The sequence below is a fragment of the Amycolatopsis pigmentata genome, from assembly GCF_042684065.1.
Classification (GTDB): domain Bacteria; phylum Actinomycetota; class Actinomycetes; order Mycobacteriales; family Pseudonocardiaceae; genus Amycolatopsis_E; species Amycolatopsis_E pigmentata.
Window position 1 is genome coordinate 1 of the sequence record NZ_JBHUKR010000003.1, and the last position, 56,721, is coordinate 56,721.

A 56,721-nucleotide genomic window follows, 5' to 3' on the forward strand; every position below is an offset into this window, starting at 1 on the left:
CGCCCGAGCCGCTGCGCTGGAAGCGACCCGCGCCGCCGCGCTCGCCGCGTTAGCAGCGCCGACCGCCTCCTGCGCGGCGGCGGCCGCGTTGTTCGCCGCCTCCGCCGCCTGCGCGGCGGCCGAGGCGGCGAGAGCGGCGTTCCCGCCCGCGCTCGCGCTTGCCTGCTTCGCCCGCTCCGCGGCCTGCCTGGCCTGCTCGGCTTCCTGTACCGCCTTCGCCGAGGCGTCCTTGGCCGCCTGCGTCTCCTGCGCGGCCTGCTCTCCAGCATCCTTCGCAGTCGTGGCCAACTGCTCGACCGTGGCAGTCTCCTGATCGCGGGCCTCGGCGATCGCCAGATCATGATCGAGGAACTGGCTGTAGGCATCAGCGGAACCTGCATCCAACGCCCGCTGCGCGGCCGTACGCACCTCCGGGCCACCACCCGTCAGGATCTGATCAATCCGGATGCGCTGGTCGTTGTCGTAGGGAATCTGCCACCCGGTTGCCAGGAAAGCCTGTAACGCCTTTGGCGTGCCATCATCCAGCGCCGCCTGTGCGGCCTTCTTCAACTCTGTGCCACCGCCGGCCAGGATCTGGTTGACCCGCACCCGCTGATCGATGCCCCACGGCGTCTGCCACCCGGACTCCAAAAACGTCAGCAACGCGCCATCGTCGGTGGAATCCAACGCCTGCTGCGCGGCCGCCTTCGTCGACGGCCCACCCGCAGTGAGCATCCGGTCCACGCTGATGCGCTGGTCGACTGCCTTCGCCCGCGCCAGATCCGTGGTCAGAAACGCATCGATATCAGCATCCGTACCGGCCAAAGCCTTCTCCGCCGCCGCCCTCACCGTCGGCCCACCGGAAAGCCACAACGTGACGACCTGCCCACGGTCGATCTCCGGGTCGACCGGCGCAACAGAGTCAGCAGACGCCGAGGGGACAACCAGCAGGCTCGTGCACAGCAGCATCGTCAAGAACGCAGCGAGTCCATGGAAAAAGCGACGCAAAGACGATTTCATTGTTGCCCCCGAGCCTTTCGTGCCGGAAAATGAAATCCGCACAGAACACCGAAAAAGAACAGTACACAGAAAACAATGCAGAGAGTACGTGTCGTACATCACATCTCTTTTCGGTAATGGCGCAAGATCGTGCGCGATCTCCCTGATTGGCACGTCAGGACCTACTAGGATTATTGGGCGAGGGAAATGCGCATTCGGAGTAGTTTATTGGCCCTTATGGCCGTAGTCGGCGTGGCGGTCGCGTTCGGTTTTTGGACCGCGTCGGCGCATGCCACGCCGGCCGCGCAGTCCGATCAGCAGCCCTCGCTGGTCGAGGATTTCACGTATCCAGGCGCCAAGGCGATCGCCGCGCAGTACGGCGTAACCCTGATCTCCGGCGACGGCCACATCGTGTTCGCCGACTGCACAACCCCGGTGGAAAACAACATCGGGGTCCTGCAGGTCCGGACCACCGATACCATCGGCTCTAACGGTACGGGGTTGCTGTGCTTCAAGGTCCTCGGCGTCCCCGGACACCTCGACCTCATGGTCCCGGCCGTGTTTGAGATCCGCGGGGACGGGCGCGCCGCGGGAGCGGGACACAAGGTCACCGCCGAGCTGACCACGGACAGCGGGGAACACACCACGGTGGCAGTCAACCCCAGTGGCAGCACCGCGGTCGGCGTCGGTGCCGGCCCGGACAACAAACCCACCACCCTGCTCACACTTGACGCCACACCCTGACCGTCCTCGGCAACCGAACCGTCCAGCACGTAACGCATCCAGGGCACCGCTGCGGCTGTAGCCGTGAAGCTCTGCCCAGCCGGCCTGCGCCTGACTCCGACCAGAACGATCTGCCTTTCAAGGAGAATTCCATGTCCGGCTTTTCACGAAGACGCCTTGGCGCCACCGCCACGGCCGTGGCTGTCGCACTGTCCAGCGCTGCTGTGTTCGCCTCTCCGGCCGGGGCGGTGACCGGTGACGCCTCCCCAGATGGGGGGTCCGGGGCTGTGGTGAAACTCAGCAACACCAGCGGGGCATGCAGCGGGGTGCTGGTCGCGGCGCAGTGGGTGCTGACCTCAACTACCTGTTTCCCGAACGCAACCCCGTACGCAGCGCCTCCGGTCGCGACCACCGCGACCCTCGGGCGAGGCAACCTGGCCACCGGCACCGATGGGCATGTCGTGGCGGTAACCGAACTGGTCCCACAACCCAGCCGGCCGATCATGCTCGCTCGGCTCGCCACCCCGGTCACCGACGTCTTTATCGCCCCACTGGCGACGACCCCACCCCAAGTCGGGGACAGCATCTTCATCGGAGGATACGGCCGCACCGCCACCGAATGGGTGCCCGACCAACTCCACTTCGCCACCGTCACCGTCGACACACTCGGCACCACAACCTTGGCCATCAGCAGCAGCACCGGCCCCACCACCTGCAAAGGCGACGCCGGCGGACCCGCCTGGCGCACCACCGCCACCGGCGCCACCGAACTCCTCGCCCTGCACCACACCTCCTGGCAAGGCGGATGCTTCGGCGAAACCGAAACCCGCACCGGTGCCACCGAAACCCGCATCGACGACCTGCACGACACCCTGACCCAACAAACCACCAGCCCGATCCTGGCCCGCTACCTCGACCTCGGCGGCGCACCCTCCTTCCTCGGTGCCCCAGTAGGCGGCGAGTTCACCGTCGCCGAGGGCCGCGGGCAGGGCTACGAACACGGTGCCATCTACTACTCGCCTGCCACCGGCCCACACGATGTCCAGGGTCCGATCCTGGCGAAATACCAGGAGTTCAACGGCCCAGTCGGACTCGGCTTCCCCATCAACGACCAATCCATCACCCCCGACGGGATCGGCCGCTACAACCACTTCAATCGCCCCGACGAGGCCTCCATCTACTGGTCACCCTCGACGGGGGCGCATGAGATCCAGGGCGCCATCCGGGGCAAGTGGGCATCCATGGGATGGGAAACCGGGCCCGGCTACCCCACCACCGACGAAACCAGCACCGCCGATGGTGTCGGCCGGTTCAACGACTTCACCAACAACACCTCCATCTACTGGACACCAACAACCTCAGTCCACGCCGTCGCCGGCACCATCCGCGACACCTGGACCTCCCTCGGCCGAGAAACCAGCGCACTCGGCTACCCCACCTCCGACGAATACGACATCCCCGGAGGACGACGCAGCGACTTCCAAAACGGCTACATCACCTGGAACGCCTCCAACAACACCACCCAAGTCTTCCTCACATAAACCCGACGAGGACCCGGCTCCCCCATGCCCGCCTATCCGACTACGTCTTGAGGCATGCGCTTCCTCCGTTGACGGTGTTGTCCGTAACCCGGTCACACGGCCTACTGTGATCACCTCACCCACCCGATGCTCAACCGGGTCCTGTACACGGAGTGACCCGACGACGTTGCCTTCGCATTCCAATGCGGAGGCGACGTCGGTCCAGATTCTTGATTGACATTGACGTCGGGGTTCGACCACAGACGCCCCGTGGGGGTGTCTGTGGTGGCGATCGATACCGTCAGGTGCGGCCACCGTGTCTCCTTCGATCTCGTACGCTATCTCGAAGGATCACACGGTGGCCGTCCTTTATAGATATGCCATACGGCTAACCAGGGGAAGCGCCATAAACCACCTGAGCCGACGCAACCCGAAAGCGGGAAAAAGCCCCTCTCGCTGACAAGCGACGGATCATCAGTCCCACCCCCGGACCTGGCCAACTTGGTCACCAGCCAACTAGCGTCCCAACACTTTCTAACATCCACAAAGGACATTCAGAACGCACGACCTCGCGGCCGGGACTGCCCAGACAGCCGACAGTAGTCAGTTGCGCCAGAGGATCTCAACCTCCAGCGCACATCGACCCGCGCATCGCAACGCCACGAGCGTCCCAACCAGCCCCAGAACCTTATCGGCATCGACCGCCGCAAACCCCACAACTTCGGCCGAAGACGAGTTAAAGAGTCGCAGACCAGCCTCCGACGCAGAGACCAAGCACATTCTCCCAGCTCAGACCGCACACGACCACGCTCACCAACACCGAAAACGCCGAGTCAAGGCGTCGATGAGCGGCGTGCTCGACCTCGAAGAACTCACCAAGATCACAAAAAGAGGGCTTCCACAGGCTCTGACCTGCGAAAACCCTCTCGGCCGTCGGGACGACAGGATTTGAACCTGCGACCCCTTGACCCCCAGCGGACAAGGGGTCGTCCTCGGTGATCTCCGCGCGTCGTTGACCTGCGGTCCAGTCCAGAGAATGTCCGGGCCAGGGCCTCCAATCCCGCCCCGTTCAACCCGTCCGTGAGACAGGTGTGAGACGGGCGAGCCGAGTGGAGAGCCCGATGCCCAAACACATCCGGAGTCCCTACGACGTCCCCGACCAGCCGATCACCGCCCTGGCACAGGCGTGGTCACAGGCCCGGACACGCACCACCCTGTCCGCCCGGGCCCAGATGGGCGCCATCAACCCTGAGGATCTGTTCGTCGAACTCGCCTACGGTGCCCGCATCACCCAGGAAGCGACCTGCGGCCGGTGGTGCGCCGTCGCCGACCTCCTGCGCTCCGGCGCGGTAGATAGCTGGGCGCAGATCGCCACCGCGATGGGCCTGACCGAAACCGCCACCACCGACGGATTTCGCGCCTGGCTCACGGCGCAGCGTGACCTGTACCGCGAAACCGGCACCATCGGCATCAACGACGTCGACGCGGCCGAGTTGCTGACGCTCGCCGAGGCGGTGACCTGGTGAGCATCGAAGCCATCTCCTGGGCACTCAACATGGCCCCGATCCCCCGTGACCGCCGGGACGCTTCAAGCCTGGCCATCGTCTTGGTCGGCTTGGCCAACCACGCAGACCCCGACGGCCGCAATGCCTTCCCCTCCCTGGCCCGACTCGGCCGATACACCCGACTGTCCGAACGCTCCATCCGCTATGCCTTACGCACCTTGGAAGAACTCGGTCTGATCCGACCGTCCAATCCGGACATCGTCGCCGCCAACGTCAAGCGTGGCGACCGGCGCCCCAACAACTACAACCTCGCCCTCGAACGCATCGACGTTCCTGTGGACAACTCGGGCCACGAGGGGCAGAGCGTGCCGCCCGCCGACCAGCACGGGGGGCAAAGACCGCAGAAACGGGGGGCAAGCAACGACACCACGAGGGGCAAAGCCTGCCCCCGAAACGTCCTTAACCATCCAGAGAACCGTCCCCCGCGCGAGCGCGCGCCCGAGGCGCGCTCGCCGCTCCCGCCACCCTGCGGCCGCTGCGATGCCCGCCCCGGCGACCCGGTCTCCGCCCGCATCCTCTGGCTGGACACCGACCGCACCCGTTCCAAACCGGGATCGCCGCACCGCGCAGTCGTCTGCTGTCCACCGACGGCATTGATCAAGCGTGCCGCTTCCTTGCCGCCGTCGCGCCTGCGGCCCGCTAGGCTGCGCGATCATCCTGGGTCCGATGACGAAGGGACGCCCGTTGCCCGAAACCCGCACCACAGCGCCACGTTCGGCACCTCGTGTCGCCGTGTTCGGCCTTGGCGGCACGATCGCCATGACGTCCACCCCAGGCGGGGGTGTGGCGCCCGCGTTGTCGGCCGACCAAGTCGTCGCCGCCGTGCCGGGTCTCGCGGAGTCTGGCATTACCGTCGAGGTGGAGGACTTCCGCCGTGTCCCCGGTGCCTCCCTCAGCTTCGACGACCTGGCCGAACTCACCAACGCGATTCACACGCGATTGGCGGCCGGGGCGAACGGCATCGTGATCACCCAGGGCACCGACACCATCGAGGAGACCGCTTACCTGCTCGATCTCGCCCATACCCGGCCGGAACCGGTAGTGGTCACCGGCGCGATGCGCAACCCCACCCTCGCCGGCGCCGACGGCCCCGCAAACCTGCTGGCCGCCATCCACACCGCGGCCAGCCAGGACACCCACGGCCTTGGCGCGCTGGTGGTCTTCGCCGACGAGATCCACGCCGCTGCCCGCGTCCGCAAGACCCATTCCACCAGCACATCCACCCTCGTCTCCCCCAACGGCGGACCACTGGGCTACATCGTGGAAGGCCGACCCCGCATCCTCAACCGCCCCACCGGCCGCACCACCATCCCGATCACGACCGAGCCCCGCCTGGTCGAGGTCGGTCTGGTCACGATGGTTCTCGGAGACACCGGAATGTTCCTGCGTGCCGCCACCTCCTGCGACGGGTTGGTCGTAGCCGGGTTCGGCGTCGGACACGTCCCCGACCGTGTCGTGGACATCCTCACCGACCTGGCCGCCGCGATGCCCGTGGTGCTCGCCTCCCGCACCGGAGCCGGCTCGGTGCTGGCCCACACCTACGCCTTCCCCGGCTCCGAATCCGACCTCCTGGACCGGGGCCTGATCTCCGCAGGCTTCCTCGACCCGCTCAAGGCCCGCATCCTGCTGCACCGGCTACTGGCCAACGGACACGACCAGGCCAGCATCCGCGCCACCTTCGCCCGCGCTGGCGGCTACACCCACACCACCCCGGAGACCGGCCGCGCAGACCTCCTCACGCAGGGAAGCGCCCGTGCGTAGCCACGAGCTGACCCTCGGACGCAGCTTCGCCGTCGTCTTCGACCACGGCGACGACTTCTTCACGGCCCTGGCTGACTTCTGCCACGACAACGACGTCCGCCAGGGCTACATCCCCGGTTTCATCGCCGGCTTCAGCCAGGTCCAGATCGTCGGCACCTGCGACAAACTCGACGACCTTAACGCACCGGTGTGGAGCAAGGTCCACCTCACCAATGTCGAAGCTTTCGGTGGCGGCACCCTCGCCTGGGACGAGACCAACCAACGGGTCGCACCCCACATTCACGTCGCCGTCGGCCTCAAGGAACACAGCGCAACCGGCCACACCAGCCACCTGCTCGGCGCGCAGGTCCAGTTCCTCACCGAAATGCTGGTTATCGAAGTCAACGACCCGCCGATGCACCGCGTCCGCCAACCCGACCTCTACGACGTTCCGCTTATGCAGTTCGGACCCCACATCCGGTAGCAGCCATGGTCCACCCAAAGGCACCTTGCGGAAATGCCCCAACACAATATCCGCCTGCTGCCCCCTACCGCGTCACGACGTCGGATTCAAGCAGATATTGAAGATCGTAGGTCGAAAACATTGAATAGTTCCCGGCCTTCTTCAAGTCCGCGTACGCCCTTTCCAGATGAGCACGCGCGGAGTCGACGTCTCGCGTCAGTGTCCTGAAGCGAAGCATGTAAGGGTGGCTCGAAAAGGGCATGTCATCGTCGTCTTCGTATCCGTGGTCCACAAAGACCTGAACCTCGACGTCGTCGCGGATGCCCGTGTAAGCCTCGTCTTCGTAGGCGGGATTCGCATCCAGGGGTGCTTGCGTGACCGCGCTGATCTCGTCAAGGACAGATTGGGTGGAACGCTCCCGAAGGGGCTTCAGGAAGATTTCTACATAGGTGGCCATTCGATGCGCCTCCCTTCGTGACTCTTACGGACCGGTGGCGGTCCAGCCGTTTCCCCAGATGACATCTTATCGTAGGCGTTCTTGCCGAGACCTTTGAACCGCTCGATTCCTTGCAGTGCTTCCTCTCTGGTCAAGGGTGTGCTCTCGGCGTCGATGATGATTTCGCGGGCTTGCCCGCCCTTGCGGGCCGAGTCGTCGAGAACGCGCATGACCTTGGTGCTGCTGGGTGCCGGCGCATTGATCGTTTTGAACTCGGTCGGTGTGCCATCGACCAGCGCGTCCGGTGTTCGAACGTTGGGTGCGGGCTTCAACGACGTAACGTCGTGTCCCTGGCCTGCCAGGCGTTCCGCAATCTTGCGCTCAGCTGGGTTGAACGTGTTGGCGGCATCGTCGATCTTTCCGGTGGCGAGTTCGTCGCTGATCTTGGTGGCGTCGGCACCTTCGATGTTGGGGTTGGGGGTGCTGCTCATCGCGGCCTGGATAGCGGGTCCGACACCGCCCGCGATCGCGAGCGCGCCACCAGCGGCGGCGAGCGCGGTCGCGGCGGTGGTGGCGACCTCGGCGATAGGCGCGGCAAGCGCGCCTTCAGCGTCGACGCCGACCGCGTCCAGGGCCTCGATGACACCGACGATGACCGCGTCCAAGGTCCCGTCGGTAATGATGCTGGCGACCACCAGGACACCGCCGAGCACACCGAGCCCGTCGATCACGGCCTTGATCTTGTCCTTGATCGCCTCCTGGGTGTGGTCGTTCCAGACCCGGTAGTCGACAAGACTGTTCGCGACGTCGTCGAGCGCTTGCGGCAACCGGGCCAGGATCGACTGCGCCCCGGCGGCCTGCTGCCAGAACGCGTCGAGTTCGTCGAGGTCGGCCGAGGTGTTGTTGCCCAGTAGGCCTTGCAGCTCGGTGTGCAGGTTCGCGGCCAGTTCCCGGATCGCTTCGGCAGCGGCGCGGCAGGCTTGGGCCGCGTCGTCGAGGCGCCCACTGTCGCCGGTGGGGATGTATTTCTCCAGGAAGCCGGGCATCCACCACGGCGAGGGACCGGTCAGGACAGCGAAATCACTGTTGGCCGGCCACGGATGGGGCACGATCGGTGACCACGGCGGTGGGGGCGCGGCCTGGCCGGGGATGCTGTCGTGGTCGGCGTTGACGTGGTTCAGCGCCGAGACATCGATACCACGACCGATCGCGCCAAGCAGGTCGAACGCGGTGTGGAAGCCGTCGTTGACGACGCTGTCCATCGCCGATGCCCACCCGTTCTGATACTGCCGGGCACCGTCGCACGCTCCAGCCGCACCCTGGGCCGCGTCCACGCCGTGGAGCAGGTTCTGCCGGATGGTCTCCAGAGAGTCCTGCGCGTCGACGAACGCTTGCGCGACGATGTGGAAGTCCGCCGGAACGATCTTGACCGGAACAACCGGCCTGCCGTCAGGTCCGCGACCCACGCCTCACACCCGCCAGATCCCGATGTTGGTGTCCACCGCGGTCGCGTGATTGCCGTGCACGGTGAGCACGAACTCCCGGATGCGATGCAACTCCTCCCGCAGGTCACGGGCGGCCTCGGCCCACTCAGTGGCCCTGGCGTGAAACGCGGCCCGCGCGTCGCCCTCCCAGGACTTCTCCAAGTCCATGACCATCTGGTCGACATCGCCCAGCACGGTCTCGGTGGCATCGATGTGCGCCGCCAGCGAATCCGCCAAGCCACCCACCAACGGCCAGCGACAACCCCGCCGCCTCGGCAACCGCAAACAAACGCGGGCGCGCCGACGCCGACGCCCGGGCCGCCGCCGAGATCTACCTCGAAGCGTTGGCCACCGGGAGCAAGGCCCCCGGCGTGGCCGTGGCCAACAGAATGAACCGTTCCCGCGCCCAAGTCGCCCGCTACATCCGGCGGGCCCGCGAACTGGGCCTACTACCTCCCCTCAAACCCGAGGGAAGTTGATCACCGAGAAGGAAGGAGCTGGGACCTGTGGGGGACCCGATCAAGAAGATCACGCTCAAGGACGGATCAGTGAGATATCGCTTCGTCATCGACATCGGCCGCGATCCCAAGACCAACAAGCGGCGGCAGTTGACCAGGACTCACAACACCAAGAAGGAGGCGCGCGCCGAGTACGCCAAGATCAAGCACCAGACCGACGAAGGCACCTTCGTCGCCCCGGACGAGCTCACCGTCTCTGACTGGCTGGACACCTGGCTCGCCTCGGCGACCATCGACGTGGAGAAGGCCACCGCCGCCAACTACACCAACGCCCTGCTGCCCGTCCGGGAACGCCTCGGTGACAAGAAGTTGCAGGAAATCGACGAAGAGGACATCGACAAACTGGTGGCCTGGATGCTGACCTCCGCCCGTAAACGCGGCGGGAAAGTGGGAACCGGGCTCGGCGTACGCTCGGTCGGCCTGATGCTCGGTCGGCTCCGTTGCGCGCTCACCGTCGCGGCACGCCGCAATCTGGTACTGCGCAACGTCGCGGAGTACACCCAGATCCCCCGGGAAGCACGGAAAAAGGCAGCCGAGGAAAAGGCCAAGCGGATCCCGTGGAGCGCCGACGAGGTCAAGACGTTCGTCGCCGCGATACGCGAAGACCGCTTATACGCGCCGATGCTGCTGTCCCTACTGGGCATGCGGCCAGCCGAAGTCTGCGGCCTGCGGTGGTCCGAGGACGTGAACCTGGATGCCAAAACCATCCGGGTCAACAACACCCGAACCATCGTGGAAGGCGAGGTCGAAGAAAAGGGTCCCAAGTCGGAAATGGGCAAACGCACCCTGCCCCTACCCGGCCCGGTCGTCACGGCACTGAAGTCGTTCAAGGCCCGCCAGGCGCAAGAGAAGCTTGCGGCGGGCACCGCCTACCTCGACTCGGGGTACGTGGTGGTCGACGAACAGGGCGCGCCGTGGAAAACCGACAAGCTCCGCCGCGAGACCTACAAGCTCATGGCAGCGGCGAAGGTCCGCAAAGTCCGCCCCTACGACGCGAGGCACGCCTGCCTGACCTACCTGGCCGCCTCCGGGGTACCCGACGTGATCGTGAGCGCCTGGGCCGGCCACGCCGACCTCAGCTTCACCAAACGCGTCTACATCCACCCCAACGCCGAACATCTCCAGAAGGCCGCCGACCAGCTCGACATCCTCCTGGGCTGACAAAGCTGAACAAGCAGTACAAGCGTTCGTGAGAAAATGTGAGACGACGACCCTTGAACAGCAATCAGGGCCCTGTCTCACAGAAGTGAAAACAAGGCCCTGACCTGGACTTTCTCAGTCCCTCGGCCGTCGGGACGACAGGATTTGAACCTGCGACCCCTTGACCCCCAGTCGTGGAACGGCTGAGCGACGTGCTACGGCGTGTTCTTCGAGGTCACCTTCCAGTGTAATCGGCCGAGTAAAGGAGTCTACGAAAAAACGGGCGACTTACCCCAAGCCGAAGCTGCGTCGAATCGCGGCCAGCCGGTCGCCGAAGGTCCTCATCCCGAGATTGAGCACCCACACCTCGTCCTTGAAGAACTCGAAGCCCAGCTGTGACCACAAGGCGCCGAGTTTGCCGGCAGCTGTAGCACGGTCCGCTTCGGAGATCTTGTCGACCACTTCTCCCGCGTCGTTGCGCCGCTCGGTTGGCGCGGCCTGTAAGGCAGCCAACTGTCGTCCCTCCCCCAAGCGCTCGATGACCATGCCAACCACCAACGGTCCCAGCCCATGGCCCCGCCACTCAGGCTCCAGCCGAACCGAATCAATGATCAAGAGGCCGTCGCCGAAGGGCTCGACCCGCTCACCCAGTTCCTGATCCAGTTCACCGGTTTCCAGGTCGAACACGATCCCGCCGATATGAGCGAGGTCCGCGGTCTCGGCGTCCAGTATCATGAACGGGTCCGTCATATGGTCGAATCCGACCGTGTAAGCCAAGACATACCCGACCTGATATGCAGGATCGCCAACGTCGTCGAGGCATTCGACCTTGGCATACCACTGATGAAGACGCTGTTCCTCATCGGTCTTGAACGCATGCTGGCGGCTGCTGTAGTCGATCACAATCGAATCGACCTCCCCAGGGAGCGCAGCCGCCGTGTTGCTCGGCTGAGTCGCGGGCGCAGCGGGCGCGGACTCGACAGCCGTAAGCACCTTGCGCTGCTCCTCACGCACCAATTGGCGGAACGGAACCGGTGGTTGACCCTTGAGTAGGTTGCTCACCGCACGGTTCGTCGCTCGCTGCTCAGCATCAGTAACAACGTGATCCACGTGGTCGACCCACACGACACCGTTATCGCTGACGCCCGTGCGAATGCGGAGTCCCGCGGCACGGCACGCTCGTCTCACCTGACGACGCCAGGCATCGACATCACCAAGATCACCGGCTGGCACGGCAACAGAACCGTCACGACGCAACACCGCAACTACTGCATCGATCGATGTCTCGCTCACCCGATCCATCCTGGCACAGGGTCGCCGATCAGAGCCTCCAACCGGGCCGCGCGTCGAGCCAAAGAACTGGTGCTGGCCACTCCCCCACAAATTCAGTCCCCATCGTTGTTGTAACGACGGGGCTTGCGCCGCCGTGCAGCTGCGGATCGCTGGGCAAGCTGCAGCATGTAAGCAGTCCTGGCGTGAATCGCCATCTCTCGACGCACCTCCGGTGGCAGCTTGCGTTCGGGGTCGACCTGACGCTCGAACCGTTCAAGGAACGCTTGCGTGCCGCGCGATGTCCGGGCAACCCGGTCCGGGGTCTTCGCCCACGATGCATGCGCGGCAAGCCGAGCACGAAGACGACGCTGCTTGGGAGTCAGTCCGCTCGACGACGCAATCGACGTGTCGGGGTCGTTAGACATTCTCGCCGATCCCCATGCGTAGCTGGGTCTCTTGGGCACGTTCCGCTGCGGCGCTCGCCCCGTAGTGATGAGCCATGTCTTCCGATGTCCAACCGAGCAACAGCATCAGGTCACCAGTGTCGCCCCCCGCTCTTTTCCATTCGTGGGCGAAGTTGTGGCGCCATCGATGAGCATGGATACCCTGGAGACCGGCCGCCCTGCCTCGGCGCTTGAGCATCATCTTGATGCCGTTTGGTGCCAGCCGCCGACCACCGCGCTCGGCCAGCCACAGATCCGGCAGGCCAGCGGCGCTGTGTTTGTCGCGCGCCCGTAGGTAACGGCTGATCGCGCGCGCCGTCTTTGGCCCAAAACGGACCCGGCGCTCTTTACGCCCCTTGCCCCGATAGTGCACGGTGTCGATGGTCAGGTCGATGTCGTCGACCTGAAGGTTGCCGACTTCCGACAGGCGCGCACCGGTGTTGTAGTAGAGCCTGATGATGGCCTCGTCGCGGAGTTGAATGAACTCCTTTCCCTTGCACGTGGCGAGGACCTTCTTGGTGTCATCGTCTCGAATAACAGGGATGAGTTTCTTCTCGACCTTCGGCGGCTTTACGCGCTCCATGGGGGAGCGGTCGATCTCCTCGACGTCAAGCATCAACCACTTGAAGAACTGCTGAAGACCCTTGTGCTTGTTCAGGGCTGTCGCTGCAGTGCGGGTCTCCACCATCCAAGCTTGGAACGACTCCACATGCTCTCGACGGACCTCGACCGGATCGTCCACAGTCGCGTCGTCCTCGAGTGCCTGGGAGCGATCGTTAAGGTAGCGGGCAAGTTGTGCAACGGCGAGAAGATAGTTGTAGCGCGTTGTCTGAGGATAATTACCCGCCCGGAGCGTTCGGTCCCAGTCTCGCAGAAAGCCAGCCCACGCTTTCGGAAGCCCCACGGCCATCCGCTCCAACTCAGCAAACACAACGCACCTCCCGACGCTGGGGTTGGTTCTCGCGAGACGAGGTCGACCGGATCGAGTTCGCTGAGGACATGCAGGGGTCGTGCCGCGATCGAGCAGACCAATACGGATAATGCGCCCAGTGTATTCGTTTGATGTCCGGCAGGAACGCCGTCACGCTGAGCTCCGTAGCGTTTAGCGTCGTTAGCCGAAGTAGTTGCGCGACAGGCCGACTCGGGAGCGCTTGAGTGTCGCTCATGGCAGCCCTCCCCCTGCGCGGTCGTATCCAGCGATTCGCCGTATCGCGATCTCGTGGTAGGCGGGGTTGGTGTCGATTCCGGTGAAGCGGCGGCCCAGTTCGCGGGCTGCTACCCCCGTGGTGGCGCTGCCGCTGAACGGATCGAGGACATGACCGTCCGGCGGGCTTCCAACTGCGATGCAGCGACGTGGGATCTCCAAGGGGGACGGCGCGGAGTGGCCGGCGCGAGACCGGTCCGTCGGGATGGTCCACACATTGCCGAGGTTGCGTCCGCGCTGCCCGTGCGCAGGGGTGCGGCGCCATGTTCCCGGCGCGGTGTTCGGTTCGTCGCCGCCGTGGCGGGTTCGGCGGGACAATGCGCGGTCGCCGGTGTAGGGCTGACAGATCGGGTCGAGGTTGAAGTAGTAGTCGGGTTGTGTGACGAACAGGAAGATCATTTCGTGGCGGGTGGCGAGCCGGTCCCGGATCGGTGTCGGTGTGGCGTGGGGCTTGTGCCAGACGATTGCCGATCGCAGTATCCACCCGTCGCGTTGGAGCGCGAAGGCGAGGCGCCAGGGCATGCCGAGCAGGTTCTTGTGCGGCACGTCGGCGAGGGGGCGGTAACGGGGTTGTCCAGTTTGGCCGGGTGTGGTGCACCAGTAGCCGTCGGAGTTGGTGGAGTAGCTGTCGCCGAGGTTGATCCACACGGTCGCCCACGGGGTGAGCACTCGGCGCGCCGCAGCGAACACGGCACACACAGCTCCGATGTGCTCGTCTGCGGTCGGTTCCAGGCCGATCTGTGGGTGCTCGCGCAGTGCCCCGCAGTCTCGGCACCGGCGCCGATCGCGGCGGCCGCCCGGGGGTGCGGTGCCGAGGCTGGCCGGGCGGTGGCGGCACCCCGGTCGCCCGCCGGTCCAGGTGTCGGGGACGTAGTCGCGCAGGCGCCAGTAGGGCGGGCTGGTGACGAGGCAGTCCACCGAGTTGTCGGGCAGTTCCGCGATCCCGGTTTCCGCATCCGCGGTGTAGAGGGTGACACCGCCGTGCCGGCGATAGGTTGCAATGGAGGCGTTCACGCAGCCCTCCCCTCCTCGTTCGGGGTGAGGCCGAGTCGTCGGAGACCGATGTCGTGGAATTCCGGGTTGAGGTCGATGCCGACGTAGGACCGGTCCATCTGTTGTGCGGCCATGCCGGTGGTGGCGGCGCCGCTGAACGGGTCGAGCACGACGCCGCCCTCCGGGCATCCGGCGGCAATGCAGCGCAACGGGATGTCAATCGGGAAGGCAGCGAAGTGCGCTTCGCGGAGAGGGCGCGTGGTGATGGACCACACGTCGCCAGGGTTTTTCCCGCGCTTATGCCCTGCGTTGTGGCGTGTCCCCGACCGCATCGCGACGCCGTGTCGCTTCCCGACGAACGGGCCGGCATCGTGGTATTTGCCGTAGACGCTGTGTCCGCGGCGGCGCGCGGTCGCGTCGATCCCGGCGCGGCGGCCCTTGTTGGAGCCGCCGATGACGATGCCCTCATGGATGGCTTCGGGGCGCGCGAGCGGTTCACGGATGGGGTCGAGGTCGAAGAAGTACTGCTGCTGTTTGGTCAGCAGGAACAGCATCTCGTACCGGTTGGACAGGCGGTCTCGCACGGATTCGGGCATGGCGTTGGGCTTATGCCACACGATCGCGTTGCGCAGAATCCAGCCATCCTGCTGGAGCGCGAACGCGACCCGCCAGGGCATGCCGACGAGGTTCTTCCGGGGAAGGCTTCGCGTGCGTGACACTCCGGCGCGGCGCACGGATTCCCGCAGCGGCGCCGCCGCCGTACGTCCCGACAGGGTGCTGGCCCGCATCGGGTCGCCGGTGCGGCCGGGCGGTTCCGTGGAGTAGGAGTCGCCCAGGTTCAGCCACACCGTGCCGGTGTCGGCCAGGACACGGTGCAGTTGCGCGAAAACGCCCCGGAGTCGATCCACGTAATCCTGCGGGGTCGGCTCCAGGCCGTGCTGACCGTCCTCACGCCGCGCGCCGCAGCGGCGGCAGCGCCGGGGCACGCCACCGCGATCCGCGGCCGACGCCGGATAGACGGGCCGGGAACCGCGGGACTGCGGCGCGCCACCGCCGCGTCCGGCCGCGGCCAGGTGCGCGCAGTCGGGATCGCCGCCGATCCACGTTGCGGTCCCGTAGTCGCGCAGTCCCCAGTAGGGCGGGCTGGTGACTACGCAGTCCACCGAGCGATCGCCCACCGTGGCGAGGGTGGCGGTGGCGTCGCCGGTGTAGAGGGTGACCGTGTCATCGCGGTAGTGGACCGTGCTGGCCGGTTGCTGGTTCATGCCGCCTCCCGGCCCTCGTCGGCGAGTCCGGTGGTGTCGGTGTCCGGTGGTGCCGGAATCCAATGGAACCTGGTGTTGTAGACCGCCCAGAACACGGCCGGTTCGATCAACGCCCGGTGGGACCGCTGCTGTGACCACGTCCAGCATTCCGGCGGCCGATCCACTCCACGCAGCGTGCGATCCCGGACGACGTACCCGAGGTAGGCGGGGTTGTTCAGGATGGTGCGCACGACCCGCGGACTCCACGCCCGCGCCCGGCCGGTGACGGGGTCGACGGGCTGGGGATGCTCCTGCTCGTTCAGGAGCCGGAGGATGCCGCGCTCGCCGAGCGTGTCGTCGAGATACCACGCGAAGATCAGCGGCACGACCGGCGCACGCCGTTCGTCGACCGTCAGCCGGTGGCGCCAGCCCGCACGACCGGACTCGGGTTCGGCCCAGTGGTGTTCCAGGGCGTACCCGTAGGGCGCGGGGCCTAGCCACCACCCGTCGCGGGTGCGCTGCCGAAGCGTTGACCGCGACCGTCGAGCCAGCTCGCGCTGATAGGCGCGGACGGCCAGGTGGCCCGACAGTCGCCAGTCGTCGTCCTCGTAGGGAGCGGTCAGACACTCGGCCAGGTACTCACGTAGCCGCTGCCACCGGCCCGGTGTTTCCGGCTCACGATCGAGGTTCCTCAAGACGGGGTACAGCGCCGGGTCATTCCGGTGTGAGACTCGGCGTGTTGAGTAGCGCGGGCGGCGACTCGGCTCCGGGGTTTTGTCCATCGGATTTTCTCCTTCGTGTGGGCCGGGTGGATGTCGGAAACAGCGGGCGGGGCCTGCTCGGGAGCCGCGGTGTGTCGGCACACGGCGCTGCACCCAGGGCTGCGCGTGGTCGGTGGGTGAGTGAACGGGTGTGCGCTCAGGCGACGGCCGATGTCGGCCGTGGTCCGCGTGTGCTCCGGTGCGGTGTGGGTGGCGCGGGCCGTGGCGGGATGAGCTCGGTCAGTGCTGGATCGCTGGCCTCGGGATCGGCCCGGAACACCACAACGGTGTGGTGCGCCGGCAGCGCGATCGGGTGGCCGAGAGCGCGTTGCGCCCGGGTGGCCGCTTGCCGCTGGGCGAGGGTGGCGCGGGTGTACACCCGGCGTCGCCGCACGGCGGCGGTGAGGGCCAAGCAGCGCGCGACCGGTGCCAGCCCTACCGTGCTGCCGACCGCGGAGATCCGGCTCGGGAGGTCGAGCACATCGTGCCGGACGGGATGGCGCTGTGGGGCACAGGTGATGACCACGTGCCCACCAGGACGCACCAGCGGCCGGTACTGCCACAGCAGTGTCTGCAACCGGTCCAGCGCACCCGCCAGGTCACCGTTCAGGCCGACGGGGCGAAGCGTGGTCAGCAGGAGGTCGACCCGCCCGGTCAGTCCTGCCGTTGCGGCGGCAACCGCCGTGCCGGGACGCCGGTCGAGGACAAGGACCATGCCGTCGGCGAACGCACCACGCGCCTTCGCTGCGGTCACATTCCTCCGCGCCAGGCGCCACCACCGGCGCTGCCCGGTCAGCCCGATCGCATGCCGCCCGCAGCGCAACGCTTCCACGACAACAGTCCCCGCCCCGCAGTTCGGGTCCAGCACCACATCGCCAGGCCGGGTGAACGCGGCGATGGCGTGACGGGCGATCGCCGGAGCCATCAACGCCGGGTCCGCGCCGGTCGCCTGCTGGTAGCCGCCCTTGCCCAGCTGGGTCACCACGCTGTCCGTACCGGTCGGCCACACCGAGGCCAGAACCGGACCCTCCGGCGGCTCCCCCACCGACCGGGCACGCTGCTTGTCCACGCGCCTAGACATCCGGGGTCTCCTTCCGATCGGTGAGGTCGGCCGCCGAGGCGGCACGGGACAACCGCCCGAACAGAACGAGGTCGTGGTGCACCGGCCGCAACGCGGGCGGCCCGGAGTCGTCGGCACGCGGTGACCGGCTGAGCGGGGGCGTCGCGGCGTCGGTCCGCTTGGCGACCGGGCTGCCTGGCGGATCGGGTGTCGGCGCCGTGAGTATGGCGATGTGGTCCAGACACCGCAGCCCGCGATTACCCAAGGTGTCCATAAGGAAGGGGTTCGGGTCGAGTAACCGCCCACCGCGCGAGTCACTGTGAGTGACTATTGCGATAAGGCCACCTGGGGCGAGGAGGGCGTCCCAGTCGGTGTGACCGAGCCAGTCGGTGGTGTGCGGGTTGAGCGCGGTGATGATCAGATCGAACCTGCCCCGGGGTCGGTGTCGGGCTCGGTGTCGACGGTGTGTGGAGTCGGTGTTGGGGGCGGGTACTGGGTGCATACCGAGACGGTTGGGTCGGGGTCGCGACCCCGACTCGGTTCCGGTGTGGCGGGGTGGGTCGGTGGGGTCGCTCGGGTAGTCCGGCGGGGGTGCCGCGGTCGCGGTCTCGGCGCCGCGTCCGAGCGGCGAGAGGGTCCAGACCGCTTCGGCGAGTCCGGTGTAGGGGTCGGTGTCGTGCGTTCGGCCGGGCGTGCGCGGCGCCGTGTGCGGGGGTGCCGGTGGGGTGAGGAGAAGGACGCGGTCGCCGGGACGGGTGCAGGTCGTGACGAGGGTGAGGATCGTGCGTCCGAGCCACCCGGCGAGCACCGCGGTGCCCGGCAACGAGGCAGCATCGGCGAAGGGCCAGACAGTGGCCAGCCGTGCTGCGCGGCCACGTCCGGTGGCGGCTGTCCGGGAGGCCGCGCGGTGCCGGCCCTGACCGGTGCGCGCCGGGGACGGCGTACGGCGATGCGGCGGGCGGTGGGGACAGCGTCCGGGCTCACGGTGAGGGGTTGAGGTCATCGGTGGCCTTCCTCGTGGTGTGGTCGGCGTGGTCTGCCAAGTCACCCCAAGAGGCGGGTTTCGGGCCTGATTTTGGACACCGAGACCCCAAATTTTTTGGGCAAATTCTGAGCGCGTTGCACACCGCCAGCTCGCGCGACGGTCCCACCGACAAACGCACCAGAATCCGGCGAGATGATGCGGCGAGACAGGGCAAACCTCTGAGTGCCGGAGACCGTTCCGATGACTAACGCGACAACATTTTTTGCGGCACACGCGGACCTGACCAGTCACCCACGCTCTTGGCCCGCCCCGATCATCGCTGCGAGCAACTAAAAGAAACTCGCAAGTGCAGCTCACAGGCTACTAAAGCGGCCACGCGCGGCACCCTCGATCCTGGCCGACCCGACTCTGCTGAATCCTTCACGAAGGCGGCTTTAGTAGCGAAATAAAGTTACTAAAAAGATCATCCTTGTTCTTTTCTTGTCCTTTTCTTGTTCCCGTTCTGGCGTCCTGACGGGGTCAACACAACCGACCCGAACAGGAGCAATGACATGACGGACAACGAGAGCGTGTCCGGCGCAATTCGCCACGACCACGAAGGGCACGAATGGCTGCCGCTGGACACGGCGCGCGATGCGTTCGCCCTGCTGGTGGCCGGGCCGGAGCCGATGGCCGTGCACGGCGGGCGGTTCGCCGGGTTGCCGCAGCGGCCGGTGCCCCTGGACGAGCTGCGGGACCGGGTGATGAGCAAGCAGTGCCCCCCGCGTACCCGCGATGACGTGTGGGCGCATCTGGTGCTGCGCTCGCGTGCTCACGGAGGGGCCTGGACGGTCGCCTGTGTGGGCATGGCGCTGCCCTCGCTGGCCTCCAGTGCACGGTGGCTGGCCGCGCGGTATCGGGGCGACCGGGCCGATGCCCACGCAGCCGTACTAGCCGGGTTCATTCATGCCTTGGCCACCGTGGACCTGACCGATCCCGGCATCGTCGTCCGGCTGCATTTCGCCGCGCGGCGGGCGGGGCAGGCGGCGTTGGAAGAGTCGCTCGATGCGCCGCCGCCGGTGGACACCGACTATCACTCCGCCGCTCCCCGTCCGCCCTACGGGCACCCCGACTTGGTGCTCGCGCGCGCGGTCGGCGAGGGAGTCCTGACACCGACCGAGGCGGACCTGATCTCAGCGACCCGGCTCGGCGGGGTGCCCCTGACCGACTGGGGCGCCGACCACCAGAGCGAGTTCTGGGCGACCTACAAGGTCCGCCAGCGAGCAGAACACCGACTGGTGTCCTGGCTGGCCGAGTCCACCGAGGACCTGGACTCTGACGACCCCGTCGCCCAAGCCGCCCTGTCCTCGCTCACCGCCCGCGAGAACGACCCGCACACCGACGCTGACAGCGTCGCGTCACGCGCTGTAAGCGGCCGTCGTCGCAACGGACGACTCGACGGTTCCAAGAAATCTTCACGCTTGGTGTCCAAAAACGAGCCGAAATCCGGCCTCTTGGGGTGCGGGGAGACCCCACCTCGGCCTACCGCCGAGCACGAGCCGAATTCGGAGGTGCGCCGATGCGCCTGACACCCCACCCCCAGATCCAGAACACCACCGCACCTCCGCCCTCGCACGCACCCGAGGTGCCCGATCACTGGAGCCCCCAGCCGCGCCGGCCAGGCTCCCGCAACCGCTTTCCCCTGGCGCCGAGCACAGGGGTTGTCGGCGCGGCGGTGCTCGGCGCGGTCGTGCTCACGGTTGTCACGGCCGATCCGGCGCAGGCCTCCACTCAGGTTCTCGCGCTCGCCAGCAGTGTCGGTCAGGTCTTCGACAACATCCGTAACTGGCTGGTCGGGATCTTGGCCGGGCTGGCGACGGTGTTTCTCACCCTGGGCGGTGTCCGGTACCTGATCACCGGCGGCGACCCCGGCGAAGTGGAGAAGGCCAAGACGGCTTTCAAGTCCGCCGGGTGGGGCTACGGGCTGGCGGCGCTCGCGCCGCTGGTCGTGGAGATCCTCAAAGGGATCGTGGGGGCCTGACGCGATGGCCGCCAGCGCCCCGCCCACGGTCCGTCCGTACTGCCCCTCCGGCGGCCCGGTCGAGACCGGCGGTGCCGGTGACCGGGAAATGCTCTCCCCGGTCACCGGCACCGGCCGCGTCGTACGGCGGCGGCGCGTGGTCTGGACGGTGGTGCTGGGTCTGGTTCTACTCCTGACCGGAGCTCTCGCAGCCGGTGCCTGGGCCTCCCCCGCCGTCGCGGAACCGCCGCAGCTCTCCCCCACGGCTCCGCCACCGCAGTCCACCGCCGAGAGTTGTTCGCCGAATGCCTCTTTGGCGATGTGCTCACAGTCCAGCCACGCGGCCACGCCCGCCACTACGGCGGCGCCGTGTGCCGGTGAGGACTGCATTCCGCAGCCGTCTGGCGCGCCCACACCGGGTACTGGGCAACCGGCGCCGGGGCCAGGGAGTGGGGATGGCGGCCCGGGCTGTGGGATCACCAACGTCAGTGGCTGTGTCACCACCGCGATCAACTCGGTGTTCCGGGATCTGGCCAACGCCGCGCTGTCGCCGATCCTGGAGCTGCTCGGCCACACCGCGCTGTCCACCCCGACGCTCGCGCAGCTTCCCGGTATCGGCGAGTTGTGGAACAACTCGTGGGAGATCGTTCTCGCGGCCTACGGTCTGTTCGTCCTCGCCGCCGGCGTCGTGGTGATGGGCCACGAGAGCGTCCAGAGCCGGTATTCGCTCAAGGAGATCGGGCCGCGGATCCCGATCGCGTTCGGTGCCTCGGCGCTGAGTCTGTTCTTCGCCGACAAGTTCATCACTCTGGCCAACGCACTCACGCTCGGGGTGCTGGGCGGGGTGAATCCCCCGTCGCTGGGCGACACCCTCAAAGACGCCGTCGCCGGGTTCCAGACCGGTTCGCTGTTCATCATCCTGACCGGCTTGGTGCTCGTCGTGCTGGGACTGGGCCTGCTGATCGTCTACGTGATCCGGATCGTCATCACCCTGATCCTGATCATCAGCGGCCCGCTGTTCCTGATGTGCCACGCCCTGCCCCACACCGATCCGATAGCCCGCTGGTGGTGGAAAGCGATCACCGCCGCGCTCGCGATCCAGGTCGCTCAGGCGCTGGTCCTGATCACCGCGGTGCGCACGTTTCTCTCCGGCGGCGTGCACCTGTTCGGCTCTCCCCTGTCCGCGCTGGGCACGCTGATCACCGCGATCGCGCTTTTTTTCATCCTCTTCAAGATCCCGTTCTGGCTGTTGTCCGCCACCAAGGTCCGCTCCGGGCGCTCGTTCCTCGGCGGGCTGGTCCGCGCGTACATCGCCGCGAAAACCTTCGGCATGGTCGCCGGCAAAGCCGGCGCATTCGGCAAGACCGGCGCCGCTGGCGCAGTCCACAACAGCGCTGGGAGGGGCCCCGGTCGCGGCGGCACCACAGGGATGGCCGCTGATCCGCCGTGGCCCGTTCAGCCGCGGCTGGCGCCTACTCCCGCCATGGTCAACAGGCGCTTGCGTCAGGCCCACGACGCCGAGCGCGCCCGCGCGGCCCGCCGCTCCCCGCTGCCCTCGCAGGCACCGCAGTTCCTGCAACCCGCACCGCAACACACCACGCACGATCCCGCCCTCACCTCACCCACTCCTGGACCCACGATGCCCGCATTCAGCTCCGCCCCCACCTTCACGGCTGTTCCGCCGGTGGCACGGCGGGGTGGTCCTCCTCCCGCAGCGCCACCCCAGTTCCGGGCCCCCGGCCCTCCACGCCACAACACCGGCCAACAGCCAATACGACCGATCCGGGTGGCCTCGGTTCCGCCGCACCTGCAGTTCCGGGCACCCGTCGCGGAACCAGCGCAGGTGTCGCAACCGGTGAAGCCAACCGGGACACGGCCGAGCGCGCCGACGTTCCGGCAGGCCTATCCCGAGCCGCGGATCGGCGACGCCCGTGCGCGCACCCCGTCGGTCCCGCCCGTCGCGTTCCGTCCACCCCCCAACCGTTCGAGAGGTGACAGGCCATGAGTGCGGTCAGAATTCCCGCCGACGTCGATCGCGAGGACCGTGTCATCGGCCCGTTGACCGCACGACAGCTGCTCATTCTCGCCGTGACCGCCATTGTGCTCTACGGCACCTACACCCTCACCCGCTCGTTCGTGCCGCTGGCCGTGTTCCTGATCCCGGCGATCCCCATCGGGGTCACCGCCGCGTTCCTGGCGCTCGGCCAGCGCGACGGGATCAGCCTGGATCGGCTGGTGCTGGCCGCGCTGCGGCAACGGATGAGCCCGCAGCACCAGGTGTCCGCACCGGAAGGCATTCGCCCCGCTCCGGAGTGGCTGACCAACCGGGTCACCGTCAACGGCGGCACCGGGATGCCATCGGCCGGGAAGAAGGGGCGTGCGGCGGCCGCGTTGCGGTTGCCCGCCGAAGGCGTGAGCGACACCGGGGTCATCGACCTCGGCAGGGATGGCGTCGCGGTGGTCGCGGTGTGCTCCACGATCAATTTCGGGCTGCGCACACCGGCCGAGCAAGAGAGCCTGGTGGCCTCGTTCGGGCGGTACCTGCACAGCCTGACCGCGCCGGTGCAAGTGCTGGTACGTGCCGAACGGCTGGACCTGTCCGGGCAAATCGCCGAGCTACGCGAGCAGGCCGGCGGGCTCCCGCACCCCGCCCTGGAAAACGCCGCGCGGGAGCACGCCGACTACCTCGACCAGCTCCGGCACGCCACGGATCTGCTGCGCCGGCAGGTGCTGCTGGTCCTGCGCGAACCGCTGCACACCACCGCGCCCTCCGACGGGCTCGGCGGCGCGTCACCCCTGGCCGTGCTGGCCGCCCGGCGCAAGGCCGCCCAGCACGGCGGGCCGGTCGAGGAGACCACCCGGCGTGCCGCCGAGGCGAGGCTGGTCCGGCGGCTCGGTGAGGCGGTCGAACTGCTGTCCCCGTCCGGCATCACGGTCACCCCGCTGGACGCAGGGCAGGCCACCGCGGTACTAGCCGCCGCCTGTAACCCCGACAGCCTCATACCCCCGGCGGCGGGACTGGCCGGGGCGGACGAAGTCATCACCACCGCACCCGACGGCTGGAACGCAGACGCCTTCGCCCGCCCCGCCTTCAACCCTGCGGACCGGGAACCCGGCGAGGCCGAGGACTCCTGGGAGGACAGCTTCGACGACACCGCCGAGGACCCCGACGACTTCGAGGAAAGGTACCGCCAATGACGAGGACCCCGGCCCACCCCGAAGACACGACAACCACCGCATCGCCGCTCGGACGGGGCGGGGCGTTCACCCCGGACGCCATCTCCATCCGTCCCCGCGCGCTGGAAATCGGCGGCGAATGGGTCGCCAGCTTCGCGATCACCGGCTACCCGCGCGAGGTCCATCCCGGCTGGCTCCAGCCGCTGCTGACCTATCCCGGCCGGGTCGACGTGTCCCTGCACATCGAACCCATCGACCCCGCCACCGCGGCGAACCGGCTGAAGAAACAACTGTCCAAACTGGAATCCGGACGCCGCTACAGCAGCGAAAAGGGACGACTGGTCGACCCGCAGGTCGAAGCGGCCACCGAGGACGCCTACGACCTGTCCGCACGCATCGCCCGCGGCGAAGGCAAGCTCTACCGGCTCGGGCTCTACCTGACCGTGCACGCCCCGACCGAGGACGCCCTCCGCGACGAGGTCGCGGCGATCCGGTCGCTGGCGGCGAGTCTGTTGCTGGACGCCAAGCCGACCACCTACCGCAGCCTGCAGGGGTGGATCACCAGCCTGCCGATGGGCCTCGATCTGGTCGGTATGCGCCGGACCTTCGACACCAGCGCGCTCTCCGCCGCCTTCCCCTTCACCAGCCCCGATCTGCCACCGCCCGACCCGACATCGGTCGGCGCGCCGAGAGGGGTGCTCTACGGGTTCAACGTCGGCTCCCAAGGGCTGGTGCACCATGACCGGTTCGCTCTGGACAACCACAACGCGGTGATCCTCGGCCGCTCCGGCGCCGGCAAAAGCTACCTGGTGAAGCTGGAACTGCTGCGGTCGCTGTATCGCGGGATCGACATCCACGTCATCGACCCCGAGGACGAGTACGCCCGCCTGGCCGCCGCGGTCGGCGGCACCTACCTCCGGATCGGCAGCGACGGGGCCCGGCTCAACCCCATGGATCTGCCCATCCACACCCGCCCCGACGGCCGCAGGACCGCACCCCGCGACGCACTGATCCGACGGTCCCTGTTCCTGCACACCGTCGTCTCGGTGCTGCTGGGCAACGAGCTCACCGCGACCGAGCGGGCCGCGCTGGACCGGGCGATCATCGCGACCTACCAGCGGGCCGGCATCACCGCGGATCCACGAACCTGGACCCGCCCGGCACCGCTGCTGGCCGACCTGACCCAGGCCCTTACCGACAGCGGTGACCCCACTGGCGTCGAGCTCGCCGCCCGGCTGGGTCCCTACGTCACGGGCGCCTTCTCCGGCCTGTTCTCCGGACCGACGTCGACGCGTCCCGAAGGTCACCTGGTGGTGTTCTCGTTGCGGGATCTCGCCGACGAACTCAAGCCCATCGGCACCCTGCTGACCCTGGACGCGGTGTGGCGGCACGTCAGCAATCCCGCGATCCGCAAGCCAAGGCTGGTGGTGGTCGACGAAGCCTGGTTGCTGATGCAGCAGCGCGCCGGTGCGGAATTCCTGTTCCGCATGGCCAAAGCCAGCCGCAAACACTGGGCCGGCCTGACCATCGCCACCCAGGACACCGGCGACCTGCTCGGCTCGGACCTCGGCAAAGCCGTCGTCGCCAACGCCGCCACACAGATCCTCCTGCGGCAAGCCTCGCAAGCCATCGACGAGATCACCCGCACCTTCGACCTCTCGATGGGGGAACGCCAGTTCCTGCACTCCGCCGAGCGCGGTCAGGGACTCCTGTCGACCGGGACGCAGAGGGTGGCCTTCCAGACCATCGCCTCCCCCAGCGAGCACCACCTGGCAACGACGTCCCCCGCAGAACTCGCCGAGTATGCCGACCACTCGTCAGGAATCAAGGACTCCTTCGTCGAACTCGGCGCCGACGACCCGGACACCATCACCGGCTCCGTCGACGAGGGCACTGCGTCGCACATCGAACTCGACGCCGCCTGAACCACCACCCCACACCCCGCAACCGCTTTCACCGGATCACACCAGGGGATACCCATGCCTGCATCACTGCCCCTCCCCACAACCGTCCGCCGTCCGGCCCGGCTCCTCACCCAGAACAGCGAGATGCGCCGGATCGGCGTGTGGAACTGGTCGTTGCCCGCCTGGGCCGGGCGGTTGCCCGATGGCCGCACCTACAACACCTGCCCGAGCGCGGGAGTCTGCGCGCAGGCGTGTTACGCCCGACACGGCACCTACACCTGGCCGGTCGTGCGCGCCAAGCATCAAGCGAACTTGACGTTCGTGCTGGACGACCCGGCCGGGTGGGAAACCGCCATGGTCGCCGAACTAGGCGCAGCCAAATTCCGAAGCGCCTGGATCAGGATCCACGACTCCGGAGACTTCTTTTCCGACGCCTACCTGCAGGCGTGGCTGCGCATCTGCCGCACCCGCCCGGACACCAACTTTTACGCCTACACCAAGGAGATCGACCGCTTTCGCCGACTGGTCGAACCAGGCCCACCGCCGAACTTCTGGTGGGTCTATTCCTACGGCGGGACCCAGGACGCCGCGCTGAACCCAGACACCGACCGCGTCGCCGACGTGTTCCCGGACGAGACCGCGATTGGCGCTGCGGGGTGGGCTTCGCAGGAGGCCAGCGACCTGCTCGCCGTGCTCGGCCCGCGGCTGGTCGGTGTTGCCGCCAACCACATTCCCGCCTACCACAAACGCCTGGCCGGGCGCCGGTTCTCCCAATGGCAAGCCGAAACAGACGCCAAACGTGCCGCCCGCCGCGGCCACCGGCACCTGCGCCTGGTCGTCGACAACACACGCTCACACCCGTCAGAACAGCCCAGCGCGCCCGACGGCGGTGCAGTGCAGGCCGATCGGCGCCAGGCCGCCTGACCCGGTCCACCTATTTCCCCTCGCCGCCTTTTTCGTTCGGAGGTCCCCCGATGTCCTGGTTGACCGCAGCAGCGTCGGCAGCGTTCACCGCCTCGCCGCGTGCCAAGCACGCCACGGGCGTGCTCGCCTCGCCGCTCGACAATTACCTGCGCGACCCGCTGGGCGCGGTCGAGCACATGCTGACCTACCTGCGCGATTTCGCCCTCGCCTGGGGCCCGATCGTCGCCCCGGTGCTCGCGGTCGCGGTGACCGGCGCAGTCATCGCACGCCGCCGGTGGCGCCGCCGCTACCACGACAAACTGGTCACCGATGCCCGGCTGGTAACGGTGCTGGCACCGCCGACCGTCGACCCGTCCGGTGCGGTCACGGTGTGGTCCAACCTCGTCGGCCTGTTGCGGCCCGGCTGGTTACGCCGGCTCAGCAGGCAACCTCACCTTGCCGTCGAGCTAACGTTCACCGACGACAGTGTGCAGATTCGCCTGTGGGTGCCCGGTCTCGTGCCTCCCGGGATGATCGAGCGCGCCATCGAGGCCGCCTGGCCCGGTGCGCACACCCGCACCACCCCCGCCACGCCTCCCCTCCCCACCACCGCACCAGCGGGCCGGCGGATCGAAGCCGTCGGCGGCGAACTGCGCCTGGCGCGCCCGGAAGCGCTGCCGATCCGCACCGAACACGCCGCGGACCCGATCCGGGCCATGCTCGGCGCCCCGGTCGGACTCGGCCCGCACGAGCGAGCCTGCATCCAGATCCTGGCCCGCCCGGTCGCCGGGTACCGGGTCACCAAGGCACGGAAGGCCGCCCGCCGCCTACACCCCGGCGGTGCCGTCCCCCTGGTCGGGCGGATCCTCGACGCCATCACACCGGGTGCCACACCGAAGCCATCGAACCCGGCGTGGACGCCGGGATCGTTGGATCGGCAGACCAATCTGGCCTACTCGGCCCAGGACCGCGCCATTGTGGACAAGCTCCGGGAAAACCAGTTCGAGACCCGCATCCGCTACGTCGTAGCCACCACCATCCCCACCGCGGCAACCACCGGCGAGGCCAAAGCGGTGCGAGAGGTGTTGCGGGGCCGTGGGCATGCGATCGCCTCGGCATTCGCCGCCTACTCCGACCACAACCACTACCGACGGGTCCGTCTCCGTAAGCCGGTCTCCGTGCTGGCCGACCGACGGATGAGCCGGGGCGACCTGCTGTCCGTGCCCGAGCTGGCTGCGATCGCGCACCTCCCGATCGATGACGCCACGCCCGGCCTGCAGCGGGCCGGGGCGCAGGCCGTGCCACCCCCGCCCGGCATCGCCACGACCGGCGAGCACATCAAACCCATCGGGCTGTCCGACTCCGGTCATGCCCGCCCCGTCGGCCTGCACGTCGCCGACGCCCGCCACCACCTGCACGTCCTCGGCGCCACCGGGAGCGGCAAGTCCGAACTCATGGCCCGGATGATCCTGGCCGACACCGAGGCCCGCCGCGGCGTGGTCGTCGTCGACCCCAAAGGCGACCTCGTCTCCGACATCCTGATGCGCCTGCCCGAACACCTCGGCGAAAAGGTCGTACTCTTCGACGCCGACTCCCGCGCCCGCCCGCCAGTACTCAACCCGCTGGAAGGAACCGACACCGCCCGCGCGGTCGACAACCTCGTGAGCATCTTCTCCCGGATCTACGCCTCCTCATGGGGGCCACGCACCGACGACATCCTGCGCGCCGGGCTGCTCACCCTGACCGCGATGCCCGGCACCCCGATCCTGCTCAACCTGCCCAAGCTGCTCACCGTGCCCGCCTACCGAGCCCGGGCCTGCGACCAGATCAACGACGACGTGCTCCGCGGATTCTGGTCCTGGTACGACCAACTCTCCGAACCCTCACGCGCCCAAGTGATCGCGCCGTTGATGAACAAGGTCCGCAGCTTCCTACTACGCCCGTTCGTCCGAGCCGCCATCGCCGGTGGCCAGTCCACAGTGGATATGGACGACGTGCTCAACAACGGCATGATCTGCCTCGTGCGCATCGCACGAGACGCCCTGGGCATGGAAACCGCGCGACTGGTCGGATCCATCGTCGTCGCCCGCACCTGGCAAGCCGCCACCCGCCGCGCCCGCATCCCGCAACGCCAACGCCGCGACTGCGGACTCTACATCGACGAGTGCCACAACTTCCTGAACCTGGCCTACCCGCTGGAAGACATGCTGGCCGAGGCACGCGGCTACCGACTGTCCATGACCCTGGCACACCAATACCTCGGACAACTCCCCAAAGAACTCGAAGAAGGCATCAGCACCAACGCCAGGTCGAAAATCATCTTCAACGCATCCCCCGAAGACGCCAAACGCCTCGCCCGCCACACCCTGCCCCGCCTCAACGATCACGACCTGTCCAACCTCGGCGTCTACCACGTCGGCGCCCGCCTCGTCCTGGGTGGGGAAGAAGCACCCCCGTTCACCGCGGTCACCGAGAAACTCCCACCCGCCATCCCCGGACGCGCCAAGGCAATCCGTCAAGCCGCCAGGATCAACACGCGTCCGCCCGCCACCGAGACGGACAACGCAACGGGCCGCACAGGACACGCCGCGGTGGACCCCCGGCGAGCGGCATAACCGTATTCCCCTCTCCTCGCAATGCACGCGGGCTCGCCGTCACACACGATCGGCACTAAAACCCCGCAAGCCTGCTTCGCCAACCCAACCTATGACGGCGGAGGGAAGGTATCCCAACTGCGCAGTATTCACCCCGCAGCAGGGACAAGACCGTGACTGCCCGGCGGACCTACTTCAGTGGCGAACCAATCGTCCTGGCGTTGGAGACATCCGTCGCGTCGTTCCCAGCGAACACCTGCGACGTCAGTAAAGACAGTCCGAAGGCGAATGTTCTTAAAGGCAGCCTCGAACCCTGGCGGAAAGAGAAGTCCGTGATCACGTTGTTCCAGTACGCCAAGACAGTGACCAGCACCTTCTCGAATCCATTCACCAACGCGGTCATCGCATCGAGGCTCCGATGCTGGCCCGACATTTCCAAATTCCCACTCTCCTAGCAGGCTGGTGCGTTCGCCCTCGGGAACAAAGGGCATTGCCTCAACGACGCCTGACCACGTCACGGGATCGTCGAGGCCCCAGGAGACGTGCACGTCATAAACCGGCATGCTGCCAGCATTATGTACCATAATTACCCACGAATCACCAAGATCCTCAAGCCACACGCAAAAATTCGCAGCACACTCTCGCGCTCGAAGCTCCGCCGATTCGTTAAACTGCGCCCTTTGCATTTCAAAGGTCCGCCACGCTGTCCGAATTCCACGGTAGGCGAAGACGGCAGCAAGGATTGAAAGGCAAGCCGACGTCACGGAAGCGCATGCCGACAGGACCTCCGTCCACTTAACCAACATGCCCCACATCCTAGTTGAGGGCGGGGCCAATTCAGGGATAGGCCCCGGGTCGAACTCTTCACCTCGCTCCCAATTCGCTAAATGCAGTCCACCCGCTATGAGAGGACCTTCTGATGAGCATTACGAATCCGACACCGCAGCGAGCGCTCCGCGGACATATGCCTCAGCGTCCTACGCCGCGAGCCGCCACCACCGGCCAGCACCACGCCCGACTCGCCGCGCACCTTACCCAGCGGGACCGGTGGCTGGTCCGGATGCTCCACGAGCACAAGGTCTTCACCACGGCCCAGATCGTCGAACTGTGCTACCCGACCATGCGGGCAGCCAACCATCGCCTGCTACAGCTGTTCAAGTGGCGTGTCCTCGACCGCTTCCAACCCTTCGTTTCCCTTGGCACGGCGCCAATGCACTACGTGCTCGACATCGCCGGAGCCGTCGCCCTCGCCTACGAAGACGGCATCGAGCCCAAACAACTCGGCTACCGCCACCAAGACGCCATCGGCATCGCACACTCGCTACGCCTGGCCCATACCGTCGGCACCAACGGGTTCTTCACCGCCCTTGTCGCGCTCAGCCGACGCCCCGGAGCCCGCGGCCGGCTCACCGCGTGGTGGTCCGAGCTGCGGTGTCGCCGGCACTTCGGCGACATGGTGCGCCCCGACGCCTACGGCCGCTGGCGCGAGGACGGCCGCCAGATCGAGTTCTTCCTGGAGTTCGACTTCGGCACCGAAGACCTCGCCACGCTCGCCAGCAAGCTATCCGGCTACGAAAAGCTCGCCACCGCCACGGGCATCACCACCCCGGTCCTGGTGTGGCTTCCCACCAACCGCCGCGAGACCACCGCTCGCCAGGCACTAGCCGACAGGCTGGCCCACCTGGACCGTCCCGCGCTGGTACCGCTCGCGACCAGCGCCGCGGACCTCACCAGCGCGACCGGCGAGAACAATCCCACCGCCGCCCGATGGCTCCCTCTCCGCGCACCGTCCTCCCTGCGACCTGGTCGGCTCCGGCTCGCCGAACTCGCCCAACTCTGGACCCACCCCGCACCACCCAACCCGGCACCGGCCACGCCCGCAGCCCAAAACCCTCCGGACCCAGCCCACCTGGCGGCACCACCCCCGCTACCACCAGAGCACACCAACCGCTTCCGGAGATAACATGAAAATCGCCACCGCCGCGACCACAGTGTTCATCGCCACGACCATCCTCATCGGGGCCACCAGCCAAGCGGTCGTCAACATCGTCTTCGGCGGCAGCGCACGTACGAGCTGCGGCCGGGACGGCACCGGCGCCGCCACCACCGTAGCTGGCTACGGACCCGACCAACTGGCCAACGCCGCCACCATCGTCGCCGTCGGCGAGCAACTCAACGTCCCCGAGCAGGGCTGGGTGGTGGCGATCGCAACCGCGATGCAGGAGTCCGGGCTGCGCAATCTCGCTGACGGTGACCGGGACAGTCTCGGACTCTTCCAGCAACGGCCCAGCCAAGGCTGGGGCACGCCGACGGAAGTGATGAACCCGGCCTATGCCGCCACCAAGTTCTACCAGCGCCTGCTCACGATCGACGGCTGGCAGCAGGCGAGCATCAATGATGCCGCGCAGGCCGTCCAGCGCTCCGGCTTCCCTGCCGCCTATGCCCGCCACGAGCAGGCCGCACGCGCAGTGGTCGCCGCCGCTGTAGGTTCCGGGAAGCCGCGAGCAATTCCGGAAGATCTTGAGCAATCCGTGAGCACTTGTTCGCAGGCGTCAGGATGATGGCGGTAGCACGTCCTCAACACGGTGATTGGGGTCGAACGAGCCCGGAAAATCCTCATCTGCCGCCGCACGGGCGTGCGACACCGCACCCAAATGCCGCAGGGCGCATGACGATCCATTGACGACTACCTCCGGCGACCAGCGTCTTCGCTCGCCGAGCGGTCCGGGGTGCCGTCGTGCTGGTCTCCGCGCCGGCGGTTCCCGCAGCGAAGAATCATCGACCGTGGAGCAGACGAGTGGTGAGTCCCCGTGCTACCGAGTCCTGTCACACAAGACCATCGTGTTGTGGGCAGTGGTGATCGTCGCCGTGGGCGTCGGTCTGGCTGTCTGGTTGCTGGTTGCATTCGGCCGTGACGACCCGCTGGGCGCGATCCGCACGGCGGGCACTGTGGTGGTTGGTTCCGGTGGTGGTGCCGCCTTGTTTCTGGCCGCGCGCCGTCAGCGGTCCACCGAGATTGCCTTGGTGCAGAAGGAGCGTGATCAAGCCGACGTGGCACGGGCCCACGCCCTCCAGGAACGCGTCGCGGCCGAGAACCGGGCAAATGCCGTCGAGCGTCGGATCACCGAGCTGTACACAAAGTCGGTGGAGCAGCTCGGTTCAGATAAGGCCCCAGTCCGCCTTGGCGGTCTATACGCTCTCGAGCGCCTCGCCCAGGACAACGAGCACCAGCGACAGACGATCGTCAACGTCCTGTGCGCGTACCTCCGTATGCCTTACCGACAGCATGAACCCAAGGATCTCGACCCCCTCACCAACGATGCGCACCTCCAAGAGCGCGAGGTCAGACTCACCGCACAACGCCTGCTCACCAGCCACCTACGGGCTGACTCGATAGCGTTCTGGGAAGGGATACGCCTTGATCCCACCGGTGCGTTCCTCATCGACTTCACCATGGTCGGGAACGACTGCCGCTGGGTGTCATTCAAGGCGGCGACCTTTGTCGGCAGCACCATCTTTCTCGACATGGCCTTCCCTGACTACGCCAGCTTCGACAAGGCCATGTTTCTAGGAGACACACACTTCACCGGGACGACATTCACCGGAGACGCGAAATTCGAGGACGCCACCTTCCGAAGCAGTGTCGAGTTCGACGGGTACTTGGACTCCCACTCAACCAATTTCGCCCGCCAAGCAAAATTTCAAGGCGTCACCTTCGAGGACAGGACCAGTTTCTCCGGAGCGACTTTCAACGGCAGGGCCCCTTCGGCGAATCACGAACCGGGAATCCCACCACGTTCACCGGCCAGGTCAGCTTCTGGCCCGCTCACTTCAAATCCAGCGCGGACTTCATGAACACAACGTTCTCTGACAAGGCGGAATTCAGGGACGTCTCCTTCAGCGCGAAGAAGCCTCCCCTCGTGCCGACGCTGGGTGACGTCACAACCAACTTTCATTCGGCTACATTCGCCCAGGGCACGCCTCCCGAGGTCGCACCCTTCCTCGATCGGCAAGGCCTGTAGCCGCCGACTCTGGGAGCAAGGGCCGACGAGGTCTACGACACCACCTACGACAGTGGGAACCACCTCGGTGCCAGTGGGACGCGGGGCGACTGGGTGCGTGGCCCGGCAGGACGCCTAGTTCCCGCGCCGCTACGCCCGCGCCTTCGATGACCTCGCCGCCGACCTGCGCGACGGACGCTGGCCCACACCGGCCTGCACCGCCGAGGAGGTCGCGCTCGACCTCGAACTCGGAACTATGGATTAAGCACCTGGTCAGGCGGCGGTGATGCGCTGAAAGCGCAAGTCTGATCCGCCACGGACGGAGCGAGGATGGTGGCCGGGCGGTCGCGATCGAGGAAGGCATCTCAGCCTTGGTGTTCGCCTATGTCTCCGCCCACGACTATTTCGGCGGAATCAAGCACGTCGACCAGCAGGACCATCCGCTCCCTCGTCGACGGCCTCGAAGTCAGCCTCTCTCTGCGCGGACTGGGGAGTTGGGACTGCTCGTCGAACAGGAGTTCCGTCTCGGGCGCCTGGCCCGGGGGTTGTCGTCGGTTCTCCCTTCCGACGCACCCTCGGTATCGGGGAAACAGGTGGGGGCGCGGTGCTGGTGGCTTACCGCGCCCCATCGCCGGCCGCGTTACGCGGTTCCGGGTGTTCCGGCCGACTGCACCGGCGCGGTGAGCGGCGCACAAGGGCACGGAGCTGGTAACACCAACTCGTGAATGCGCCGAGCACGGTTCGCGCCGATGTTTCGGCTGGCGTGCAGGTACCTGATCTCAGTGGCCCCGTCCCGGCCGGGGGTGAGCGTGGCTGGTGCGGTGGTGCTGTCGCGTTGAGTGGCGTGTCGCACCATCAAGCAGGCGGAGTGCTTTTTTTCGGGAGGCGGGGGCTTGGTCCCTCGATTGTGTTCTACCGGGCCGATCGTGGGGTGAGCCATAATGGAGGCGCTCCTTCTGATCTATATCGGTGAAGCAGGGTGGTCCGGGCCGTGCTCAAGGGCGAAGGCCCGGACCATTGAACTCGCCGTTCTCGGCGGCAGCCTCGCTGGGCCAACCGCGGGATCGGCCGGTAATACCGTCCGCTTCAGGGTTCCCAAGGCCGTCGCCTTGGCGAGCTTGTTGGCGTCATCCGCGTGGCGGGATGAAGGTTCCCAGGCTGCGTGCCGAGATCGTCACCATCAGCATTCCGTATTTCCCGATCGTGAACGGGTAGCCGAAGGGTGGTGAAAGGTGGCTCACCACCGCATAGGTCGAGTTCGCGTAGCTGAGTGCGGTGACCAATGCCTCGGTTTGCCGTCGGGCGTCCAGGAGTGCTTCTTCGCCGAAACCTCCGGCGTATTCGGAGTTGGCATAGAACTGCGGCTGGGCGTAGAGGAAGTGGTTTGCCAGTGAGGTGGCGAGCCGTCCGTCGACGGCGAACCACGGTTGCTCGTAGGCCTTCGTAGGTGATGACCAGTCCGGGAGGTCCTGCTGGGGAACATTGGCTACGGTCTCGGCCATCCGGTAACCGGTGACCACCGTCGTGACGCTGCCACTGGCGTTGGTGGCGGTCGCCGGAGCGTCGAGGACCGCGGTTCCGTTCGGCAGGATGTCCGTGATCGTCGCCCCGAGGGGAACACCGGGGGACCCCGTGGCAATGGAGGATTGCACATCCGTGGGAAGAAAGGACCCGGTCAGCCGGTTGGAGCCGGCCACCATCCCGACCGGGGAGATCGTGCGGCCCGGGTTCGTGTAGTCCCACCAGGTGTGGATGAAGCCCTGGATCTCCTCCGCGAAGCGTTCGGCGAGCAGGCCGATGTCCGGGTGACCGGGGATGACCTCACGGGGGCCGAAAAGGTAGGCGGCGGCACGAAGGCCGGTGTAGACCTCGGTGCAGTCCTCCAGAAGCGTCGCGTTGTAGAGCCCGTTCGGCAGCGCGAGGAACTGGGAATCGGTCTGCCGTGTGGTCACCAGCGCCATCAGGGCCGCCACCGCACCATGCTCGAGTTTCCTGACCCGTTCATAATCCCGCGTGGACTGGAAACCTTGGTACAAGGCCAGGAGAAAGAGCGCGGCGTAGGCATCGGTCGAGTCCTGCTGTTGCGGAGCCCGCACGACCCACTGCCCGGTCGGTCCGTAGGTCAGGATGTTGTAGATCTGCGGAGTGCTCACCACACTGGTCGTGCCGGACAACTGAACCTGGGTGGCCGAGAGGTAGGACCCGATCGTCACCGTCCCGCTCAAGCCGGTTCCGGCGATCGGGCTGCCGACATCGGCGGGGGTGAACTGTGCCTGCACTGGTGAGGTCAGCACTCCTGTCGCATTGATCGTACCGTCCCGGAACTGACGGTCGGCCCAGACGTAGTCGTGGGTGTAGCCGTTGCCGTCCATGTCGGCCTGGAATGCCTCCATCGCGTTCCAGGCCGTCTCCGTGTAGTCCCGCATATTGAGCAGGTAACCCGCCCGGAACATGCCGATGATGCCGTAGTAGGCGTCATAGGGCCGGATGTTCAACGGCGGTGTGTCCGTCGGCTGCCACGAAAGCATGCCGTGGAACCGGAGCTGCCCCGTGCCGACGACGCCGGTCGACTGGATCCGGCTCGCCAAGGTGTTGAGCGGCCCCGAAGGTGAAAGATCCAGAATCTGGTTGGCCATGGTTTTGGTCCTCCTCAGGCGCGCGGCGCCACGACGGTGCCGGCCACGTCGGCGCTGATCGCCACGACCAACTGGCCTGCCTTGTCCACCGTGAATGGGTAGCCGTAGGACGCCGCCTTCACCGTGTTGAACGTCGAGTTGGGGTAGCTGACCGCGTCGACGAGCGCTTCGGTCGGGCGGCCCGCCATGTGCAGCGTCCACTCGCCGGCACCCCCGCCGTACCCGGCATCGGAATAGAAGTTCGGCTGTGTCGCCAGGAAGTGATTCACCTGCGAGGTCGCCAGACGACGCTCGATCACACCCCACATGACCGGCCAGAGTTGCGCGTAGGCACCGTTGAGATTCCCCCAGTCCGGGGTCGTCTGCTGCGGAACGTTGTCGATGTTCTGCGTCGTGCGGAAACCGGGCACGATCGTGGTGACGGTGGACGCCGCGTTGGTGGCCGTGGCCGGCCGGTCCAGCACCGCGGTGCCGCCGGAGAGGACGGCGGTGATCGTGGCACCGAGCGGCACTCCCAGCGTGCCGGTCGATATCGCCGCGCCGACATCGGTCGCCACGAAGGCGCCCGTGAGCTGACTCGAGCCCGACACCATCCCGACCCCGGACAGCGTGCGGCCGGGATTCGTGTAATCCCACAAGGTGCGGATAAAGCCTTCGACCCGGTCCGCGTAGCGCTGAGCGAGCTGGCTCGCGTCCGGGAAACCGGGAATGATCTGACGCGGGCCTAGCAGATAGGCAGCGGCCCGGCACCCCGCACAGACCTCGGCCTGGTCCTGCAGCGTCGCGGTGTTGGTCAGGCCCGCCGGGTTCGTTATCCCATCCGGCAGGACGACGAACATGCCATTCGGTTGTTTCGTCGTCGTCAACGCCGTCAAGGCACCGATAATGCCCGGCGTGAAGCTCTGCACGCGGGCGAAGTCCCGGGTGGACTGCCACCCGACGTAGAGCGCGTTAAGGAACATGCCCGCGTTGGCGGGAACGGAGTCGGTGGAAAAAAGGTTCTGGGCACGGGTCACCCACTGTCCGGTCGCGCTGAAGGACAGGATGTCGTAGACCTGGGGCGTGGCGACGACGCTCGTGGTTCCGGTGAGCTGCACCTGGGTCGCGGAGATGTAGGACGAGATCGTGACCGTGCCGCTCAGCCCCGTCCCGATGATCTGGCTCCCCACATCCGCCGGCGTGAACTGCGCCTGTGTCGGCGACGTGAGGATCTTCGTCGCGCTGATCGTGCCGTCCTTGAACTGGCGGTTCGCCCACGCGTAATCGTGCGTGTAACCGTTGGCATCCATATCCGTCATCAACGCATCGAGGGCGTTCCACGCCGTCACCGTGAAATCGGGAATACCGAGCAGGTACCCGGCCCGGAACGCGCCGATGATCCCGTAATACGCGTTGTACGGCCGAATATTGAGCGGCGGACTGTCGGTCGGCTGCACCGAAAGCATCCCGCGGAACCGCAGCTGACCAGTATTGATCACGGCCTTCTGGATCTGGCTCGCCACCAGATTGAGCGGCCCGGACGGGGTCAGATCAAGAATCTGGTTAGCCATGACTTTCCTCCCAAACCCGGGAGGACATAGCAACCAGCCAATAAGGCGTCATGTCCACCCGAACACCGAGTTTCCGGCGAAAACCCGGCTCCCGGCTAGGGCTGTTCGGGTCACCCCGCACCCCTAACGGGTGGTATTAGAACGAACGTCCCGGTCTACCCGTCGACGCTCGGGCACTGACGGAGGGGCTGGACGTAACACGATGCCATCTGGGCTGCACACACTCCAGTTCCTAGGTACGGCTGTTGCCGTTCAGGTGCCACCTGATCGGGTATTCCCCGGTAACGGCGGGTAGTTCCGGCTGGCAATTTACCGTGACCCGGGCAACCATCTTCTGCGTCCCTACGAGCGCCGCGGAGTCTGGACCGGCAACGGTCTCCACCCTGGTGCACACCGGGTCCAGGGCGGCGCAGAAAACGAAAGGAGGAACAATGATTATCGCAGACCTTGAGATTCTCCTCGGCGGCACCGTCATCTCCATCTGACACCGCCAAACCCCGTCGCCACACGCGGAGCAGCGTCCCGGAACGGCCACCCAGTGAATCAATAAATAACCGTAACCGCCGTACCGGGCGGCCGTCGCACAGCACCCGTCAGCAGGCGACCTACCAGCTAAAAGAGATTGCGGAAGAGGTGAGGAAGTTGTGGGGCGCAGATCGACCGGCGCCCCACAACCATCCGACGACCCGCCGACACCTGCCTGCGGACCGACTGGGCCACACGCCCCTGACACCCGTGCACGACCACATCACAGGCGCCGGCCCCCAGGAACGCCGTGTGCTCACCCGTCGCCGACGGCACAGCCGAAAAACCCGCAGACAGAAACAAGCAGCTGCCAGCTCAGCCTCCGCAACCAGCGCCACGCCGACAGGACCCGGGCTTGGATCATTCGTCCCCGACCGCGCGGCCTGCGAACCTGCTGAGATGGCCACGGCTGCCACCCGTCCCGGTCCGGAATGCGGACACGCTGACGGTCGCGCCGCCGAGAACTGCGCCTGGCGCAAAGGAGCCGTACTGAAACGGTTGGTCTGTGACGTGGGGTGTGGAAACAAGGTCAGGCGGGCCGTACCAGTCCGATGTCGTAGGCGAACACGACGGCTTGGACGCGATCGCGCAGTTCGAGTTTGTTGAGGATGCGGCCGACGTGGGTTTTCACCGTGGCTTCCGAGAGGACGAGTTCTTCGGCGATTTCGGCGTTGGAGAGTCCGTGGGCGAGTTTGGTGAGGACTTCTCGTTCGCGTTCGGTGAGCCGTTCGAGTCCGCGTCCGGTGGTGGCTGGGGGTTCGTTTGCCCGGCCGGTGTCGGGGAGCCGGTCGGCCATGGCGTTGAGCAGTCGCCGGGTGACGCTGGGCGCGACGACCGCGTCGCCGGCGGCGACGGTCCGGATCGCGGAGATCAGGTCCTCGGGTGGCACGTTTTTCAGCAGGAATCCACTGGCGCCGGCTTTGAGGCCGGGGAAGGCGTACTCGTCGATGTCGAACGTGGTGAGGATCAGGACCCGGGAGCGGGGGTGCGTGCGGACGATCTCGCGGGTGGCTTGAATCCCGTCCATACCGGGCATGCGGACGTCCATCACGACGATGTCAGGGTCGAGTGCCGCGGTGCGGCTGACCGCGGTCGCGCCGTCGGCGGCTTCGCCGACCACGGCGAAGTCCGGCTGGGATTCCAGGACCAGCCGGAAACCCAGGCGCAGCAACGGTTCGTCGTCGACGAGCAGGATGCTGATCACGCGCTGACCACCGATCCGGCGTCCGGGGAGACTCGTCCTGGTTCGAGCCGCGCCGTGACCCGCCAGCCACCGCCGGGCGACGGCCCCGCAGTGACGTCGCCGTCGAAAACGGCGACACGCTCCCGCATCCCGGCCAGCCCGTGCCCGCCCGTCGGCGCGGCGGTGTCGCGGGGGCCGGCACCATCATCGGCGACTTCGAGGGTGACTGCCGGGTCGGCATAGGTCAGGCGGATGTGGGCGGCTGAGGGCCGGACGGCGTGTTTGAGCACGTTGGTGAGTGCTTCCTGGGCGATACGGTAGAGGGCGAGCCCGGCCGTCGGGGAGATCGGGAACGGCTCACCGGTGATCGTCCATGATGTGGGGAGGCCGGTCGTGCGCACCTGGGTGACGAGTTCGTCGATCTGGGGGACGCCGGGTTGCGGTGTACGGGGGCTTTCGCCGTCGTTGTTGCGGAGCACGCCGAGCAGGCGGTGCATCTCCTCGAGTGCCTGTCGTCCGGTCGCGGAGACGTGCAGCGACGCGGTTTCGGCGGCGGCGGCGTCGGTTCGCGCGGCGTACGCGGCGCCGTCGGCGAGGGCGATCATCACCGAGAGGTTGTGCGCGACGATGTCGTGCATCTCCCGCGCGATGATCGCCCGTTCGCGCGCTGCCGCGATCTGGGACTGCTGGTCGCGCTCGTGTTCGGCCCGCAGCGCCCGGTCCCGCAGCGACGCCAGGTACACCCGGCGCATCCGCACGTTCACCCCGAGCACGAACGCCGCGACGACGACCGCGGAGACGAACACGAACCGGGCGAGGGACTCGGCGAACTCGTCGCCACGGAAGACCACGACCGCCGTCAGCACGCCGAGGGCAGTCAGCGCCATCAGCGCCCGCCGCCGTGGGGAATACGCGCCGACCGTGTACACGGCGACGAGCACGGCGATCACGGCCGGTGAGAAAGTCGGCCCGAAAAACCCGTGGACCAAGGCGAACCCACCCGCGGCGGCCAGGGTCGCCAGCGGGTGACGACGTCGGAACGCCAACGTCGACACCAGCAGCACGCCCGTTCCGAACAGGAGCGGGCGGGCCGCCGCTGCCACCCCTCGGTGCTCGACGAACATCGCCAGCGGCAACAGCGCGCACGCCAGCAGCACGTCCGTGGCGCTGGGATGACGCCGGGCCCAGGCCAGCAGCCGCTGCGCCCCGGGCAACCCGCTGAGCAGGCCATGCTCGGAGACCGGCCACGCCGAACCCGCCTCAGTCACTCGGCCATCATCCCCTACCGGTCAGGCGTCGCGGCGCTGCAGCAGGACGAACGCGGCCACCAGCGCGACGGCGACGTACGCGCAGAACACCGCGAACCCGGTCCACGGCGCGAGCATGGCCGAGTCCGGGTGAACCGTGATCAACGCCTGCCCCGCGTTGCTCGGCAGGTACGGCACGATGTGCGGCGCCCAGCTGTCCGGCAGTGCCTCGGCGATGCCGGGCAGCACCAGCAGCAGACCGAACAGCGTGGCGATCGCGCCGGCCGTGTGCCGGATCAGCCAGCCGAGCGCGACGCCGAGCATGCCCACCACCGTCAGGTACAGGCCCACGCCGAACACCGCGCGGAACACGCCCGGCGCCGACAGCGTCGTCTCGATGTGCTGGGAAGCCAGAAACGCCTGCCCACCAAGGAACGCCGCGAACGAACTAACCGTGCCCACCACGAACGACACGACAGCGAAGATGACGAGCTTCGCCCACAACACTGGTGTCCTGGTCGGGACGGCCGAGAAGGTCGCGCGGATCATCCCGGTGCCGTATTCGCCGGAGACGATGAGCACGCCCAGCACGCCGATCACCAGCTGAGCCAGGACATAACCGCGGATGCTCACGTCGGTGGGGTCGAACCGCAGCTTGGCCTGGGGCCGCATGACCGGCCAGCGGCTCGCGTCGGCGGCCGAGAAGATCCAGCCCAGCGCGATCATGCCGGCCAGGGCCACGGTGACCGCCACCGGTGACGACCGGACCGAGCGGAACTTCAGCCATTCCGAGCGCAGCACCCGGACCGGGGTGACCTTGAGATCACCCGGCAGCGGCACCCCGGGTGCCGCGTCTCCGGTCGTGGCCGGGGAAGTGGTGGTGGTCATGACGCGGGCCTTTCCTGTGCCGCCGGGGTGACCCGGTATTCGAGGGCGTTGTCGGTGAGTTCCATGAACGCTTCTTCCAAAGAGGCCTGCACCGGCGTGAGTTCCTCGAGCGGGATGGCTTCGCGGCAGGCGATACGGCCGACCTCGGCGCCATCCAGGCCACTGATTTCGAGCAGTCCGGCCGCCAGGTCGGTGACCTCGACACCCGGCCCGGCGACCAGGTCACGCAGCCGGCCGGCTTCCGGCGTGCGCACCCGCACGACCTTGCTCGAGGCGCGCTGGATGAATTCCTCGACCGAGGTGTCGGCGATGAGCCTGCCCTTGCCGATCACGATCAAATGCTCGGCGGTCAGCGCCATTTCGCTCATCAGGTGTGAGGAGACGAATACGGTGCGGCCCTCGGAAGCCAAGCCGCGCAACAGGTTCCGGATCCAGAGGATGCCCTGGGGGTCCAGGCCGTTGACCGGTTCGTCGAGCACCAGGGTCGCCGGATCGCCGAGCAGCGCGGCCGCGACGCCCAGTCGCTGCCCCATGCCGAGGGAGAACCCACCCACCCGTTTACGGGCGACAGTGCCCAGCCCCACGAGTTCGATCACCTCGTCGACGCGCCGGCGGGGAATTCCGGTGCTCAGCGCGAGCGCGAGCAGATGGTTGTAGGCCGACCGTCCGGTGTGGACCGCCTTCGCCTCCAGCAACGCCCCCACTTCGTGCAGTGGCGCGGCATGGCGCCGGTAAGGCTTGCCGTTGACCGTGACCGAGCCGGACGTGGGCGCGTCCAGACCCATGATCATCCGGATGGTGGTCGATTTCCCGGCGCCGTTCGGGCCGAGGAACCCGGTGACCACGCCGGGTTTCACCGTGAACGTGAGGTCGTCCACGGCGACCTTCTCACCATAGCGTTTGGACACCGCGCGTGCTTCGATCATGAACGTTTTCGTCCTCTCCGGAATCGCAGTGGCCGGAGCCTATGGCCGGTCGAGCGCGGCATCGACGGTCCCAAGGGCGATCTTCCCGCGCGGGGTGTGCGACTTCCGGCGTAGCGCCTACCCCGGAAGTCGCACCATCGCCCGTCGTCGTGGGTGACCAGGTATAGTTTTACAACAATGTAGAAACTGATTCATTGTCGGCTCGGCCCGTTGGGGGCTTGCGCACGAGAGGTTGACGAGTTGGTCATCGACGGTCGTGGCTCGCGCTGGCGCCGACCCGCCATCGTGGCGCTGGCGGCAATCGTGGTTTTCCTCGCCCTCCTCGCGACCGCGACGAACCTTCTCCCTTGGGGTGACGGCCTGGATCGTGGTCTGCACGAGTGGGTCCTCGTGCACCGGCAGAGCGTGCTGGTCGCCATCGCGGCGGCGCTGACGAACTTGGGAAGTTCCTGGGTGACAATTCCGGTAGTCGCCGTCGTCGCGTTCGCCGCCGCGCAAGCCGATCTGCGGGGACGGGTCATCCGGTCCGCGGTGGTGGTCGTGGTGATGGCGGGCGGTGTGCTCTGCCGCTCAGCGGTGGCCGCGATCATCGCGCGTCCCAGGCCACCTCACCCCGACTGGGCGGTGCCGGCCTCCGGATTTTCCTTCCCCTCAGGACATTCCACCGACGCCGCACTCGCGGCCGGCCTCCTCGCATGGCTGCTGGTGCGGCGCGTCGGCGCGCGCGGCGCGATCTGGGCCGGTGCGGCCGGGTATGCCACCGTGGTCGGGGCGACCCGCGTCTACCTCGGAGTGCACTGGCCGAGCGACGTACTCGGTGGCTGGGCGTTCGCCGTCGCGTGGCTGGCCTTCGCCTCGATCGCGCTTTCCGCCACCGGACGTCCTGGCACGACCTCGGTATAGCGCCGGAAGCGGGCACGGAAGTCAAGGTGTGTCGGGGAGGCAGGGTTGGCCGGCCTCCGTTCAGGGAGTACGCCGGCGGCTTCGCCGAAGTTCCAGCAGCATCGGCAGCAGGGACAGCACGACGATCACGGCGATAATGGGCAAAAGGTACTGGTCGATGCCGGGGATGCTCGCGCCGAGCAGGTAGCCGGCGAGCGTCACGCCGATCGCCCACACCAGACCGCCGATGGCTTGCCAGAGCAGGAAAGTCCGGCCGGGGACCTCAAGAATCCCGGCCAGTGGATTGAGCACCGTGCGCACCACGGGGATGAACCGAGCCAGCACGATCGCTTTCGCGTAGCCGTAACGCTCAAGCAACTCCTCGGCGCGTTCGACGCCCCGATGCAGATGCCGATTGCCCGCCCGCGCCAGCAGCGCCCGGCCGCCTCGGCGACCGAGGACGAAACCGACCTGCGCGCCAGTGAGCGCACCCGCCACCGCGGCCAGCAAGACCAGGGGCAGGGACAGGTGCACGACCGCCGTGGTGCTCGTGGTGCAGAACAGCCCCGCGGTGAACAGGAGCGAGTCGCCGGGCAGGAAAAACCCGATCAACAAACCGGTCTCGGCGAACAAGACCACGAACACCCCCGCCGCGCCGAGTGTGGCCAGCCAGGACGTGGCGCTCAACGGGTTCATGCGGCCTCCAGCGGCGGGTCACCCGCCATTCTCTACAATCACGTAGTATTTCCACGCCAGTGTAGGACAGCGTCCCCGACGCGAAGTGGTGCACCGACCAACATCGGAAGAAGCCGGAACGCAACGGGGATTTCACCAAGGCTTCTACAGAGTTGTAGATAACCGACATCATCACGCCGACAGATCCAGCGCGCCGACCGCACCTCGGCCCCACCACCGGGCCGGGCCAAGGGTAGGCCCATGGTGTCGCGCCCCGAGACGACAGAGGACGACATACTCGCGATGACCGACCGCACCATCCCGATCAGCGCACGCCACGGCCTGCTCCGCGTCCCGGGCATCACGGCCTACTTCTGGATCGTCAAATCCCTCTCCACGGCCATGGGTGAGTCCGCATCGGACTATCTGGTCAACACGATCGATCCCGTCGTCGCCGTGGCCATCGGCTTCTTCGGCTTTCTGGCGGCCCTGATCTGGCAGTTAACCCGCCGCCGCTACACCGCACCCACGTACTGGCTCGCCGTCGTCATGGTCGGCGTCTTCGGCACCATGGCCGCCGACGTGATGCACGTCGGCCTCGGTGTGCCCTACCCGATCTCCACCACCTTTTACCTGATCGCGCTCGCCGCGGTGTTCCTGCTCTGGCAACGCACCGAGAAAACCCTGTCCATCCACACCGTCGACAGCACCCGCCGCGAAGCGTTCTACTGGGCCGCCGTCGTGGCCACCTTCGCCCTCGGCACCGCCGCCGGGGACCTCACCGCCATGACGCTGCACTTCGGCTATCTGCTGTCCGCCGTGCTGTTCGCCGCCGTGATCAGCATTCCGATCCTCGGCTACCGCTTCGCCGGCTGGAACCCGATCTTCGCGTTCTGGTTCGCCTACGTCATCACCCGCCCCCTCGGAGCGTCCTTCGCCGACTGGCTCGGCAAACCCACCACCGTCGGCGGCCTCGGCCTCGGTGACGGACCGGTCACCCTCGCCCTCACCCTCGCGATCGTCGGCTTCGTCACCTACCTCGCCATCACCCGGCGCGACATCCAACAGCCCTCGGCGCACGCCACGGCCGTCGGACCCACCGAGACGGACACCGTGGTCCTGCCCGTCGCCCGGGCCTGGCCGCCGGACCAGCGCACGCCCGACGCGACACACGACCGCAACCGCCACTGGTAACGGTGACGACGACGCCGCACCCTCACCAGCGACGCGAGGGAACGGCTGGAACGCCACCGGGTAGATGCCCACACCGTGCGCTCGCGACCGCGCATACCCGTCCACGGGCGACAGGGCTTGCCCCATGCTACCTTCTTTTACTGACAGTATTCACTTAGATACGAATAGGTACTTCGCGAAGTTCGCGGCCACCGACGTGACACATCGTGTCCACGGAGGACACGGCTTCGCCGAGCCGGCCAGCCGTTCGGTGCGCCCCAACCCGACCGACCCGGGGAGAGAACAATGCCCTCGAAGGCGCCTGAACCATTGAAGGTGTCCGATCTGGACAGTCGCGACTACCGTGTGCTCCGCAAACTGCCGCACGTGACCGTGCTGTTCTGGGTGATCAAGATCGTCGCGGTGACGCTGGGTGAGACCGCGGGCGATCTGTTCGGTATTACCCTCAAGACCGGTTACGTCACCACCGAGTTGATATTCCTGGGCTATTTCCTGGTCGTGCTGGCTCTGCAAATCCGGGCCCGTCGTTTCCACCCGGCTCTGTTCTGGGCGGTCGTCCTCGGGACCAGCATGGTCGGTACCGAGATGTCGGACTTCCTCGACCGCGGACCCGGCCACGGCAGTGCCGCCAATGGTGTCGGCTACGGCTGGGGCGCGATCATCCTCACCAGCCTGCTGGCACTGGTGTTCCTGGCCTGGTGGCGCACCGGGCAAACCTACGACGTCGAGAACATCGCCAGCCGCAAGGGCGAAATCCTGTACTGGATCGCGATCCTGGTCTCCAACACGCTGGGCACCGCCAGCGGCGACTGGCTCTCCGACGACACCGGCCTCGGATTCCGCGGCGCCTTCCTGCTCATCACCGCGATCATGGCGTTCATCGTGGCCGCCCACTACTGGACCCCCATCAACACCACGTTGTTGTTCTGGCTGGCGTTCATCCTGACCCGCCCACTGGGCGCGGCCGGCGGCGACGCACTGACCAAACCCGCCGATGACGGCGGACTGGGCTGGGGCACCCTCTGGGGATCCGCCGCGCTGTTCGGCCTGCTCGTCCTCCTGGTCGTTCACCAGAGCCACCGCGTCCACCGACAGCCACTCCCACCGCTGCCCTACCCTCTCAACCGACGCACCGGGCAGCCACAGCGGCCCAATGGCGCGGTCGTCCCACGCTCCCACGACCTGAGGCGCACTGCCGCCCCTGCAGCACCCGGCCCTGCCCGGAAGGACGCCTGAATCTCGCGCTCACACCGCTGCGGTGGGGCCGACCGATGGCCGACGTCGGAACAAGGGGTCTTGTCACACAGGACCATTGCGGCCTCCCCTGATACGACAGCCGTGTAGATTCACGGTCATGCGTAATCGGCGGGAAGAACCGGTGCGACGGGCCCCCGGCGCGCTCGAAGCCGAAGTCCTTGCCGTGCTGGGGAATTCTGCCGGGCCGTTGTCCCCGTCGGAGGTGCAGGCCCGGCTGCGGGGTGACCTCGCGTACACGACCGTGGTGACCATCCTGACCCGGCTGCACGACAAGGGCATCGCCAGCCGCGAGAAACACGGGCGCTCGTTCCGCTATCACGCCATCGACGACGAAGCCGGACTGGCGGCGCGAAAAATGGCGAAAGTGCTCGACGGCGAGCCCGACCGGGGCAGCGTCCTGGCCCGGTTCGTCACGCGCCTCTCGAAATCGGACGAAGCAACGCTTCGTGCGCTGCTCCACGGCGACGGCGAAGACCACGCCCGATGACACCGGACATCATGGTGCCGCTGGTGCTGCCGCTGGCGGCCTGGCCGGTGGCGCGGTTCGTGGCGCCCCGGCTCCCCCCGCAGGCAGCGAGCTGGCTGCTCACCGGTTCCTGTCTCGTCCTCGCCGCGGGCAGCACCGCCGCTCTTGCCCTGCTGGCCCTGGCCGGGCTGCCCCAGGTCCCGTTCGTCGCCGCGGTCGGGCATCTGTCGCCGCAAACCTTCCGTGAACAGGAAGGCGTCGGCATCCCCGTCTCGATCGCCGCCGGGATCGCGCTCATCGCGCTGACCGGCCTGCTGGCCCGTACGGTCATCCGCTACCTGCGCTGGACACGGCGGCTCACGCGCGAACTCGACGCCCACGACGGTCACCGCGACGGCGAGGTGCTGGTGCTCGCCGGGGCCGAGCCGCTGGCGTTCGCCGCACCCGGACGAGGCGGCCGCATCGTGGTGTCCAGCGGCATGCTGGCCGCCCTCCACCCGGACGAACGCCGCGCATTGCTGGCCCACGAACGCGCGCACCTGGCCTCGCGCCACCACCTCTTCCTGGTGGCGCTGACCGGGGCCAGCACGCTCAACCCGTTGCTGCGCCCGCTCGCCACGGCCACCGGATTCGCCCTCGAACGCTGGGCCGACGAAACCGCCGCCCACCACGTCGGTGACCGCACCGTCGTCGCGCACGCGGTGGCCAAGGCCGCGCTCGCCGGCCAGCCCCAGCACGGCTTCGCCCTCGCCGCCACCAGCGGCCCGGTCCCCCGCCGCGTCTCCGCCCTGCTGAACAACCCCGCCGGGCACCAGACCCCGGCCCGCGTCCCCACGGCCCTGCTGAGCGCGCTGGTCCTCGGCATCACCGTGCTCTCCGCACAAACCGCCCTCGACAGCGCCGCGGACCTCCACGACGGCATCGAACAGGCGCAGGGCACGACCGCGAACCGTGTCGCCGCGGCCACCGATGCCGACCGGGCGGGGCACCGGCCCCGCCTGCGCCAGGATCAGGTGAGACTGAAGTAGGCGAGGCAGCCCAGGCCTGCGATGACGCAGTAGATCGCGAACGGGGTCAGCGTGCGGGTTTCGAAATAACGGACCAGAAACCGCACCGAGAAATAGGCGCCCACGCCGGCGACGAGGCTGCCCACGATGGTGGGGCCGATCGCGCTGTGCATCTCCGGACGCGCCAGGTCGGGGATTTTCAGCACCCCGGCTCCGGCGATCACCGGTGTGGCCAGCAGGAACGCGAACCGGGCCGCGTCCTCATGCCGCAAGCCACGCAGCAGGCCACCCACCATCGTGATCCCGGACCGGCTTACACCGGGAAACAACGCGAAGATCTGGCACGCCCCGATCGCGATGGCCTCCCACCAGCCCAACCGGGCCAACCGGGCATCACTGACCTGATCAGCGGACACCGCACGCTGGCGGATGGTGGGCTGGTTCGCCCCGTCCCGGGCCGCTCCTCGCGCCGTCACCGCAGGCAGAACCACCGTGGCCTCCTCCGTGTCCCGGCGAGACACCGTCCCCGGACCGGAAACCTGGGACACCTCGGCGCTACGGCGACGGCGCTGCAACCTTTCCACAGTGAACAGCACGACACCGTTGAGCACGAGGAACACCGCCGCCGGAACCGGTTTGCCGAGGTATTCGCGCATCACCTTGTCCAACGCCAGCCCGGCGAGCCCGACCGGAATGGTGCCCACCACCAGCAACCATGCCAGCCGCTCGTCCGGTGTCGTGATCCGGCGACGGCGAATCGAGCCGAACAGCGCCCCGATGATGCGCACCCAGTCCCGGCGGAAGAAGAGCACCAGCGCCGCCGCTGTGGCCACATGCATGGCCACCAGCGTGTCCAGATACGGTGACCCCTTCGCGGACATGTCCAGATCCCGCGCCCAGCTCCCGCCGGCCAATGCCGGCATCAGCACACTGTGGCCGAGGCTGGACACCGGAAACAGCTCGCTGACCCCCTGCAGCAGACCGACCACGATCATTTCCGGATACGTCAGAACAGACATCGACCCACTTCGACCCTTCGCCTCAACGCCACGTCACGGGATCCCCGGTAAGTACCACCGCTCCCGGCCGCTACCCCGGATTCAACTACTACATCGACTGTAGAATTACGACAACACTGTAGTACTACACGGGACCGCAACGGACCGCCACCGTCGTCACCCTCCTACCGCGTGCTCGGCCAGGGGACCCACGCGCAGCCCGCGTGCCGCGCAGGCGTCGAGGATCGGGTCGAGCGCGGCGAGCGCCGAGCGCCACGAGCCGGCGCTCGCGGCGTGATCGGAGTCGTGCAACAGGATGGTTCCGCCGCCGCGGAGATCCTTCAGTACGGTTCGGGTCACCGAAGCAGCGGTGGCGCGGCGCGTCCAGTCGTAGCCCCAGCAGGTCCACAACACCGGGGTGAGCCCGAGCCGGCGAGCGGCCAACAGAGACGCGCCACTGAAAACCCCGTACGGCGCGCGAATCCATTGTGGACGATGGTGCGATGCTTGCTCGATCACGTCGCAAGCCCGGGCCAGATCGTCGTGCACGCGGCGTGGTCCGTAACGCAGGAGGCAGCGGTGTTCCCAGCCGTGCAGCGCGATCTCGTGCCCGGCTTCGGCGATCTCCCTGGTGAGCCAGGGCGCCCGCTTGACCTGGTCCCCCAAGAGAAAAAACGTCGCGCGGACTCCCCTCGCCCGCAGCAGCCGCAGGAAATGCGGGGTGGACAGCGGATTCGGGCCGTCGTCGAAGGTGAGCGCCACGTGCCCGGGATCACCGAGGCCCGCGAACGCCGGAAGGAAGCGCGTCCGCAAGAACGGGACGAACGCGGCGGCCGGAGCAGCGTGGGCCAAGGCGCCGGAGGCCGCCAGCAGCACCATCGGTTTCATGCCGACCGCGCCTCAGCCGCCATAGGCGGAACGAGCGTCGCCAACAGTGCGGCGGGATCCTCGGCGACAGGCAGCTCCGCCGGGCTTGCCGTGCGCAGCGCGTGCTCGAGCCCGTCCCGGGAAACGGTCGGCACGAGTCCGATTTCGTCGAGCACACGGGCGTTCGTGCGGCCGTGCCCGGGCAGGCTTCGGTAGGTCAGCACCGGAAGGCCGGTCGCGAGCGCCTCCAGCGTGGTCAGCCCGCCCGCGTTCTGCACCACCACGTCGCAGGCACGCATCAGCGAGGGCATGTCGTCCACCCAGCCGAACACCCGCGACACCCCGGCCCGCCGCAGCCGGTCCCGCAACGCCTCGTTCCGCCCGCACACCACGACCGGATGAGCAGCCCCGGTCGCCGCAACATCCGCGGTGATGCCCTCGACCTCGCCCACACCCCACGAACCCGACACCACCAGCGCCAGCCGTTCACCGGCCGCCAGCCCGAACCGCTCACGCGCCCGGCCACGCTCACCGGGCACGGCAGGCCGGAACCCCGGCGCCACCACCGGCGTTGCCCATTCGACCCGCGGCGCACCACGCCCGCGCGCCGCGGCGGCCGCATGCCGGTTCGGCGCGATATGCAGATCGGCGTAGGTGTTCACCGTCAGCCGGTGCACCGACGGGTCGGTGAGGTACACCGCGAACGGCGCGGCCAGCTCACCACGCCGACGCAACCCGCCGATCGCCTGACTCGCCGCAGGATACGTCGAGACGACGAGCCCCGGAGACCCACCGAGGACCACACGCAACCGCGGCAGCGCGAGGGCCGCGATCCGGTCCGCGACCCAAGCCAGTGGGGCGGTGCCCAGCGCCGCGAGGAGCCAGTCCCAGGTGCGTGGCGCGATTTCGAGTTCGCGGTGGTAGGCATCGCACAATCGTTGTCCCAGCCGGCCCGGCAGCAGGTCGAGGAAGTCGTGACAGCCCACCGCGAGACCGCGGGCCCGCAACCGCCGCGCCAGCTCCGTCGCCGCACCGTCGTGACCGGCCCCGATCCGGGCAGACACGATCACCACCCTGCCTTCGACAAGCATGTCGTATTTCTACACGACAGTAGAAGAAAACCATCACGTGCCCGAGGTCCGCTCAACACCCGAAGCCGCTTCGCTACCGCCATCACCCGGGCTGCAACTTTCGACCAAGCGCGTAAGCCGGGACTGTTCCAAGACCAAGATGATCAGTGTTTCTGGCCCGACGCCGGGGCTGAGGTCCGGCGAGATGGACACTGTGAGTGATGACATCTGGTTAGGCAGGGGCTCCGCAGTGGTCGCCGGGTTCGCCGGGCGGGCACCGGTGGCAGTGCGGCGCCGGGTTGGAGAGGGCGGTTCAGGCGCCGGCGGCGGTGAGGATGGCGTCGGTGGCGAAGCCGAGGACGAGGCCGAGGAACACGCCCCAGGTGGTGATGGTTTTGAGGTTGGTTTTGCGGGCGGCGGCGAGGAGTTCGATCACGACGTAGAGGATGGAGCCGGCGGCCAGGCCGAGGAACGCGATGGAGAGGGTGTCGTTGACGAAGGTTTGTCCGATGATGGTGCCGAGGAAGGTGGGGCCGCCGCCGATGAGGCCGAGCAGGGCGAGATAGCCCCAGGAGGGTCGTTGCCCGGTGAGGGGGGCGACGATGCCGAAGCCTTCGGTGGCGTTGTGCAGGCCGAACCCGATGACGAGGAGAACGGCGAGGCTGAGTTCGCCGCTGGCGGCGGAGTTGCCGATGGCGAGGCCTTCGGCGAAGTTGTGCAGCCCAATGCCGATGGCGATCATCAGCGCCAGCCGCCCGGCCGCGCTGCCGATGGTGGCGGGCCGGAGTTGGCTGGCGGCGGCAGTGCCCGGGCCGGGTGCGCGGGAACCGGTGGTGGTGCGGCGGCTTGTCGTTTGGTCGAAGTACACCAGGCCGAGCAGGCCGGCACCGAGGGTGAGCGCGAGGACCGCGCCGTCGCCGAGAGCCGGTCCGGTCTGGTCGTGGCCCAGGCCGGTGTGGACGGGTTCCCAGGCGTGGGCGAGCACGTCCCACAGCAGGAAGATCAGGATGCCGATAGCGGTGGCGCCGAGCAGGGCTTTGAGCCGCGGCATCGCGGTACGTAGCCGCCCGAGCGGCAGCCCGAGGTAGATGGTGAAACCGGCGATGGCACCGAGCAGGGTGATCTGGGCGGGGGGCATGACGCTGGCTCCTGGACTGTGAACTCCGACGTGACGCACCGGACCGTAACTCAGGTAAGCCTCACCTCAAAGAGGTAAGGCGAAGCTCACGCACGCGGATGTCTGGTTCGCCGGAATGGATCGGTCATGTCAAAACGATCCCAGGCGGGTGGTTAGTTTCCCCCTGCTCTCGTCCAGCCGCGTGCTGGGTGGACGCGGTCGTGTCCGGCGATGGTGATCGAACGTCGTCTGGTACGGCCACCGGCGGAAGCTCCAGCGGGTCATCAGTACTTCCAGGAAACGTGAGGAGGGCCTGCCGCGACTGACGCGGCAGGCCCTCCTCACCTGCGGGGTCGGGTCAGGTGTTCTTGACGGCGAGCTTGATGCCGTCGATGAGGTTCGGCACGCCGAACAGGAGCAGGACAGCGGCCAGGGCCATCCACCACGTACCCCAGCCGAAGTAGCCGACGAGCAGGCCGGGGATGGTGAACAGCAAACCCGCACTCGCGGCCTCGCCTGCGGGGGACGGCGGGCGCGGCATCGCCCTGATGGCTTCCTCGACGGCCCGCTGCTTGCGCCGCCGTTCGAGCGCGTCCTCGTAGTCGAGCAGCTGGGTGGTCTGGGTGGTGATGCGGGCCCGCAAACGGCGGTAGGCGTCAGAATTCTTGGGCAGGGAAGCCAGCAGTGTCGTGTCCTGGTCGATCTTCTCGCGCAGCGTCTTCAGGTTCGGGACGTACGGCTCGGCGGTGATGGCTTTCCTCCACACTTTCAGCGGGCTCGGACCAACAGCCCACGCTCAACGGCCGGCACCGCCGCGATGTTCCCACCGCTCGGGAGTTGATGCCTGGTGCGCGGCGTGGCGGACGAACGCGCGCTCGAGCCTGGCGGGCCGAGCCGGTGCAGGAATGATCGGCCGTTGTCGCAGGTGTGGCAGAGGGTGGCGCAGGCGACGTCGAAGCCGCCGGGCTTGCTGAACGCGGAGGTGACCGCGTGCAGGCCGCCGGTCCCGCCGCAGCCTGCGCATCGATCGGCGACAGGGCAGCCGCTGGCGTCCATCAGTGCCTCGTCCGGCCCGTCGAACACCGCATCGTCGAACTCGTCGAAGTCGTCGCCGGGCCCCACGACGTGCCGGCCGACCAGGTCCAGCCCGTCGGGTACCGGGCCAACGTGCACCAGGCCGTGATGCTCGTGGCCCCGGTGATGCCGTGCGCGCTGCTTGCCAGCGCGGGCGGCACGCCGCCGCAGTTTGGCCGCGCGTCCGCTTGTGTTGCGGGTTTTCTTCGCCATGCTCGAACGGCCGGTCGGGTGGTGCGGGCGCGGGTCAGTTGGTGCTGGTGCCCTCGGTACGGAACCGCGGCTGCCGGCCGATGCGGCGGGCGACAGCGGCGATCTCCGCCGAACTGGCCGGCAGCACCATCGTCAGACGGGCGGCCACCAAAGCCCCGACTCGCGCCTGACTCCCGTCAGCCGCCCGGACTCCCCGTCGGGGGCCCGTCTGCCCGGTCACCGCTCGCTGCCACGTCGCGGCCGAACGCGTACGCGAACTGCGAGCGCAGACGCCCGACCGCAGCACGCATCTTCGCAGCCACCTCGCGCGGCTCCAGTTCGTCCGGCGACTGCGACGGCAACGGCAACGCGCTATGAGACAAGTGGTGGTTCACTGGCCGCCGGCTACCCCGTCTGCCGGGCGGCCAAACGCGCGTTCAGGTGCTGTTTTCGGCGCACGGACCACGTGGGGATCTGGCTAGAGACCCCGATCCACGACCGGCCCTCAGCCCGGAGCCGAACCCGGCAAAGGTGCCTCGCGAACACGCCATGGGGGCTGTGTCAACCGTAGCTGGGCGGCGCGACCGGGCGCGGAGTCAACGCTGCGCCGGCACGGTGACACGTCGCCGCTGCTAGCGGCGGATGCCTTCGGCTACGAGGAAGGCTCCGTCAAGGATAAGCCCGATACCGAAGAAGAGGATCAGGCCCAGCAGGCTGGGCCCGGGGTAGACCAGGACCGTGATGCCGGCCGCCGCGCCCCACGGCCCGGCGGCGATCGTCCGCGTGTCCGTGCGGATTCCGTGCACGATCTGGATCAGCCCGGAGACGGTCCAGAACAAGCCCAGCAGCAGGATGAGGGTGGCGAGGGCAAGCACCCACGGAGCCATCGGGAGCCCACAAGATCAACCCAACAGACCAGGGTGATCCACAATCCGGGACCGGTCCGCAGCCCGGCCACCATGTCGATCTTGTGGGCCGCCCGAGCTCGAACCCGGAATCTATGGATAGAAGATCAACTGTGCCGGGTGGCTCCGGATCGTTCCGGTTGTTGCCGGCGATCTGGCGTGTTTCCACTTGCAAATGCCGGTCAGTTCGGACCCGTTCCGGCGATCTCGCGTTGATTAGCAGCAGTAAAACGGCACCTTACGCGCGGGACTGGCGGGCAGGCTTCCCCTGCGTGCTTCCGGCTGAGGTGATCGCCTCGCGGCGCGGGTTCATCCCTGCCGGGCCGGGTGGTGCCGGTCAAGGGTCTGACGGAGGCCACGAAGCGCCCTTGACCGGTGCCGCCCGGTCTGGCTGCCCTCGGGCGCGCCGTGAGGAGGTCACCGGACTGGGGCCCTCCCCTGATCTCCGAAGCGGTGCCGGGGCCGGGGCAGAGCCCCGAGGGCCGAGGTCCTTGAGGTAGCTTTACCTCGGTGTTCTGTCATCATCCGTGGAGGGGGCCATCTTGTGGGAATTCTTTGCGAGTGCCTTATGGCCGATTGTGGCGTTAGTCGGCCTTGTGATGTATAGGACGCCGGTCGGGGACTTAATTCGGAAGATCACTCATGCAGAAGTTGCAGGAGTCAAGATCGACGTTGACAGGCTGGAAGCGGCAACTGGAGAGGCTGCCGACGCGGCACGTGAGGTTGACGCAGGGCAGACATCATCGGAGACCGCACGAACAGACGAGAACGCTCCCAACGCCTACGCCGAGCGGGCAGCTTTAGCTGAGCTAAGCCCGGCTGCGCTAATTATGCAGTCGTACCGTGAAGTCGAGTTAGCGCTACAAGACTTGTTCGACGCTATGGTCAAAAGCGGTGTAATAAAAGACGGTGCTAGCGGGACACGTCGACCGGCGAGCCCCTTATTTTATCTTGAAAAGAACGGATTTCTCCACGGCGCATTGGCCTCGTTGTTGCGCGAGCTTAGGCATGGTCGGAACGTCGTAACGCATACCCGGGACGAGCCAACTGCTGCGGAGGCCCTGGCGTTTGCCGAGAGCGCCGACGTGGCAAAAGCTCTAATTGAGCAACACTACGGCAAGATAGGGCTGGCCTGAGGCTGGGCCGTCGCCAAGGCCGCCGACCGGAGCGGAGCGGCAAGCCGGGCGGTCCGTGCGGCGCGCTTGCGCGCCGCCTTGATCCCAAAGAGCCAAATTCGACAAGAGTCGAAGCGACATCGAAGTCGCGTGGCGGCGGAACATCTTCCCCACCCGGCGTACCATTAACCGACTAAAAGTCTTACCATTCTTCCATGGGCGCGATATGGATGCCAAGAGGGAAGCTAGTCGAAGATCTCATCGATCTTGTTGGAGCACGCGTTGGCTTGGCTGTCAATGAAGCAAGTTTCGAGAACTCGATAAGGTCAACCGAGTATGTTGACCTCCTACGGGGAGAGAGTGGGGAGCTAATACGAATCCGCTCGGAAGCGGTCGAAGAGCTTGCAGCACTGGTGCTTGCGCACTTCGGAGATATAAAGGCGGAAGAAGGTCCGTTTGCTACAATGAAGACATGTATGGACCTCTGGCGGGATAACCCGAATCGTGAAGCTCCGATGCGTCGCCTCCTGGAGATAGTAGCACCACAAATTCGCCAACGTTCCGATAGCGGAATTCTGTTTATTTCTTCCTATACAACAATGCTCAGCTTGGCTGATCTAGGTTTTAATACACCTTCGTCGACGAGGCAGAAGGGCTATATCTCCAAGGAGCAGATGCAACGCGCGACTGAGATACTCAAAGAAGAATTTGGAGAAACCGGAAATTACGTTGCAATAAGAATTTTCGATGCCATCTTGCGCGAGCGAGAGGTCACCTTCCTTTTCTCGCGCATCAGACGATATACACAGGAGCAGCAGATCTCCTTGACGAGCTTGTTTGAATCGCAGGCGCTAAATGGAGATAGGTTTGACCAGAGGTACATAGACTTTCTTAGTGTAAATCTCGACGAGATCGATCGCATTAACTGGAGACAATTCGAAGCCCTCTGCGCAGAGTACTTTTCCCGCCAGGGTCTTCATGTACAGCTGGGACCAGGAGCTAACGACAACGGTGTAGACATACGAGTTTGGCCACAAGAAGGTAACGTGGACGCTCCGCCGCTAATCCTCATACAGTGTAAAAGGCAAAGAGTCAGAGTGTCAAAGACGGTAGTAAAGGCTTTGTGGGCCGACGTCTCATTCGAGGAGGCCAAAATGGGATTAATTGCAACGACGTCAGATTTAGAGCCAGGTGCAAAAATGGTACGGGAAACACGGGGATATCCAGTGGATATTGCGAATCGAGATGCGATTCGTGAGTGGATCGCGAAGTTAAGAACGCCTAGGACCGGGCTTTTCCTTCCGGACACATTGCCATAGTGGTTTAAGCGCCGACGCTTGAGGTATTTATCCCGGTTATGCTAACGACGGCCCGCGCGTATTGCTAGACCCGGGCAGCTCGGGCGACTATTTCCCAAGCAAGGACGCGCGCCGATCGAGTTGGGCGGCTTGCCGTGGTAGTTCTGCACTTTCGCGTGTTTCACCCGGCGTTGCGCACCGGCTCTCAACAGCTTACTATACGTCAGATACAGCACCCGCCGGTCCCGGCCCACTTCGGTGCACAACGCCTGAATCGCGGTGGTTTTGCCCGATCCAGCCGTCGCATCGACAATCACATCCTGCCCCGCCCGCACCGCGTCAATCATCCGCCGCCGTCCGCCACTCAACTGAACAGGCGACGCCGCAGCGCTACGGCCATGATTCCCACGCTAGGCCCAATGCGGGTCTATCCCGTGATCGGTGTTTCCGGCGTTGTTGATCAGTAGGTTTCGGCTCCCGGCCAGGAACAGGGTGGGCTGCACGTGAGGTGCCGGGTTCACCGTGGTGAGTTCGGTCCTTTT

At 67.0% G+C, this 56,721-nt stretch carries 51 protein-coding genes and 1 pseudogene; 25 read left to right on the forward strand and 27 right to left on the reverse strand.

All coding sequences use genetic code 11. The features are described from left to right. Positions 1–1,098: ALF repeat-containing protein (locus ACFSXZ_RS01470; protein WP_378260380.1), on the reverse strand; the 1,098-nt coding region annotated here is incomplete at its 3' end. Between the two features lie 117 nt (positions 1,099–1,215). On the opposite strand from ACFSXZ_RS01470, the gene ACFSXZ_RS01475 reads away from it, so the two are divergent. The 6 genes and pseudogenes from ACFSXZ_RS01475 (at position 1,216) to ACFSXZ_RS01500 (ending at position 7,010) form a co-directional block, all read left to right on the forward strand. Then, complete coding sequence (locus ACFSXZ_RS01475) at positions 1,216–1,722, forward strand: hypothetical protein (RefSeq protein ID WP_378260382.1); 507 nt, start codon at positions 1,216–1,218, stop codon at positions 1,720–1,722. Positions 1,723–1,853: 131 nt separating this feature from the next. Further along, positions 1,854–3,242, forward strand: coding sequence for a trypsin-like serine protease (locus ACFSXZ_RS01480; protein ID WP_378260384.1), 1,389 nt, complete (start codon positions 1,854–1,856; stop codon positions 3,240–3,242). A 1,100-nt stretch (positions 3,243–4,342) separates the two neighbouring features. Further along, positions 4,343–4,747: a hypothetical protein gene (locus tag ACFSXZ_RS01485; protein WP_378260386.1), complete on the forward strand. Its 405-nt coding sequence runs from the start codon at positions 4,343–4,345 to the stop codon at positions 4,745–4,747. A gap of 29 nt (positions 4,748–4,776) precedes the next feature. Then, positions 4,777–4,953, forward strand: a pseudogene (locus ACFSXZ_RS01490) (helix-turn-helix domain-containing protein); the annotation flags it as partial. 499 nt (positions 4,954–5,452) lie between these two features. Then, positions 5,453–6,547: an asparaginase gene (locus ACFSXZ_RS01495; protein ID WP_378260388.1), complete on the forward strand. Its 1,095-nt coding sequence runs from the start codon at positions 5,453–5,455 to the stop codon at positions 6,545–6,547. Then, complete coding sequence (locus tag ACFSXZ_RS01500; protein WP_378260390.1) at positions 6,540–7,010, forward strand: PPC domain-containing DNA-binding protein; 471 nt, start codon at positions 6,540–6,542, stop codon at positions 7,008–7,010. The genes ACFSXZ_RS01495 and ACFSXZ_RS01500 overlap by 8 nt, the downstream gene beginning before the upstream one ends. Before the next feature lie 64 nt (positions 7,011–7,074). On the opposite strand, the gene ACFSXZ_RS01505 is transcribed toward ACFSXZ_RS01500, so the two are convergent. Genes ACFSXZ_RS01505 through ACFSXZ_RS01515 form a run of 3 tightly spaced genes read right to left on the reverse strand, consistent with a single transcriptional unit; the run spans position 7,075 to position 9,146 of the window. Next, entirely contained in the window at positions 7,075–7,446 is a 372-nt protein-coding gene (locus tag ACFSXZ_RS01505; protein WP_378260392.1) for a hypothetical protein, read from the reverse strand. Continuing rightward, positions 7,431–8,891 (reverse strand): CdiA C-terminal domain-containing protein, encoded by a 1,461-nt coding sequence (locus tag ACFSXZ_RS01510; RefSeq protein ID WP_378260394.1) that lies wholly within the window; start codon positions 8,889–8,891, stop codon positions 7,431–7,433. Before ACFSXZ_RS01510 ends, ACFSXZ_RS01505 begins: the two co-directional genes overlap by 16 nt. A 3-nt stretch (positions 8,892–8,894) precedes the next feature. Beyond that, complete coding sequence (locus tag ACFSXZ_RS01515; RefSeq protein WP_378260396.1) at positions 8,895–9,146, reverse strand: WXG100 family type VII secretion target; 252 nt, start codon at positions 9,144–9,146, stop codon at positions 8,895–8,897. 269 nt (positions 9,147–9,415) lie between these two features. Between ACFSXZ_RS01515 and ACFSXZ_RS01520 the strand changes: the two genes are divergently transcribed. Beyond that, on the forward strand, positions 9,416–10,588 hold the full coding sequence (locus ACFSXZ_RS01520; protein WP_378260398.1) for a tyrosine-type recombinase/integrase: 1,173 nt from the start codon (positions 9,416–9,418) through the stop codon (positions 10,586–10,588). 267 nt (positions 10,589–10,855) lie between these two features. Here the strand turns inward: ACFSXZ_RS01520 and ACFSXZ_RS01525 are convergent, their stop codons facing one another. From ACFSXZ_RS01525 to ACFSXZ_RS01560, 8 genes are all read right to left on the reverse strand, one after another. Then, entirely contained in the window at positions 10,856–11,860 is a 1,005-nt protein-coding gene (locus ACFSXZ_RS01525; RefSeq protein WP_378260400.1) for a hypothetical protein, read from the reverse strand. A gap of 92 nt (positions 11,861–11,952) precedes the next feature. After that, a complete protein-coding gene (locus ACFSXZ_RS01530) occupies positions 11,953–12,264 on the reverse strand; it encodes a hypothetical protein (RefSeq protein ID WP_378260402.1) in 312 nt (103 codons plus the stop codon). Next, positions 12,257–13,213, reverse strand: a complete 957-nt coding sequence (locus ACFSXZ_RS01535; RefSeq protein WP_378260404.1) for a tyrosine-type recombinase/integrase — start codon at positions 13,211–13,213, stop codon at positions 12,257–12,259. Before ACFSXZ_RS01535 ends, ACFSXZ_RS01530 begins: the two co-directional genes overlap by 8 nt. 231 nt (positions 13,214–13,444) lie before the next feature. Beyond that, complete coding sequence (locus tag ACFSXZ_RS01540; protein WP_378260406.1) at positions 13,445–14,500, reverse strand: DNA-methyltransferase; 1,056 nt, start codon at positions 14,498–14,500, stop codon at positions 13,445–13,447. Beyond that, entirely contained in the window at positions 14,497–15,744 is a 1,248-nt protein-coding gene (locus ACFSXZ_RS01545; RefSeq protein WP_378260408.1) for a DNA-methyltransferase, read from the reverse strand. Before ACFSXZ_RS01545 ends, ACFSXZ_RS01540 begins: the two co-directional genes overlap by 4 nt. Further along, positions 15,741–16,418, reverse strand: coding sequence for a recombinase family protein (locus tag ACFSXZ_RS01550; RefSeq protein ID WP_378260410.1), 678 nt, complete (start codon positions 16,416–16,418; stop codon positions 15,741–15,743). The genes ACFSXZ_RS01545 and ACFSXZ_RS01550 overlap by 4 nt, the downstream gene beginning before the upstream one ends. A 223-nt stretch (positions 16,419–16,641) precedes the next feature. Continuing rightward, the gene (locus ACFSXZ_RS01555; RefSeq protein WP_378260412.1) at positions 16,642–17,565 is read right to left on the reverse strand and encodes a DNA methyltransferase; all 924 of its coding nucleotides are present in this window, start codon (positions 17,563–17,565) and stop codon (positions 16,642–16,644) included. Next, a complete protein-coding gene (locus ACFSXZ_RS01560; RefSeq protein ID WP_378260414.1) occupies positions 17,558–18,547 on the reverse strand; it encodes a hypothetical protein in 990 nt (329 codons plus the stop codon). The genes ACFSXZ_RS01555 and ACFSXZ_RS01560 overlap by 8 nt, the downstream gene beginning before the upstream one ends. A 533-nt stretch (positions 18,548–19,080) precedes the next feature. Here ACFSXZ_RS01560 and ACFSXZ_RS01565 point away from each other — a divergent pair. The 7 genes from ACFSXZ_RS01565 to ACFSXZ_RS01595 are packed head-to-tail and all read left to right on the forward strand — an operon-like array spanning position 19,081 to position 29,127. Further along, complete coding sequence (locus tag ACFSXZ_RS01565) at positions 19,081–20,097, forward strand: hypothetical protein (RefSeq protein WP_378260416.1); 1,017 nt, start codon at positions 19,081–19,083, stop codon at positions 20,095–20,097. Beyond that, a complete protein-coding gene (locus tag ACFSXZ_RS01570) occupies positions 20,088–20,549 on the forward strand; it encodes a hypothetical protein (protein WP_449224265.1) in 462 nt (153 codons plus the stop codon). Before ACFSXZ_RS01565 ends, ACFSXZ_RS01570 begins: the two co-directional genes overlap by 10 nt. A 4-nt stretch (positions 20,550–20,553) precedes the next feature. After that, entirely contained in the window at positions 20,554–22,533 is a 1,980-nt protein-coding gene (locus tag ACFSXZ_RS01575) for a hypothetical protein (protein WP_378260418.1), read from the forward strand. Then, positions 22,530–23,726, forward strand: a complete 1,197-nt coding sequence (locus ACFSXZ_RS01580) for a PrgI family protein (protein ID WP_378260420.1) — start codon at positions 22,530–22,532, stop codon at positions 23,724–23,726. The genes ACFSXZ_RS01575 and ACFSXZ_RS01580 overlap by 4 nt, the downstream gene beginning before the upstream one ends. Then, positions 23,723–25,630, forward strand: coding sequence for a VirB4 family type IV secretion system protein (locus ACFSXZ_RS01585; RefSeq protein WP_378260422.1), 1,908 nt, complete (start codon positions 23,723–23,725; stop codon positions 25,628–25,630). The genes ACFSXZ_RS01580 and ACFSXZ_RS01585 overlap by 4 nt, the downstream gene beginning before the upstream one ends. Before the next feature lie 54 nt (positions 25,631–25,684). Continuing rightward, positions 25,685–26,533, forward strand: a complete 849-nt coding sequence (locus ACFSXZ_RS01590; protein ID WP_378260424.1) for a GP88 family protein — start codon at positions 25,685–25,687, stop codon at positions 26,531–26,533. 50 nt (positions 26,534–26,583) lie between these two features. Next, entirely contained in the window at positions 26,584–29,127 is a 2,544-nt protein-coding gene (locus ACFSXZ_RS01595) for a type IV secretory system conjugative DNA transfer family protein (RefSeq protein WP_378260426.1), read from the forward strand. Between the two features lie 169 nt (positions 29,128–29,296). Here ACFSXZ_RS01595 and ACFSXZ_RS01600 read toward each other — a convergent pair whose 3' ends face one another. Beyond that, positions 29,297–29,509 (reverse strand): hypothetical protein, encoded by a 213-nt coding sequence (locus ACFSXZ_RS01600; RefSeq protein WP_378260428.1) that lies wholly within the window; start codon positions 29,507–29,509, stop codon positions 29,297–29,299. 516 nt (positions 29,510–30,025) lie between these two features. On the opposite strand from ACFSXZ_RS01600, the gene ACFSXZ_RS01605 reads away from it, so the two are divergent. The 4 genes from ACFSXZ_RS01605 to ACFSXZ_RS01620 all read left to right on the forward strand — a co-directional run bounded on the left by ACFSXZ_RS01605 (position 30,026) and on the right by ACFSXZ_RS01620 (position 33,832). Continuing rightward, on the forward strand, positions 30,026–31,069 hold the full coding sequence (locus tag ACFSXZ_RS01605) for a replication-relaxation family protein (RefSeq protein ID WP_378260429.1): 1,044 nt from the start codon (positions 30,026–30,028) through the stop codon (positions 31,067–31,069). Between the two features lies 1 nt (position 31,070). Beyond that, positions 31,071–31,667: a hypothetical protein gene (locus tag ACFSXZ_RS01610; RefSeq protein ID WP_378260431.1), complete on the forward strand. Its 597-nt coding sequence runs from the start codon at positions 31,071–31,073 to the stop codon at positions 31,665–31,667. A gap of 292 nt (positions 31,668–31,959) precedes the next feature. Continuing rightward, a complete protein-coding gene (locus tag ACFSXZ_RS01615; RefSeq protein ID WP_378260433.1) occupies positions 31,960–32,961 on the forward strand; it encodes a pentapeptide repeat-containing protein in 1,002 nt (333 codons plus the stop codon). A 454-nt stretch (positions 32,962–33,415) separates the two neighbouring features. Then, a complete protein-coding gene (locus tag ACFSXZ_RS01620) occupies positions 33,416–33,832 on the forward strand; it encodes a hypothetical protein (protein WP_378260479.1) in 417 nt (138 codons plus the stop codon). A 402-nt stretch (positions 33,833–34,234) separates the two neighbouring features. On the opposite strand, the gene ACFSXZ_RS01625 is transcribed toward ACFSXZ_RS01620, so the two are convergent. From ACFSXZ_RS01625 to ACFSXZ_RS01650, 6 genes are all read right to left on the reverse strand, one after another. Continuing rightward, positions 34,235–35,743, reverse strand: a complete 1,509-nt coding sequence (locus ACFSXZ_RS01625; protein ID WP_378260435.1) for a hypothetical protein — start codon at positions 35,741–35,743, stop codon at positions 34,235–34,237. A gap of 14 nt (positions 35,744–35,757) precedes the next feature. After that, positions 35,758–37,293 (reverse strand): hypothetical protein, encoded by a 1,536-nt coding sequence (locus tag ACFSXZ_RS01630; RefSeq protein ID WP_378260437.1) that lies wholly within the window; start codon positions 37,291–37,293, stop codon positions 35,758–35,760. Positions 37,294–38,347: 1,054 nt separating this feature from the next. Further along, entirely contained in the window at positions 38,348–39,022 is a 675-nt protein-coding gene (locus ACFSXZ_RS01635; RefSeq protein WP_378260439.1) for a response regulator, read from the reverse strand. Then, a complete protein-coding gene (locus ACFSXZ_RS01640; protein ID WP_378260441.1) occupies positions 39,019–40,269 on the reverse strand; it encodes a sensor histidine kinase in 1,251 nt (416 codons plus the stop codon). The genes ACFSXZ_RS01635 and ACFSXZ_RS01640 overlap by 4 nt, the downstream gene beginning before the upstream one ends. Positions 40,270–40,290: 21 nt before the next feature. Then, positions 40,291–41,136 carry an ABC transporter permease subunit gene (locus tag ACFSXZ_RS01645; protein ID WP_378260443.1) on the reverse strand — a complete coding sequence of 282 codons (846 nt, stop codon included), beginning with the start codon at positions 41,134–41,136 and terminating at the stop codon, positions 40,291–40,293. Then, complete coding sequence (locus ACFSXZ_RS01650) at positions 41,133–42,062, reverse strand: ABC transporter ATP-binding protein (protein WP_378260445.1); 930 nt, start codon at positions 42,060–42,062, stop codon at positions 41,133–41,135. The genes ACFSXZ_RS01645 and ACFSXZ_RS01650 overlap by 4 nt, the downstream gene beginning before the upstream one ends. Before the next feature lie 240 nt (positions 42,063–42,302). Here ACFSXZ_RS01650 and ACFSXZ_RS01655 point away from each other — a divergent pair, with 240 nt between their 5' ends. Further along, a complete protein-coding gene (locus ACFSXZ_RS01655; protein ID WP_378260447.1) occupies positions 42,303–42,965 on the forward strand; it encodes a phosphatase PAP2 family protein in 663 nt (220 codons plus the stop codon). 60 nt (positions 42,966–43,025) lie between these two features. On the opposite strand, the gene ACFSXZ_RS01660 is transcribed toward ACFSXZ_RS01655, so the two are convergent. Further along, positions 43,026–43,640, reverse strand: coding sequence for a DedA family protein (locus ACFSXZ_RS01660; RefSeq protein ID WP_378260449.1), 615 nt, complete (start codon positions 43,638–43,640; stop codon positions 43,026–43,028). 240 nt (positions 43,641–43,880) lie between these two features. Here ACFSXZ_RS01660 and ACFSXZ_RS01665 point away from each other — a divergent pair, with 240 nt between their 5' ends. From ACFSXZ_RS01665 to ACFSXZ_RS01680, 4 genes are all read left to right on the forward strand, one after another. Beyond that, positions 43,881–44,813, forward strand: coding sequence for a COG4705 family protein (locus tag ACFSXZ_RS01665; protein WP_378260451.1), 933 nt, complete (start codon positions 43,881–43,883; stop codon positions 44,811–44,813). A gap of 285 nt (positions 44,814–45,098) precedes the next feature. Then, a complete protein-coding gene (locus ACFSXZ_RS01670; RefSeq protein WP_378260453.1) occupies positions 45,099–46,049 on the forward strand; it encodes a COG4705 family protein in 951 nt (316 codons plus the stop codon). A gap of 118 nt (positions 46,050–46,167) precedes the next feature. Then, positions 46,168–46,557 carry a BlaI/MecI/CopY family transcriptional regulator gene (locus ACFSXZ_RS01675; protein WP_378260455.1) on the forward strand — a complete coding sequence of 130 codons (390 nt, stop codon included), beginning with the start codon at positions 46,168–46,170 and terminating at the stop codon, positions 46,555–46,557. Continuing rightward, complete coding sequence (locus ACFSXZ_RS01680) at positions 46,554–47,564, forward strand: M56 family metallopeptidase (protein WP_378260457.1); 1,011 nt, start codon at positions 46,554–46,556, stop codon at positions 47,562–47,564. Before ACFSXZ_RS01675 ends, ACFSXZ_RS01680 begins: the two co-directional genes overlap by 4 nt. Here ACFSXZ_RS01680 and ACFSXZ_RS01685 read toward each other — a convergent pair. The 7 genes from ACFSXZ_RS01685 to ACFSXZ_RS01715 all read right to left on the reverse strand — a co-directional run bounded on the left by ACFSXZ_RS01685 (position 47,546) and on the right by ACFSXZ_RS01715 (position 53,748). Beyond that, complete coding sequence (locus ACFSXZ_RS01685) at positions 47,546–48,562, reverse strand: undecaprenyl-diphosphate phosphatase (RefSeq protein WP_378260459.1); 1,017 nt, start codon at positions 48,560–48,562, stop codon at positions 47,546–47,548. The genes ACFSXZ_RS01680 and ACFSXZ_RS01685 overlap by 19 nt on opposite strands. Before the next feature lie 156 nt (positions 48,563–48,718). Continuing rightward, on the reverse strand, positions 48,719–49,429 hold the full coding sequence (locus tag ACFSXZ_RS01690; RefSeq protein ID WP_378260461.1) for a polysaccharide deacetylase family protein: 711 nt from the start codon (positions 49,427–49,429) through the stop codon (positions 48,719–48,721). Further along, the gene (locus ACFSXZ_RS01695) at positions 49,426–50,499 is read right to left on the reverse strand and encodes a glycosyltransferase (RefSeq protein WP_378260463.1); all 1,074 of its coding nucleotides are present in this window, start codon (positions 50,497–50,499) and stop codon (positions 49,426–49,428) included. The genes ACFSXZ_RS01690 and ACFSXZ_RS01695 overlap by 4 nt, the downstream gene beginning before the upstream one ends. Positions 50,500–50,791: 292 nt before the next feature. Further along, entirely contained in the window at positions 50,792–51,616 is an 825-nt protein-coding gene (locus ACFSXZ_RS01700; RefSeq protein ID WP_378260465.1) for a ZIP family metal transporter, read from the reverse strand. Between the two features lie 337 nt (positions 51,617–51,953). After that, on the reverse strand, positions 51,954–52,361 hold the full coding sequence (locus tag ACFSXZ_RS01705; RefSeq protein WP_378260467.1) for a hypothetical protein: 408 nt from the start codon (positions 52,359–52,361) through the stop codon (positions 51,954–51,956). Positions 52,362–52,363: 2 nt separating this feature from the next. Then, positions 52,364–52,882 (reverse strand): hypothetical protein, encoded by a 519-nt coding sequence (locus tag ACFSXZ_RS01710; protein WP_378260469.1) that lies wholly within the window; start codon positions 52,880–52,882, stop codon positions 52,364–52,366. Between the two features lie 611 nt (positions 52,883–53,493). Next, the gene (locus ACFSXZ_RS01715; protein WP_378260471.1) at positions 53,494–53,748 is read right to left on the reverse strand and encodes a DUF308 domain-containing protein; all 255 of its coding nucleotides are present in this window, start codon (positions 53,746–53,748) and stop codon (positions 53,494–53,496) included. Positions 53,749–54,293: 545 nt separating this feature from the next. Between ACFSXZ_RS01715 and ACFSXZ_RS01720 the strand changes: the two genes are divergently transcribed. Together ACFSXZ_RS01720 and ACFSXZ_RS01725 are read left to right on the forward strand one after the other, a co-directional pair. Continuing rightward, positions 54,294–54,902 (forward strand): hypothetical protein, encoded by a 609-nt coding sequence (locus ACFSXZ_RS01720; RefSeq protein ID WP_378260473.1) that lies wholly within the window; start codon positions 54,294–54,296, stop codon positions 54,900–54,902. Positions 54,903–55,096: 194 nt separating this feature from the next. After that, complete coding sequence (locus ACFSXZ_RS01725) at positions 55,097–56,200, forward strand: restriction endonuclease (protein WP_378260475.1); 1,104 nt, start codon at positions 55,097–55,099, stop codon at positions 56,198–56,200. Positions 56,201–56,721: the final 521 nt, after the last annotated feature.

Bases quoted from the DNA above. Each gene is read 5' to 3' on its own strand.
- ACFSXZ_RS01495 (WP_378260388.1), top strand. From the start codon at position 5,453: ATGACGAAGGGACGCCCGTTGCCCGAAACCCGCACCACAGCGCCACGT.
- ACFSXZ_RS01605 (WP_378260429.1), top strand. From the start codon at position 30,026: ATGAGCATTACGAATCCGACACCGCAGCGAGCGCTCCGCGGACATATG.
- ACFSXZ_RS01630 (WP_378260437.1), bottom strand. From the start codon at position 37,293: ATGGCTAACCAGATTCTTGATCTGACCCCGTCCGGGCCGCTCAATCTG.
- ACFSXZ_RS01680 (WP_378260457.1), top strand. From the start codon at position 46,554: ATGACACCGGACATCATGGTGCCGCTGGTGCTGCCGCTGGCGGCCTGG.
- ACFSXZ_RS01710 (WP_378260469.1), bottom strand. From the start codon at position 52,882: ATGGCGAAGAAAACCCGCAACACAAGCGGACGCGCGGCCAAACTGCGG.
- ACFSXZ_RS01485 (WP_378260386.1), top strand. From the start codon at position 4,343: ATGCCCAAACACATCCGGAGTCCCTACGACGTCCCCGACCAGCCGATC.
- ACFSXZ_RS01580 (WP_378260420.1), top strand. From the start codon at position 22,530: ATGAGTGCGGTCAGAATTCCCGCCGACGTCGATCGCGAGGACCGTGTC.
- ACFSXZ_RS01570 (WP_449224265.1), top strand. From the start codon at position 20,088: ATGCGCCTGACACCCCACCCCCAGATCCAGAACACCACCGCACCTCCG.
- ACFSXZ_RS01665 (WP_378260451.1), top strand. From the start codon at position 43,881: ATGGTGTCGCGCCCCGAGACGACAGAGGACGACATACTCGCGATGACC.
- ACFSXZ_RS01595 (WP_378260426.1), top strand. From the start codon at position 26,584: ATGTCCTGGTTGACCGCAGCAGCGTCGGCAGCGTTCACCGCCTCGCCG.
- ACFSXZ_RS01530 (WP_378260402.1), bottom strand. From the start codon at position 12,264: ATGTCTAACGACCCCGACACGTCGATTGCGTCGTCGAGCGGACTGACT.
- ACFSXZ_RS01555 (WP_378260412.1), bottom strand. From the start codon at position 17,565: ATGTCTAGGCGCGTGGACAAGCAGCGTGCCCGGTCGGTGGGGGAGCCG.
- ACFSXZ_RS01660 (WP_378260449.1), bottom strand. From the start codon at position 43,640: ATGAACCCGTTGAGCGCCACGTCCTGGCTGGCCACACTCGGCGCGGCG.
- ACFSXZ_RS01480 (WP_378260384.1), top strand. From the start codon at position 1,854: ATGTCCGGCTTTTCACGAAGACGCCTTGGCGCCACCGCCACGGCCGTG.
- ACFSXZ_RS01690 (WP_378260461.1), bottom strand. From the start codon at position 49,429: ATGAAACCGATGGTGCTGCTGGCGGCCTCCGGCGCCTTGGCCCACGCT.
- ACFSXZ_RS01725 (WP_378260475.1), top strand. From the start codon at position 55,097: ATGGGCGCGATATGGATGCCAAGAGGGAAGCTAGTCGAAGATCTCATC.
- ACFSXZ_RS01675 (WP_378260455.1), top strand. From the start codon at position 46,168: ATGCGTAATCGGCGGGAAGAACCGGTGCGACGGGCCCCCGGCGCGCTC.
- ACFSXZ_RS01715 (WP_378260471.1), bottom strand. From the start codon at position 53,748: ATGGCTCCGTGGGTGCTTGCCCTCGCCACCCTCATCCTGCTGCTGGGC.
- ACFSXZ_RS01650 (WP_378260445.1), bottom strand. From the start codon at position 42,062: ATGATCGAAGCACGCGCGGTGTCCAAACGCTATGGTGAGAAGGTCGCC.
- ACFSXZ_RS01645 (WP_378260443.1), bottom strand. From the start codon at position 41,136: ATGACCACCACCACTTCCCCGGCCACGACCGGAGACGCGGCACCCGGG.
- ACFSXZ_RS01585 (WP_378260422.1), top strand. From the start codon at position 23,723: ATGACGAGGACCCCGGCCCACCCCGAAGACACGACAACCACCGCATCG.
- ACFSXZ_RS01505 (WP_378260392.1), bottom strand. From the start codon at position 7,446: ATGGCCACCTATGTAGAAATCTTCCTGAAGCCCCTTCGGGAGCGTTCC.
- ACFSXZ_RS01575 (WP_378260418.1), top strand. From the start codon at position 20,554: ATGGCCGCCAGCGCCCCGCCCACGGTCCGTCCGTACTGCCCCTCCGGC.
- ACFSXZ_RS01670 (WP_378260453.1), top strand. From the start codon at position 45,099: ATGCCCTCGAAGGCGCCTGAACCATTGAAGGTGTCCGATCTGGACAGT.
- ACFSXZ_RS01685 (WP_378260459.1), bottom strand. From the start codon at position 48,562: ATGTCTGTTCTGACGTATCCGGAAATGATCGTGGTCGGTCTGCTGCAG.
- ACFSXZ_RS01600 (WP_378260428.1), bottom strand. From the start codon at position 29,509: ATGACCGCGTTGGTGAATGGATTCGAGAAGGTGCTGGTCACTGTCTTG.
- ACFSXZ_RS01625 (WP_378260435.1), bottom strand. From the start codon at position 35,743: ATGGCCAACCAGATTCTGGATCTTTCACCTTCGGGGCCGCTCAACACC.
- ACFSXZ_RS01560 (WP_378260414.1), bottom strand. From the start codon at position 18,547: ATGACCTCAACCCCTCACCGTGAGCCCGGACGCTGTCCCCACCGCCCG.
- ACFSXZ_RS01590 (WP_378260424.1), top strand. From the start codon at position 25,685: ATGCCTGCATCACTGCCCCTCCCCACAACCGTCCGCCGTCCGGCCCGG.
- ACFSXZ_RS01475 (WP_378260382.1), top strand. From the start codon at position 1,216: ATGGCCGTAGTCGGCGTGGCGGTCGCGTTCGGTTTTTGGACCGCGTCG.
- ACFSXZ_RS01545 (WP_378260408.1), bottom strand. From the start codon at position 15,744: ATGAACCAGCAACCGGCCAGCACGGTCCACTACCGCGATGACACGGTC.
- ACFSXZ_RS01610 (WP_378260431.1), top strand. From the start codon at position 31,071: ATGAAAATCGCCACCGCCGCGACCACAGTGTTCATCGCCACGACCATC.
- ACFSXZ_RS01565 (WP_378260416.1), top strand. From the start codon at position 19,081: ATGACGGACAACGAGAGCGTGTCCGGCGCAATTCGCCACGACCACGAA.
- ACFSXZ_RS01700 (WP_378260465.1), bottom strand. From the start codon at position 51,616: ATGCCCCCCGCCCAGATCACCCTGCTCGGTGCCATCGCCGGTTTCACC.
- ACFSXZ_RS01695 (WP_378260463.1), bottom strand. From the start codon at position 50,499: ATGCTTGTCGAAGGCAGGGTGGTGATCGTGTCTGCCCGGATCGGGGCC.